Here is a 56,686-nt window from a genome sequence, read left to right on the forward strand (position 1 = left end):
CGGCCAGCAGTTTCAGCGTCAGGGTCACGGAGGTCCTCCATGGGGGTCTGGTCCGGGTGCGGTCCAGATCGTTCGGCTCCGGGTCGATGGGGCCGCAATCCACGCTAGGCAGCGGGGTGTTGCCGCATAAGCGGGGGAACCCTTGCGCCTGCCGTTAAGGATGTGTTTCCCGGGATGTCTGCGGCATGGAGGCCAGGACGTGCGCGAGCGCCGTCCGGGAGCGCACCCCGAATCTGCGGTAGAGCCGCGAGAGCGTGCCCTCGACCGTCTTGACGCTGATGAAGAGCTGGGCGGCGACCTCGCGGTTGGTCGCCCCGCCGCGGACCAGCTCGCTGATCCTGGCCTCGGCCGGGGTGAGCGCGGCGGCCGCGAGGGCGCCTGGCGTCCCGTCGACCCGGGCGAGTTCGGCGGCGGCGCGCTCGGCGAGCGGCAGCGCCCCGCCGTCCTCGGCCAGTTGCCGGGCCTGCGCCAGTACGGTCCGCGCGGCCGTACGGTGCCGTGCCCGGCGCTCGACCGTGCCGAGCGCGGTGAGCGTGCGCACCAGGTCCAGCGGCAGCTCCAGCGGGCGCAGCCGCTCGGCGGCGGACCGCAGCAGCTGCGCGCCCTCGCCGGGCCGGCCCCCGGCCGCCGCGCAGAGGCCCTCGGCCCGCTCCAGCGCGGCCAGGACGCTGTCCGGCATCCGCCCGGCGCGCCGGCGGGCCGCCCGCAGGACGCTCACGGCGGCGGCGGTCTCGCCGAGCCGTGCCAGCGCCTCGGCGAGGTCGGCGTACCAGCCGAGCAGGCAGGGGTCGGCGGCGCCCATCGCGGCCCCGAGGTCCACCGCCTCCCGCAGCGACTCCGCCCCGTCGGCGACATGCGCGCGTTCGCCCGTGAAGAGGCCGGTCTGCCCGAGCACGGCCAGCGAGCGGAGCAGGAAGAGCTGGTCGCCGTCCGCCCGCGCGGCGGCCACCGCGCGGACGGCGAGCGGCCGTGCCTCGGCCGCGGGGCCGCCGAAGGTCCGCGCGAGGGCCGACGCGTACAGGGCGGGGGCCGACCGCATGCCCGCCTCCGCGGCGATCGCGGAGCAGCGGGCCGCGGTGGCCAGCGCCTCCCGGCAGGCTCCGGCGCGCACCTGGACGCGGGTGAGCGCGACCAGCGAGGCCACGGTGGCCTCCACGCCGTCCGACTCCCCCGCCCCCAGCAGGAGTTCGTCCAGGTCGCGGCGGGCCTCGCCGACCCGGTCGGACTCCAGGGCCAGCACCGCCCGCATGCGGGTGAGGTCACGGCCGCGCGGGCCGTCGTCCGCGAGCGCCATCGCCCGCGCCAGCGCGGCCTCGGCGTCCGCGGCCTCGCCGGCGAGCGAGCGCACCCGGGCGAGCGTGGACAGCGCGGCGATCCGCAGCCCGCTGTTCCCGGCGCGTGCGGCGCACCGCTCGGCGCGCCCGGCGTGCCGGGCCGCCTCCTCCAGCGAGCCCGTCAGCAGGCCGCGCACCGCCGCCCAGTGGTAGAGCGGCGCCTCCAGCTCCGGCGCGCCCGCGGCGTCGCGCAGGCCCTCCTCGATGAGTTCGGCGTGGCCCCGCAGCGCCTGGCCCGCGCCGCGGAGCAGCACCAGCCGGGCGCGGACGCGGCCGCGGGGGGAGTCCGCGTGCGCGAGCACCGTGCGCGCGGCCCGCTCGCACTCCTCCCAGCGCCCGGCGTCGCACGCGAAGTCGGCGGCGTCCAGCAGGCGCTGGTCGTAGTCGGCGGGCCGGGAGGCGGGGGTCCTGCGCAGGGCGAGTTCGGCGAGCTCGACGGCGGCGTCCGGGTCGCCGTGGCCGCGGGCGGCGTGCGCGGCGGCCATCACGGCGGCGGCGACGGCGGCGTCCTCGCCGGGGTGGGCCAGCGCCAGGTGCCGTGCGGCCGCGGCGGGTTCGGTGACGGCGGCGGCCAGCCGGGCGTGCGCGGCGCGCCGCTCGCCCTCGGCGGCCGCGCTGTGGAGTGCCGCGCGCACCAGCGGGTGCCGGAAGCGCACGCGCTGCGCGGCGTCCGCCGCGGCGAGGCCCGCGCGGTCGGCCTCGGCGAGCGCGGCCTCCGGGTCGGGCACGCCCGCGGCCCGCAGCAGCGGCAGCGTCGGGCGTGCGGCCAGGCACGCCACGAGCAGGGCGCGCCGGGCCGCCGCGGACAGGCCGCCCGCGCCCTCCAGGACCCGGGCGCGCAGCGCGGCGGGCACCGGGAGGAAGCCGCCGTCCTCGGCGGGCACGCCGTCGCAGGGAGCGTGCCGGGCCAGCTCCAGGGCGTAGCAGGGGTTCCCGGCCGCGGTACGGAGCACGGCCCGCAGGACGCGCGGCGGCAGCCCGGCCCCGGCGGTGTGCAGCAGCCGCGCCACCTCGTCGTCGGGCAGCGGCGGTACCGCCAGCTCGGCGGTGTCCGGCGGATACCAGTCGGCGCGCTCGGGCCGCTCGCCCTCCGCGGTCCGCCGGGCGACGGCGATCCGGACGTCGGCGTCGTCGGTCCGCCGGGCGGCGAAGGCGAGGGCGTCGGCGCTGGGTCCGTCGAGCCACTGGACGCCGTCGAGGAGCAGCAGCACGGGCGCCCGGGCGGCCAGCCGGAGCAGCACGTCGCGCACGGCGACGCGCACCATGAGCCGGTCGGGCCGGGCGTCCGCCCCGCCGCCGCGTCCCAGCGCGGTCAGCAGACCGGCCCGCGGTCCGGACGGCAGCTCGGCGATCAGCGCGTCCGGCACCCGGGCGAAGAGGTCGACCAGGCCGAGGAAGGGCAGCTCCGCGTCCTCGGCCGCGGGCACGCACCGCAGGACGGTGACCCCCTCGTGCCGCAGGGCGGTTCCCACGGCGGCGAGCAGCGCGGACTTGCCGATGCCGGCGGGCCCGTGGACGAACAGCCCTCTGCGCTCCCGTAGTTGCCCGACCGCCTCCCGGACCAGTGCCTCCCGCCCCGCCGCACCGTCCGGGGCGGGACCCGCGTCCCCGTGCCAAGGGCCGGACGGGACATCGGGGGCGGCGGGGTCCGGCACGTCGTTGCCTCTCCTTCTGGTCGCGAGCCGGCCGTACGCGGCGGCCGGCTCCCTCGACCATTCCATGTGTTCATGACAACTACCGGAATACCGTGTGTCAATGCCGCGGGACGCTCCGCGACCCGGTCCGTACACGCCCGAAGGCCCCCGGCGCGCGGGGGCCTCGACGGTGGGGGCGGTCCGGCCGCGCGCCGCCGCCGCGGAGCCGCGGACAGGCGGGGCGGGGAGCACGCGGGCCCGGCCCATGGACCGAAGAGCGGCGCGACCTGCCGCGACGTCAGGTGGCCGCCCGCCGCCCCGGCCCCCGGGTGGCGGCGACCGGCGTGCGGAACGGGGACCCGCTCAGCCCGCGAACGGCTCGATCCGCGCCGGACCGCCCGCCGGGGTTGCCCGCCCGCGCCGTGACCGACCCGGACGTCGGCCGGCGGTCAGATCCCCCGGGGACGGGATCCGGCCACGGTGGAGGCGGATCCGCACGGCCTTGCGGCCGGTCACCGGCACGACGGCCGGTCACTGCTCACGGAAGCCGAGCGGGAGCCGGGCAGGCCAGGCCGCCGGGCGTCGGCGGCGGCAACCGGAGCCGGGCGAGAGCCCGGCAGGCCGGGCCGCCGGGCGGCGGCGGCCGCAGCCGGGCCGGAATCAGGCAGGCCGGGCCGCCGGGGGGACGATGTCGGCAACCGGAGCGGGGCGTCGGCGGCCGCAGCCGGGGCGGAATCAGGCGGGCCGGGCCGCCCGCCAGGGGACGGTGTCGGCGGCCGGGGCCGGGCGGGCAGGCAGCGAGAAGGCCTCGCGGCAGTGCGTGAGGTCGAGGACGCGGGCGACCGCGGAGGACACCGCGGTCACGTTCAGTTCGGCGCCGGTGGCCCGGGCCAGGGCGCGGGCGCGCAGCAGCGCGTTCAGCCCGGCGCAGTCGAAGAAGCCGACACCGGCGAGGTCGACGTCGACACCCTTCGGGGTGTCCGCCAGGCAGTCGGCGGCCGCCTGGTCGAGGATGCCGGCGCTGTCGAGATCGATCTCCCCGCGGACCGTCAGCAGCGTGCGGCCGTGGACTTCGGTCATCCGGATCGTGAGGCCGGACCGCAGGTGCCTGATCACGCGCGACACCGGCGGGGCCGTACGCCCCCGACCGGTCCCGCCGTACCGCGCGCCTTCGCGCGGGTGCTGTCCTTCAGCTGCCATCGACCATGACCTCCGCCGGTCTTCCCGTGTTCTCGCGACCCGTCCGCCGGAGGCCCGCGGCGGTCCTCGGCGGGCCGCCGGCTGCCGCGTCCGGGCGCCACCAGACTGTGCCCCGGCGGCACTCCTGTCAAGTAATGCGCGAAACGTGATTCGTGTTTTGGCTGACCTGAAACCGCTGTCGTACGATGATGCGCATGGACGATGCCGCCCGCCCCCGCACCGGATGGACCTTCCTGACCAACCACGCCCGCGTCCTGGCCACGATCGCCCGCGAACCGGCGGTCCGCGTCCGGGACATCGCGGCGCAGTGCATGCTGACCGAGCGTGCCGTGCAGAAGATCATCTCGGACCTGGAGTCGGACGGCTATCTCAGCCACACCCGCGTCGGCCGCACGAACATCTACGAGATCCCCACCGGCACATCGCTGCGCCACCCCGCCGACGCGGGTCCCACCGTCGCCGCGCTGCTCTCGCTCTTCTCGCTGGACTCGGCGGCGCAGCCGCAGGCGGAGGGCTCCGCGGCGTCCTGACGCCGCGGGAAACGGAGCCGCCGCCGCGCTCCCGCCCCCTGGCCCTCCCCCCGGCCCGCCGCTAGCGTCTTCCCGCAACGCCGGGGACCGGCGGGGCGGCCCGGACGACGGGACGACCGGGACGGGGGGCGTGATCATGGATCCCTTGACGGCGGTGACCGCGGGGCGGGCCGCGGCGGGGCGGCGGTTCGCGTTCTACCTCGCCGTGCAGCTGACGTCCGTCCTGGTGCCGGGCCTGGTCGCCGTCACCTGCTCGGGCCTGCTCCTCTTACGGGCCCGGCATCCGGACCACCTCGGCCGCTCCGTCGAGAGCGTCACCAGGACGCTGCACGGACCCGTCATGATCCTGGTCGACGTGACCTGGCTGGCCGCGGCGTACGTCCTCGGGTACGTCGGCCGTGAGCTGGCCTTCCGCCTGCTCGCCGCCGCCGAACTGGCCGCCCCCCGGCGGCGGGCGACGGCCGGGGCGCTGCGGGCGGAGCTGGAGGCCGTCTACGGGGTGGCGGCACTGCGCCGCTGCCTGGACGCGCACCCCCTGCTGGACCACCTGCTGAACGCGGCGGGCCGCACCGCCACGCCCGCCGAGAGCATGCGGCAGCCGGGCGGCGCGCTCCGCGCGGGCAACGCCTACGAGGCCTTCAACTACGCCAAGTCCTGGCTGCGCACGCACAGCCCCCAGCTCGCGCCGGACGCGAACGAGGCCGAGATCAACGTGCTGCTCTCCACCCTCCTGCCGCTCGCGCTCGGCACATGGACGGTGGTCGCGCTGGTGCCGCTCGGCCTCCCTCTCGCCGCGGCGCTCGTGCTGTCCGCCGCGGCCGCGGCCGCCCTCACCTTCGCCCAGGTGCTGCGCCTGCGCCGCATCGAGAGCTGGGAGGCGCTGCGCAATCTGTTGGAGGACCACGAGATGCGGCTCGCCGCCGGCCGGCTGCCCGCGCCCGCCGACCCGGCCCTCCCGGCTCCGGCGGCGGGGCCGGGCACGGAAGCCGCGGCGGATCAGGGCGGCGGGGCGGCGTAGTGGCGCAGATCGGGCAGGATGTCCTCGCGCACCGGCCCGGTCAGCGCGCACAGCGTCAGCCGCAGATCCCGCGCGGGCACCAGGTGCGCGGCCACCGCGCGGTGGTTGCCGTCGAGCAGGACGTGGCGGCCCGCGCCCGCCCGGTACGCCGGGACGGTCAGGTCCAGGGGGCCGCTTCCGGCCGCGAAGGCCTGCCGCAGCGAGACGACGGCGCGGCGGCGGTCCTCGGGCCAGCGGGGAAGGGCCCGTTCGGACTCGGCGACGCGCAGCGGGCGGCTCCCGGGCGCGTCCCACCGGCTCCCGGCCCCCGTACCGTCCGCGTACCAGACGGTGAACAGCTCCGCCAACCGCCGTCTGCCCGCGGTCCCTTCCAGGGTCTCCACCTCGACCCCGGCCCCCGCACGGGCGAGCAGCGCCCAGTCGAGCCGCGCCCGGATGTCCGCCCGGAAGAGCCCGGCGAAGTCACCGAGTTCCATCGGCGCTCCCCCGCGCCCGGCCGTCGCGCACCCGCGCGGCGAACCGCAGCGCCACCTGACGCCAGACCCGGGCGGCCTCCCCGTCGTCCCGGAGGGCGGCACGGTGCAGCTCGTCGCGGTCCACCCCGTAGCGCTCCAGCCGGGCCCGCGACCACCGGGCGATGTTCTCCGCCGCGGCCTCCGGGTGGAACTGCACGCCCCACGCGCACTGCCCGACGCGGAAGGCCTGGTAGGCGCACCGCTCGCTGCTCGCCAGCCAGCGCGCCCCGTGCGGCAGCCGCACGATCGCGTCCACGTGGTTCTCCACGGCGGTCGGCCGCGGCGCGAGCCCGCGGAACAGCGGGTCGTCCGCCGCCTCCTGGCGCAGCGTCAGCACCGTGCTGCCGAACTCCGGCTCCCCGTGCTCCCCCCGCACCGCCCCGCCGGCGACCTGGGCGAGCATCTGCCCGCCGAGGCAGATGCCGAAGACCGGCACCTCCCGCTCCAGCGCCTGCGCCACCAGATCCCGGGTCCGCGCCAGCCACGGGGCCCGGCGGTCGTCGTCGGGAAGATATCCGCCGCCCAGCACGACCAGCGCCGCGTGCCCCAGCCGCTCCGGCAGCGCCTCCCCCGCGTCCGCCCGCACCACGTCCATGCCGACACCGCCCTCGGCGAGCCAGCCGGACCACCGCCCGGGCCCGCCGTGCGGGCCGTTGCGCACCACCAGCGCCGTCGCCTCGGCAGCCATGATCCGGGCCCCCTTCCGTCCGCTCCGGCCCGGACACCTCCGCCACCCCGCGGCCCGGGCGGTGGGAAGCGTAGCCGCCACTCGCGGCGGCATCCAGAGCGGCGCCCGCCGGCGCCCGCCGGGGGCGGCTCCTCGCCGGTGCCGCCTCGGGCGGCCGACCGCTCACGTAGCATAGGACAAACGGACGTTTCACCCCGTACGGGTGGATGTCCGGTGCCCGCAGCGTGCCGGACGAAGGCGGTGAGCCCATGGGCACGTCGTCCACCGCGCGCCGGGCAGGACCCGGCGCGACGGCCATCGGAGTGCGGCTGCTGCCGTTCGTGGTCCTGGCCGTCGTCGGGGCGCTGCTCGTGGTCGCGGCGCCCGGGGACCACTACGGGCTGCTGCTGTCCGTCGTGCCCTTCCTCGCGGCGGCCGTGCACGGGGCGTACGTGACGGCGCTGCTCGGCGCCGCGGTGGTCGCCGTCTACGGCTCCCTCGGCCTGGCCCGGCAGGACGACGACATCGACGTGACGCTGATCAAGCTCGCCTTCCTGACGGTGGCCTCCGCGACAGCGGTGCTGTTCAGCCAGGCCCGGGCGCGGGAGAGAACGCTCAACAAGGCGCAGGACGTCGCCCTGGGACTGCAGCGCGGCCTCATGCCCGCCTCGCTGCCCGGCAACCACGCGGTCGAGGTGTGCCATCGCTACGTGCCCACCGACAGCGAGGCGGGTGTCGGGGGCGACTGGTGCGACGTGATCCGGCTGTCCGGGGCCCGGGTCGCGCTCGTCGTCGGCGACGTCGTCGGGCACGGTGTGCACGCGGCGGCCACCATGGGGCGGCTGCGCACCGCGGTGCGCACGCTGGCCGATCTCGATCTGCCGCCCGACGAGCTGCTGTCGCGGATGGACGACCTGGCCGCCCAGCTGGCGGACGAGGACGAGACCCGCGACCTCGGCGCGACGCTGCTGTACGCGGTGTACGACCCGGTCGCGTGCTCGTGCACGCTGGCCGGCGCGGGCCACCTGCCGCCCGCGGTGCTCGGGCCCGACGGGGGGCTGGACTTCCCGCAGCTGCCGGAGCACCCGCCGCTCGGCGTCGGCGGCACCCCCTTCGCCGCCACGACCCTGGACGTCGCCGACGGCACCGTGCTCGCGCTGTTCACCGACGGCCTGCTCGACCTGCGCCACCGCGCGCCGGAGGCGGCGTTCGCCGACATCGCCGCGGCGCTGCGGCCGGCGGGCCGCCCGCTGGCGGAGATCTGCGACAGCGTCTACCGGGTCGCGCCCGCGGACGGTGACGACGACGTCACGGTGCTGCTGGCCCGCACCCACGCGGTCGACGCCGGCCATGTGGCCGCGTGGGAATTCCCCGCGGACGCCCGCTCCCCCGCCGCGGCGCGCGCCGCGGGAAGCCGGCAGCTGGCCGAATGGGGCCTGGAGGAGGCGTCCTTCGCCACCGAGCTGATGGTCACCGAACTCGTGACCAACGCCGTGCGGTACGCCACCGGTCCCGTCGTCCTGCGGCTGGTCATGACGGACGCGCTCATCTGCGAGGTCTCCGACACCAGCAGCACCGCGCCGCACATGCGCCTGCCCCGCCTGCTCGACGAGGGGGGCCGCGGCCTCTACATCGTCGGCAGCCTGGCCCACCACTGGGGCACCCGCTACACCGCCACCGGGAAGACCATCTGGGTGGAGCAGTCCCTGCCGACCCCGCCGGACCGGGACGACGCGCCCGACCGGGGCGGCGCGGCGGCCTGATCCGGCGGACAGGTTCATCCGCCGGACGTGGTCCCGAAGGTGACCGTGTAGTAGCAGGCGCCCTTGCAGGCCATGGTCGCGGAGTCGTCGAAGGCGTAGGAGTAGGCGTACGGCTCGGCCCGCTTGAACACCTGCGTGTAGTCCACCGGCCACTTGGCGGGCACGCAGTTCTCGCGGCCCGCCCATGCGCCGCGGCAGCAGTAGGTGTCGCCGCCGAACGCGGCGCAGGGCGGCTTGCAGCCGACGACCCGGCCGCCCGAGCGGGCCTGCATCGCGGCCGGGCAGTCGACGCCGGAGGTGCAGGCGCCCTTGTAGCAGCCCGAGGGGCTGACCGGATCAGCGGTCGTGGTGTGGGAGACGTTGATGTACATGGGCAGGTTCGAGCCGTCGACCATGCTCACGTCGTAGAAGTCCATACCGGCGTACGCGTCGAAGGTGAACTCCCCCAGTGTGGTGGGCGGGTTGGCGCCGGTGCAGACGCTGGTGCAGTCGCCGGAGGCGCAGTGGCCCGCCGCGGTCGAGGCGCATCCGGTGCGGCCCCAGACACGGCCGCCCCAGCTGTTCGCCACGGTCACCGACATGCTCGCGCCCGGGGCCAGTTTGCGGCCCGCCGGGTAGGCCGGGGTGCCGGTGACGACGGCCCAGACCGTCTGCGGGGTCCGGTTGACGACCGTGATCAGGCGTTTTCCGGCCGGGGCCGCCGACGGCCGGGGCGCCGCGGTCCGCGCGGCGGCGGAATGCTCCGGTGCGCGGGGCGCCGTCGCGCCCGCCGTCGCGCTCGCCGTCGCCCGGGAGGAGGGCGTGAGCGTGGAGGGGGCCGGGGAGCGGCCCGGCGCCGTGGTGGACGGCCGGAGCCCGGCCGCGTCCGTACGGCCCGCGCCGTCGCCACGTCCCCCTCCGCCGCCGGACGACGTGGCGTAGGCGACGAGCACCGCGACCACCGCCGCCAGGGCGGCCGCCCCCGCGTACCACGCGCGCCGCTGCGACGGCCCCGCGCCGCGCCTTCTGCGTCCCCTTGCCATGGCTGCGCCTCTTCCTCGTGCCGTTCGCGGGCCGTCCCGCTCCCCTCGGAGACCGCGCGGGCCGCGGCCCGACAACGAAAAGGCCGGAGCAGCCTCGTCGCCGACGACGTTCCGCCCCCGCTCCCCCGGGGCCCGTTTCGCTCGCTTTGCACATAAGCCATCGCCAGGGAGCGCCAGTTTTGCCCCAAAGGCCGTGCACTTGGTCCAGTCTTGACCGGACGGCAGTCTTGACTTACGCCTAGAGCCAGCCAAATATGTGTGCTGCGCCACAGGAGATCACCGCCGCTCGCCGAGCACCCGGCACCGCCGGCGGTCTCCGCACCGGCCCGACGACGAGCGCGGCCCCGATCCGGCTCGGCGCCACGGGCGAACGGCTCCTCCCCCCACATTTTCCGGAGGCATATGTGCCGGCCATACCCACACTCCGACGCAGGACGCAGCTGCTGATCGCGTTCCTGCTCGCGGTCGCGATCGCGGTGCCGTTCCTCGGCACGACGGCGACCCGCGCCGCGGCGGCCTCGCCGGGGCCCTGCGACATCTACGCGTCCGGCGGCACGCCGTGCGCGGCGGCGTACAGCACCACCCGGGCGATGTTCTCCTCGTACAACGGCCCGCTGTACCAGATCCAGCGGGCCTCGGACAGCGGCACCCTGAACGTCGGCCTCGCCTCGGCCGGCGGCACGGTCGCCGCAGCGCCGCAGGTCTCCTTCTGCTCCGGCACGAAGTGCACCATCACCCGGCTGTACGACCAGACGTCCAACGCCAACAACCTGCCCGTCTCGCCCGGGAGTTCCTGCTCCGGCTGCTCGGGCAGCCTGTCCGGGCCGGGCCCGAACGGCTCGGACATCGGCGCGGACGCGATGGCGCTGCCGATCACGATCGGCGGCAGGGCCGCCTACGGTGTGCTGTTCGACAACATCGGCACCGGTTACCGCAACAACGCCGCCAGGAACGTGCCCACCGGGTCGCAGCCCGAGGGCATCTACATGCTGACGTCGTCGAACCTCACCAGCGGCAGCTGCTGCTTCGACTTCGGCTCGGCCGAGACCGACGACTCGGACGACGGCAACGCGACCATGAACGCGATCTACTACGGCTCGGCGTGCTGGACCGGCGGCTGCACGGGCTCCGGCCCCTGGGTCGGCGGCGACCTGGAGAACGGCATGTACTTCAGCGCGGCCGGCCCCAACCCGTCGAACATCCCGAGCGAGACCGGCTCGTTCGTGAGCGCCTGGGAGAAGAACAACGGCACCACGAACTTCACCCTGAAATACGGCAGCGGGCAGTCCGGTGGGCTGACCCAGGCGTATTCCGGCGCCCTGCCGAACGGCTACAACCCGATGAAGGTCCAGCCTTCCGTCGAGCTGGGCACGGGCGGCGACAACAGCCCCATGGGCACGGGTGAGTTCTTCGAGGGCGCCGTCACGAAGGGCTTCCCGAGCGACACGACCGAGAACGCCGTGCAGGCCAACATCACCGCGGCCGGCTACGCGAACAACACCACCACCTTCCCGGCGCCCACCCAGTCCACGATCAGCCTGAAATCCCACGCCAACGGCAAGTACGTGGACGCGCCCAACAGCACCACCTCGCTCATCGCCGACGCCACCTCGATCGGCACGAACGAGACCTTCACCATGGTCGCCAACAACAACGGCACCGTGAACTTCAAGGCGCAGTCCGACAACCAGTGGGTCACCGCCGAGAGCAACGGGAACGCGCCGCTGATCGCGAACCGCGGCGGGCCGGGCCCGTGGGAGACCTTCTACCTCCTCCACAACCCGGACGGCAGCGTGAGCTTCCGCGCCTACAACAACCAGCACCTCGTCACGGCCGAGAACGCCGGTGCGGCCGCGCTGATCGCCAACCGCACCGCGGTCGGCCCCTGGGAGGAGTTCGACCTCGTCACCCACTGACCCCGGCACCGCGCCGGCAACGGCGTCCGCCCCCGCCCCGCACCGGGGCGGGGGCGGACCTCACGGCCGGGGCTTGTGCGCGAAGACCCAGCGGTTGCCCTCCAGCGCGTCGTTCTGCTCGGGCAGCGGGCCGCGGCCGTGCAGGCGGGTGAAGTCGAAGGGGGTGCGGACCGAGGTGGTCCAGCCCCTGGCCGACAGGGCGCCCGCGGAGTCGGGGCGGGGCCGGCGGTCGAAGAGGGCGAGCAGGTCGATGCCGATCTGGCGGTGCGTGGCGAGGTAGAGCGGGCTGTCGCGGTAGTCCAGCAGGTCCCGCTCCAGCTTGACCTCGAACGCCAGCGCGCTGCCGGCCGTGGTCAGCCGGTCCACCATGTCGATCAGATACGTCTCGGCGGCGTGCGGCAGGTAGAACAGCAGGCCCTCGGCCAGCCAGACGCTCGGTGCGGCCGCGTCGAAGCCGGCGCCGGTCAGCGCCCCCACCCAGTCGTCGCGCAGATCGACCGGGATCGGCACGCGCGCCGCCCTCGGGGCGGCGGACACCCCGGCGAGCACCTGGTTCTTGAAGGCCAGCACGCCTTCCCGGTCGATCTCGTAGACCGTGCAGCCGTCCGGCCAGTCGAGCCGGTACGCCCGCGTGTCCAGCCCCGCCCCGAGCAGCACCACCTGGCGGGCCCCCGAGTCGCGCACCGAGCGGTGCACGAAGTCGTCGAGGACCCTGGTGCGCAGGCCGAAGTAGCGGGCGAACCGGCCCCACAGCGGGTTCGCGTCCCCGTCCGGGACCTCGTCGATACGCAGCGGCCACCGCGCGCACGCCGGCGCCGCCCGCACGAAGTGCTCCGCGTAGGGGTCCTGGGCCAGGCTGTCGGGCCGGTAGGTCTCGATCGCGCGTGCCGCGGCGACCATCAGCGCGGTCAGGCCGACGCCTCCCTGCACGTCCTCCAGACCGGTGTTCTGCTCCGTCGTGCCGACCACTGTGTACTCCCTTGGTATGAGTGACGTGCCCGCGGGCCGTACCGTCTCCCGCTCCCTCACCGCGCCCTCCCGTCCGGGATCAGCACGGGCTTGACCACCCGGCCCTCGTCGCAGTCGCGTTCGGCCTCGTTGACGGCGGAGAGCGGGTACGTGCGGATCAGCTCGTCGAACGGGAACCGGCCGGCCCGCCACAGGCCGATCAGCCGCGGGACGAGCAGACCCGGCACCGCGTCCCCCTCGCAGATGTGGGAGATCCGCCGCCCCCGGTCCAGCGCCCCCACCTCCAGCGGCAGCGCGCTGTGCAGCCGCGCCACCAGCCCGAGGTGGCCCCGTGGGCGCAGCGCCCGCAGCGCGTCGTTGATCAGCCGCTGCGAGCCGGTGGTGTCCAGCGCGTACTGCGCGCCGCCGTCGGTCAGCTGCCGGACCCGGTCGGGCAGCCCGGGCGCGGCGGCGTCCACGGCGGCCGCCCCCAGCCGCTCCGCGAGGGCCAGCCGCTGCGGGTGCCGGTCGACGGCCACCGTCACCGCCCCCGCCGCGGTGGCCGCCATCACCGCCGCCAGACCCACCGCGCCCGCGCCGAGGACGGCGACGGTGTCGCCCGCGCCCACGCCGAAGGAGTGCAGGACCGCGCCCGCGCCGGTGAGGAAGCCGCAGCCGAGCGGCCCGAGCAGTTCGAGGGGCAGCGACGGGTCGACCCGGACGGCGTTGCGGGCCGGGACCATCGCGTAGTCGGCGAACGACGACTGCCCGAACCACCGCGGCGCCAGCGCGCCCCCGGCCGTGTCGGTGAAGCGCGACGCGTTCTCCGCGCGGCCGCCGAAGAGGTTGAGCGAGGCGAAGGAGTCGCAGTACGCGGGCGCCGCGCCCCGGCAGTTGCGGCAGCGCCCGCAGGAGTCGAAGCTCAGTACGACGTGGTCGCCGGCGCTCAGCCCGGTGTCGGGCCCGCCCGTCTCCACGACGACCCCGGACCCCTCGTGGCCCAGCACCGCGGGCAGCGGCGAGCGGCCCGCCGAGCGCCGCACCGCGAGGTCGGTCCGGCACATCCCGCTGCCGGCGACCCGTACCAGGATCTCGCCGTCGGCCGGTCCCGACTCCAGCGCCACCTCCTCGACGGCGAACGGGCCGTCGTACGCGCGCAGCACCGCCGCCTCGAACCTCAGCGCCACGCCTGCCCTCCCGGCTCCGCGGCCGGCGGGCGGTGCAGGACGAAGGGCTGCAGATTCCCGTACAGCCCCCACGGGCCGCCCGCGATCCCGACGCCGCTCTCCTTGGTGCCCGCGAAGGGCTGGGCAAGGGACAGTTCGGCGTGGTGGTTGATCCAGGCCGTCCCGCACTCCAGCCGGGAGGCCACCTCCTCGGCCCGGTCCAGGTCGGTCCCCCAGACCGAGCCGCCCAGCCCGAAGCCGGTGGCGTTGGCCGCCGCGACGGCCTCGTCGACGCTCCCGTAGCGCACGACCGGCAGCACCGGCCCGAACTGCTCCTCCGTCACCACCGCGCTGCCGGGGCCGGCATCGGCGAGGACCGTCGGGGCGAAGAAGTAGCCCGGCCGGTCGAGCCGGTGGCCGCCGGCCGCGGCTGTGGCGCCGTCCGCGAGCGCGCGGGCGGTGCAGCTCTCCACCCGGGCGAGCTGGGCGGCGTTGTTGAGCGGCCCCAGTTGCGAGCGCGGGTCGAGACCGGGGCCGACGACGACGGACCGCGCGCGCTGCGCGAGGGCCTCGACCACCCGGTCGTGGAGCCGGGCGGGAACGTAGACCCGCTTGACCGCCATGCAGACCTGCCCGCAGTTGCGGAACGCCGCCCAGAACAGGCGGTCGGCGACCTGTTCGACGTCCACGTCGTCCAGCAGGACGGCGGCGTCGTTGCCGCCCAGTTCCAGGGTGACCCGGGCGAGCGTGGCCGCCGCGCCGGCGGCGACGGCCCGCCCGGTGGGGATCGAGCCGGTGAAGGTCACATGGCGGATGCCCAGGTGGGCGGCGAGGCGGGCGCCGAGGGGTTCACGGCCGGTGACGACCGTCAGCACACCCTCGGGCAGCGCGTCCGCGAGGACCGACGCCAGCAGCCGGGTGGCCAGCGGCGTGAACGGCGACGGTTTGAGCACCACCGTGTTGCCCGCGGCCAGCGCGGGTGCGAACTTCGCGGACGCGAGCTGGAGCGGGAAATTCCACGGCACGATCGCGGCGACCGGCCCGAGCGGGCGCCAGCGGACCTCGCTGCGCACCGGCCGGCCGTCCTCGATCGGCACGCGCCCGGGGTCCAGTTCGGCGAAGTAGCGCATACGGGCGGCCGTCCGGGCGACCTCCGCGTACGACTCGGCCAGGGGCTTGCCCTGCTCGCGGGTGAGCAGCGGCGCCAGGTCGGCGGCGGCCGCCTCCACCGCGCCGGCCGCGGCGAGCAGCGCGGCCGTACGGGCCGCCGGGTCGCTGCGCCACCCGGGCCAGGCCGCGCGGGCCCGGTCGACGGCGGCGTCCAGCGCGTCGGGTTGCTGGTCGGGGGCCTCGTCGAACGCCTCCCCCGTGGCGGGGTCGACGACCGCGAAGCACGCACCGCGGGCTTCCGGCACCGGGCGGCTCGCGGGTGGGCGGCCCGGCGCGGCTGCGGGCCCGCCCCGGTGCGCGCAGGGGAGATCCTGCCGGGCCTCCTGCCCGGGCAGCGGCTGATGCCTCGCCATGCCGGCGGTCAGCTCGCGGCGGCGACGCCGGCGGTCGTCTCCCGGGCATGCCGGTCCATCTCCGCCCGGAAGGCGGCCACCAGGTGCGGGCGGATCCTGCCGGTGTTGCGGTCGCCGCCGTCGCAGACCGCGCCGCGCACCCCCACGATGTCCGTGCCGATCCGGGTCAGCGCGCCGAGATCCCCGGCCTTGACGCTGCCGGCGAGCGCCGCGAGCAGGCCCGCCTCGTGGGCGAGCCGGACGAACTCCCCGCAGGCGTCCGGCGGAACATGGTCGAACAGCCCGCTGCCGTCCTTGACCGCGGTGTCGAGCATGGCCGCGTCGGAGCCGGAGCGGCGGGCGATGTCCGGGAGGGCGAGCGGGTTGACGCAGCCGATCCGGTGGGCGTCGGCGTAGCCCGAGGCCACCACGAACGCGTCCGGCCGGTAGTCCTTCACCGCCCGGACGACCCCGCGCATCACCTCGACGGCCTGCTCGGGGGTGGTGCACCCGTAGAGGCCGACCTTGATGTACGACGCCCCGGACACCACGGCGCCGAGTGCGGCCTGGGCCACCGTGCCGGGCTTGTACGGTACGTCGCCCACGGTGGCGGACACCGGGGTGCCGGCCGGGACCGCGCCGCGGATCTCCCGGATCACCCACGGGTAGTTCGCGCCGAGCGATCCCTCGTCGGGCTTCTTGACGTCCACGATGTCGAGGTGCTCGGCCGCCTTCGCGCAGTCGAGGGCCTCCTCGACGCTGTCCGGGGAGATGAGAAGCAACAACGGGGACTCCTTTTCCTCGCAGGGTCCGCCTGGCACACGGCAGTGGCGCGGACGCCGCCCGGATCACGTGCGGTCTGCTCATCATCAGGGCGCCTTCCGCCGTCCGGCAGAGCGCGCGGGGGCGGTGCGGGTCGCCGGCCGCACCACCTCGCGCCGTCCCCGCGCGCCGCCCACGCCGGTCCGGGACAGCGGCGGGCGGAAGCGGGCGGAAGCGGCTCGGGGGACCCCGTTCCCGCGCCGTGCACCGGAGGTGGCACGGTGTCAGACATGGTGATTCCCGCTCTCCCCCGGCAGCTCGCCCGCACCCACCGCTTCGCCCTCGGCGCGCCGTCCCGTTTCACCGTGGCGCCGGACGGCGCGGTCGTCCTCTTCCTGCGCAGCCGGGCCGGGGACGACCCGGTCGGGTGCCTGTGGGCACTCGACGTGGCGACCGGCCGGGAGCGGCTGCTGGCCGATCCCGCGGCACTGCTCGGCGGCGCGGCCGACGAGGTGCCGCCGCAGGAGCGGGTGCGGCGCGAGCGCGCCCGGGAGCAGGGCCTGGGGATCACCGGTTACGCCACCGACACGGCCGCCCGGCTGGCCGCGTTCGCGCTCTCCGGGCGGCTGTGGGTGGTGGACACCGGCTCCGGCGCCTGCCGGCGGCTCCCCGCCCGCGGGCCCGTGGTGGACCCGCGCCCGTCACCGGACGGCCGGCATGTCGCGTACGTCTGCGGCGGCGCGCTGCGGGTGATCGGCGCGGGTGGCGGCGGCGACCGGGCGGTGGCCGCGCCCGGTCCGGCGGAGGGTCCCGACGTCTTCTTCGGGCTGCCGGAGCACGCGGCGAGCGAGTCGATGGGCCGCGACCGCGGGTACTGGTGGGCGCCGGACGGGGAGCGGCTGCTGACCACCCGGGTGGACAACCGGGAGGTCCGGCTCCGGTACCTCACCGATCCGGCCGACCCGGCCGCGCCGCCGCGCACGATGCGCTACCCGCAGGTCGGCACGGCCAACGCGGACGTCACCCTGTGGATCGCCGACCTGGCGGGCGGCCGCCTGAAGGTCGGCTGGGACCGCGCCGCCTTCGAGTACCTGCCCGCGGCCGGCTGGGACGGGCACGGTCCGTTCGCCGCCGTGCTCAGCCGCGACCAGCGCATGCTGCGGCTGCTGGCCGTCGACCCGGCCGACGGTACGACCGCCGTACTGGCCGAGCGGCGCGACGAGCACTGGGTGGAGGTGCTGGTTCCGGGGGTGCCCGCGCGTACGGCGTCCGGCCTGGTGGTCGGTCCGCTGGACCGGGACGGGACCCGGCATCTGGGCGTCGGCGGCACGCCGGTCACCCCGGACGGGCTGCAACTGCGCGAGGTGGTCGCGGTGGACGGTGAGGAGGTGCTCTTCGCGGCCGCCGCGGAGCCCACCGAGCGCCACCTGTGGACGTACCACCCGGACCGGGGCGTACGCCGGTTGACCGACCGGCCGGGCGTGCACTCCGGCGTGCTGCGCGGCGGCACGCTGGTGCACACCGCCCGCACGCCGGACCGGCCGGGCGCGCACACCACCGTGCTGCGGCCGGACGAGCCGGGGGCCGTACCCGTCGCGATCGCCTCGTACGCCGAGCGGCCGCTGCTGGAACTGCGCGTCGGCCACGCCGCCGTCGGGCCGCGCGAGCTGCGCACGCACCTCTTCCTGCCGTCGTGGCACCGGCCCGGCGACGCGCCGCTGCCGGTGCTGGTCGACCCCTACGGCGGCCCCGCGACGCAGAAGGTGACGGCCGAGCAGAGCCCGCACGCCTTCGTCTCGCAGTGGTTCGCCGAGCAGGGCTTCGCGGTGCTGGTGGCGGACGGCGCGGGCACGCCCGGACGCGGCCCGCGCTGGGAGAAGGAGATCTCCGGGGACCTGGTCGGGCCGCCGCTGGCCGACCAGGTCGCCGCGCTGCACGCGACCGCCGGGCGCCACCCGGAGCTGGACCTCGGCCGGGTCGGCATCCGCGGCTGGTCGTTCGGCGGGACGCTGGCCGCCGCCGCGGTGCTGCGCCGCCCCGACGTCTTCCACGCCGCGGTGGCCGGCGCCCCGGTCACCGACCAGCGGCTGTACGACGCCTGCTGGAAGGAGCGCTTCCTCGGGCCGCCCGGCCTCCACCCGGAGCGCTACGAGGCGTCCTCGCTGCTCGCCGACGCCCCGGGGCTCAGCCGCCCGCTGCTGCTGGTGCACGGGCTGGCCGACGACAACGTCTTCGCGGCCGGCACACTGCGGCTGTCCGCCGCCCTGCTGGCCGCCGGAAAGCCGCACGAGGTGCTGCCGCTGAGCGGTGCGACGCACTCCGCACCGGCCGGCGACACGTTCGCCCGGCTGCTGGGCCACCAGCTGGACTTCCTCCGGCGGCACCTGCGGGCGGGGCGGTGACTCCCGGGGTCAGTGCCGTTGGCGGGGCATCTCCTGCGTGGCTCCGGGCACCTGCGGCATGGGCTGGGTGGCGGCCTCCGCCTGCGCGTTGACGTTGGCGAGCCGCGCCTCCTCCCGGAACTCCGGGTCCGCCGGCGCCGGCCTGGCGTCGGTGCGGAAGATGCCGGAGAGGTCGCCGAAGGTCTTCCGGCGCCACCGGGTGATGGCGTCGAAGGTGACCGGGCCCCTGCCCGAGAGCCCGCCCGCCGCCGTGATCGACTCGATGAGCCGCAGCGGCGAGGTGTGGTCGGAGACCTCGGAGAAGATGTGGCCGCCCACGGTCCACGGCGAGACCACGATGCACGGCACGCGGAAGCCGGCGCCGACCGGCAGCCCGCCGCCGGGGGTGCCCTTGGGCGAGGGGAGGCTCACGTACTCCTCGGGGTAGGCCCGGCGGTCCGGGATCGGCGGCGGGACGTGGTCGAAGAAGCCGTCGTTCTCGTCGTAGTTGATGACGAAGACCGTGGAATTCCACAGCTCCTCGTTCGCCGCGAGCGCCTCCAGCTTGGAGGCGAGGAAGTACGCGCCTGCGGCGGGGGTGTTCGGCGGGTGCTCGTCGGAGGCGTAGGGGCCGTCGGGGAAGAGCCATGTCACGTCGGCCAGGGTGCCGTTGGCGCAGTCCTCCTCGAAGCCGAGGTAGGGCGTGCCGGCCGGGGTCGGGTTGAGCGGGTCGCCCACGCCGCCGGGCGTGCCGTCGCCGAACAGGGTGCCGTTGAGCCGTATGCGGTTGTACAGCTCGGCCGGGACGAGGCCCGGCTCCTTGAAGTTGGCCCACCAGCTGAAGTAGTTGTAGCTGCCCGAGCTGGTGTACGTCTTGACCGTGTACCCGGCGTCGAAGAGCACCTCGGCCGCCGACTTCCAGGCCAGCGTGTTGGGCTGCACGGTCTCCAGGATCGGGCCGCCCTGCTTGCCCTGCGGGTCGTTGGTGCCCGACATCCAGATGGCCCGGTTGGGGTAGGTGGGCCCGAGCACCGAGCAGAAGTAGTGGTCGAGCAGGGTGAAGTTCTCGGCGAGCGCCCAGTGGAAGGGGATGTCCTCCTTCTTCAGGTAGCCCATCGTGTAGGAGCCCTTCACATCGCCGTCGGAGGCGAGGTGGGAGACCAGCCAGCCGTCCATCGCGCCCTCGTTCCAGGCGGCGTGCTGGTCGCGCCAGTCGTGCGAGAGCGAGGGGACGGCGGCGGCACCGGTGGTGACGGTGTCCATGTGGAAGGGCTCCAGCCAGCCGTCGGGGTTGGCCGGGTCGGGCTGCTGGAAGACGGAGTTGCCGTTCGGCAGCCTGCCGGCCTTCTTGTCGCTGAAGCCGCGCGCTCCCGGGAAGGTGCCGAAGTAGTGGTCGAAGGACCGGTTCTCCTGCATGACGTACACGACGTGCTTGATCTGGGAGAGGTCGAAGCTGCGGCGGCCGGCCGAGGCGGCGCGCGCCAGCTGCGCGGGCAGCACGCCGGACATTCCGGCGGCGGCGGCGATCGAGGCCGCCCCGGCGACGAAGGCACGCCGCGAGGTGAGGCGGCTGCTCGAAGGGGCGCTGTTGTCGGGCATGCGGGTTTCTTTCCTCGTCATGGGGTCGGGGCCGGGGCCGGGCCTGCTGTTCAGCGGGCGACGCCCAGGACCTCGGCGATGGCGCTGTTGGTGGTGTCGGCGACGTACAGGACGCCGGTCGACAGGTCGACCGCGACGGCGTAGGGGGTGTTGAGGTACGAGGCCGACGGGGCCTGGCCGCTGCTCTCGCCGCCGGCCGTGGGCGCCGCGGCGTTGACGACGGTGGTGATCGTCCCGTCCGGGGTGACCTCGCGGATCGCGTTGTTGAAGGTGTCGGCGACGAAGAGGTCGCCCGCGCTGTCGACGGCCACCCCCTGCGGGGCGTTGAGCTGGGCCTTGACGGCGGGGCCGCCGTCGCCGGACCAGCCGCCGCGGCCGTCGTTCTCGGCCCGGTCCTTGGCGTAGTTGCCCGCCACCGTCGTGATGGTGCCGCGCCTGGCGTCGACCTTGCGAATCACGTTGTTGGAGGCGTCGGCGATGTAGACGTCGCCCTGCCGGTCGACGGCCACGCCGGTGGGCATGCGCAGCTTCGCCTTGCGGGCCTGGCCGCCGTCGCCGGAGTACCCGGCCTTGCCGCTGCCCGCGAAGGCGGTGATCCTGCCGTTCGGCAGGAGCTTCAGGACACGGTTGTCGAACGTGTCGGCGATGTAGACGTTGCCGGCCGTGTCGACCGCGACCGCCTGCGGGTGGTTCAGCGGCGTGCTGGTGGCGACCCGCTGCTCCTGGCCGGACAGCCCGGAGGAGGAGCCCTTCGTGCTGCCGGTGCCCGCGACCCGGTGGATGACCCCGTCGGGGGTGATCTTGCGTACGACGTTGTCGGCGCTGTCGGCGATGTAGAGGTCGCCCTTGGCGTCCACCGCGGTGCCGCCGGGCTGGTAGAGGGTCGCGGCGGTGGCGGGACCGCCGTCGCCGCTCGGGCCGGAGCCCTCCAGCGAGCCGGCGACGACCTTGCTCTGCCCGTTCGCCAGGGCGGCGATGACGTTGTCACCGGTGTTGGAGGCGTAGACGACGCCGCCGGCGGCCGAGACGCCGGCCGGGCGGTAGAGGCCGCCGGCGGGCGGCAGCGGCAGGCCCGTGGTCGGGTCGATGCGGACCTCGCCGCCGCCCGCGGCGTCGTAGGGCAGGGTCTGCAGGATCGGGCCGGACGGCCGGGTGCTGTCGCCGATGACCAGGCTGAGGTCGTCGGCCTCGCCGTTGTTGTCGGCGCCGGTGTTCACGGCGGTCATGGTGATCTTCAGGACGACCTTGGCCGAGCCCGCGGGGACGGTCCCGTACCAGGCCTGCGGGACGAGGCTGGAGACGGAGCCGCGCTGGTTGGCCTTGACCGGGCCGATGCTCGCGACCGTCAGCGTCCTGCCGCCGGCGTCCTGGAAGGCGGCGGTCACGACGGCGTTGTCGTTCTGGGTGGCGTAGCCGCCGAGCAGAGCGGAGAGCTTGAAGGACTTGCCGGCGACCGCGCCGAGCGGGCCGAGGTCGATCGGCTGGGTCTGCGTGGTGGCGACGCCCGCGATCGCGTTCTGGGGGTCGTGGCCGCCCCAGAAGACGCGGGTGCTCGGGCGTACGGGCGGGTAGCCGGACGGCGCCTGGGCGTACGACTCGGCGACCGCCCGGGGGGCGGGCAGCGGGGAGGCGCTGGTCCAGCAGTCCGGTACGGCCACCGGGGCGTCACCGGGGGCGCCGAACCACACGTCGGAGGTGTACTCCTCCGCGCCCGGGTTGGAGACGAGGTTCCGGTCCAGGGCGGGGGTCACCGGGTCGGGGCAGTTCGGGGCCGTGCCGTGGCTGCCGGTGGTGAGGTCGTAGTTCTGCCCGTGGCTGCCGGACGGCGTGGGGTCGATGACGAAGCCGAGGTCGTCGGCGATGCCGTTGCTGTCGCTGCCCGCGGAGATCGCGGTCGCGGAGATCGTGACGACGACCTCGGCGGTGCCCGGCGGCAGGGTGCCGAGCGTCTGGGTGGGCAGCATGCCGCTGTCGGCCGGCGTGCCGCCCTTGGCCGTGAGGTAGTCGGCGGCCGCGACCCGCTCGGCCTCGGTGATCGGCCCGATCTGCGCGCTCGCCAGGACGGTGCCACCGGCGTCCTCGAACGCCGCCTGGACCACGGCGAAATCGCCCTGCGTGGAGTAGCCGCCGAGCTGGCCGGTCAGCGCGAAGGGGTGGCCGCCGGCGTCCATGCCGCTGACGTCGATGGTCTGGGCGGCGGTGGTCGTCACGCCCTGGACGTCGTTGCGGAAGCCCGGGGCCGGGGTGAAGCCGGGGTTTGCGGCGGCGGTCGCGCTGGAGTTGGTGCCGCCGAAGAAGTACCGGCTTCCCTCCAGGCCCGGGTAGGGGCCCTGCTGGGTCCTGGACTCCACGACCGCGTCGGGCGCGGGCAGGTCGCCGTGGCTGGTCCAGCACGCCGGTACGTCGACGGTGGCGTTCGCCTGGCCGGGGTTGGTGACGCCCCCGCCGGTGCCGTACGGGTACGGGACCGCGTCGTGGTCCTCGGCGCCGGGGTTGGAGATCAGGTTCTTGCCCGGGCCGCGCTCGGCGGGGTGCGGGCAGGTGGCGGTCCGGTCGTAGTCCTGGCCGGCCGGCGGGACCGCGCCGTCGCCGATGACGAGGCTGAGGTTGTCGGCGCTGGCGTCGTTGTGGCCGGCACCGCCCATGGTGAAGGTCAGGGTGACGACCACCCGGGTCGCCCCGGCGGGGACGGTGCCGTAGCCGCTGCGCGGCAGCAGGCTGGAGGTGTCGCCGCGCTCGGCCGCCAGCACCGGGCCCAGCGTGGTGACCGCGGGGCGGGCGGTGCCGTCGTCGACCGGGTTGCCTTCGGAGTCCTCCCAGGTCGCGCTGACGGAGGTGGCGTCGTCCTGGTCGGCGTAGCCGCCCAGGCTCGCTTCGAGGGCGAAGTGCTTGCCCGCGGTGTCGCCGAGCGGGTCGAGGTCGATCGTCTGGCCGGCGGTGGTGACGGTGTTGGCGGGCGCCTTGTCGTTGGCGCTCTTGCCGCCGTAGAAATTCCGGGTGCCGGCCTTGCCGGGGTAGGAGGCGGCGACCGCGCTGGCGATCTCGTTGGCCGGGTCGGTGCCGGCGATGGTGGAGGTCAGCGACCAGCAGTCGGGCAGGAGTACGGCGTCGGGGTCGGCGACCCCGCTGCCCGCGGTGGTGCCCGCGCCACCGGGCAGCTCGCCGCGGGTCGTGGCGTACTCCGCCCCCGGGTTGGAGATCAGGTTGGCGCCGAGCGCGGCGCCCGCGAGCCCGGTGGCCGTCGAGCAGTACGCCGAGCCCGTGAGGTCGTAGGACTGCGGGGACGCCGTGAACGGCGTCGCCCCCGTCGCGGCGCCGGCCGACGGCAGCCCGACGATCGCGAGCCCGGCGGCGACCACCGCGACGGCGGCCTTGCGCTGCGTCCTCCCACCCCACAGGCGCCTGCGCCACTTGCCCAGCCCGTTCAACGCCACCGTGCCGCCTTCCGTTCGCCGAGTGCTGCCGGTGAACCGGCAAACGGCGAACTCCACCGGAAGGTGCGTTCGCCCTGGCGTACGTTCGGCCGCTCAGGTGAACGAGCGTCAAACAAGCGCGGATCAGCGCGTGTTGGATCGGCGAACGGTTCTCCCGGGGAGGCTCCCCGCCGCCCGCGTGACCACGGACGACGCACGGCCGCTCCCGGATCCGCCACCGCCCGGCCCCGCCCCGTCCGGCACCTTGTAGTCTCGTCCGCATGACGGACCCCCGGGCCGGCCGCCGCTGCCACAACCCCCTCAACGCCCTGCACTCCGCGGTGTACTTCTCGCCGGAGTTCGACGCGGAGATGGAGGCCCTCGGTCTCCCCAAGGGGCCCGGCGCCTACTTCAGCGCCGCGGGCTACTTCGGTGCCCGCTCCGCGGCCATGGGCGCCGTCGGCCCGGGTACGGTGACCGCGACCTTCTTCAACTTCGCCCACGCGCTGGTCGCCCGGCACGTCCCCTCGGTCTGGGCCGTCGCGACGCCCGACCAGCTGCTCGCGGCCCGGCTGCGCGCCGTCGACAAGCTGCTGCGGCGGCTGCTGGGCGACGCGGCGGCGGCCTCCGCCGAGACGGCCGAGGCGGCCGGGCTGGCCCGGCGGGCCGCGGAGGGCTGCGACCGCGCGGGCCGCCCGCTGGGCGCCGCGGAACTGGACCAGCCGGTCGCCCGGGAGCCGCACGTGGCGCTCTGGCAGGCGGCCACGGTCCTGCGCGAGCACCGCGGCGACGGCCACATCGCGCTGCTCACCCACGCGGGGATGGACGGGCTGGAGGCCCTGGTCTCCCACACCGCCTCCGGCCGCGGCTTCACCCCGGTCTTCGCCCGCGCGACCCGCGGCTGGAGCGAGGAGGAGTGGTCGGCGGCCGCGGAACGCCTGCGGGACAAGGGCCTGCTGGACGCCGCCGGCGAGCTGACCGAGGCCGGGACGGCGCTCCGCGCGGACCTGGAGCACGAGACGGACCGGCTGGCCGCGGCGCCCTACGACGGCCTGGGCGCAGCCGGGGTCGCCCGCCTGACCGACCTCGCGGGCGGTCTGGCCGCCGTCGCGCTGGGCAACGGGGCGTACCCGGCCGGGATCTTCGGCCGGGGCTGAGCGGGACCCCGGGGCTACGCCGCCCGGGCGCTACGGCCAACCGGGCTACCTGCGGTGCATTCGATTTCGAAAGCAGCCGTTTGCCCGACTCCGTACCGTAATACTCCTCCTGTCTTTCCCATCGGCATGACGGAGCAGGAGGCAGACCGCGTGAAGACCCTCAGGAATCTGGCGGCGGGTGCGGGCGCCCTGGCGGTGACCGCCGGGGTGGCGTTCGGGACGCAGGGGGCGGCCGCGGCCGACCGCTCGTCGGACCCGACGCCGCAGGCGATCGTCGCGCAGCAGTTCACGCTGCGCCTGGCCGCGAGCCCCGGCGAGGTCGCGAACGTCCGCGGGGCGGGCAGCTCGGACGGCGTGCCGGTCATCCAGTACCCGCTGACCAACGGGGCCAACGAGCGCTGGGAGCTGGACGCCGCCGGGGGCAGCTACTACACGATCAGGTCCGTCAGCAGCGGAAAGTGCGTCAACGTCGCCGGGGGCGGCACCGCCAACGGCACCGAGGTCATCCAGTACACCTGCGGAACCGCCCCCAACGAGCTGTGGCGGTTCGTCCCCGCGGGCATCGGCTACCAGATCGTCGACAAGTCGGCCAACAAGTGCCTGAACGTCGCCGGCGGACTCGGGATCGGCCGCCTCCTGATCCAGTACGACTGCACCGTCCCGGGCTCGCCCAACGACGTCTGGCTGCCCGTCTGGGAGCCCAACGAGCGCTGAGCCCGCGCTCACGGCCCGGCCGCCGGACGCGGCCGGCGCCTTCTCCGGGGTCCGGGGGCCGAGGGCCGGAGGCCGGGTTCCGGGGTCCGCTCAACTCCTGTGACGCGTGCGCCGCCGTACGGGGAAGGCGCAGAGCAGGGAGGTGGTGCGGATGGACGGCAAGGACCGTCTGCTGCTCGGACTGCTGGCGGCTGTCGCCGTGGTCACCCTGGTGGTGGCGCTCAGGCTGCTGATCAGGCTGATCCGGTCACGGCGTCTGCTCAGGGCCTCGGGCGTGGACATGTCCCACAAGGCGATGTTCTGGGCGTCGGTGGCCTATCTGGTCTGGCCGGTGGACCTCCTGCCCGATCCGGTCTACCTCGACGACATCGGGTTCCTGCTGCTCGCCCTGCGCTCGCTGGACGCGGCCGCGCGCCGCCACGGCCTACCGACCACGCGCGACCGCGGGGCCAGGAGTCCCCGCGGCAAGGGCCGTTGACCGCGGCCGGGGATCACCGGGCGTCCCGGGCGGAGCGCCGTACGCGGCCGCGCCGCGGGGCGGCCGGGGCCAGGGAGGCCCGCTCGGCGTTGTAGTGCGCGCCGATGAGCAGCGCGAGGTTGGTGAACCACAGCCACACCAGGAAGGCGACGGCGCCGGACAGCTGGCCGTACAGCCGGTCGTAGGTCCCCAGGCGTGTGGTGTACGTCGCGAAGCCGGCCGAGCTGAGCAGCCACAGTCCGATGGCCACGCCGCCGCCGGGCGCGGACGTGCGCAGCCCGCGGGTCGCGGGCGGCCCCGAGCGGAAGAGGATCAGCACCGTCGCGGCGGCCACCGCGACCAGGCCGGGCCAGCGCAGCCCGCGCCACGCCGAGACCAGGGAACTGCCCAGGTGCAGCACCTCGCCCGTCCTGCGGGCGAGTTCGCCGCTGACGACCACGCAGATGGTGCTGCACACCATCAGGACCAGCAGCAGGAGCGCGGTGACGACGACGCGCGGCGCGGCGCGCCACGCGGGCCGGTGGTCCGCCACGCCGTGGATGTGGTGCAGGGCGCGCCGGAAGACCGCCGCGTAACTGCACGCGGCCCACGCGGCTCCCGCCCCGCTGACGGCGGCCAGCGAGGTGGTGCCCGAGGCGTCCTCGGCCAGGTGCCGCAGCGCGTCGGCGACCAGCGGGCGCGACTGGCCGGGCATGAGCGCCTCGAGTCCGCCCGGCACCCCGCTGCCGTCGGGATTGCCCGTGAGCCCGACCAGGGACAGCGTCATCAGCAGCGCGGGGAAGAGCGCCAGCACCGTGTAGTAGGTGAGCGCGGCGGCGCGCTCGGTGGCGTCCTTGTCCCAGGCCGCCGCCAGGGCGCGGGCGAGGGTCCCGAGCGCGGCGAACGCCCGTGCCACCCGCCGTGTGCGCCGCCGTTCCTTGCCGGCCGGTCTCTCCCGGCCGGTCTCGGACGGCGTGCCCTCGCCACCGGACATGTGCTCCCCCTGTCGCCGACGTTCCCGCGCCGCGGCCGTCACCGGACCGGCACCCGCACTCCGCCCATGGCGGCCGCTTTCCCCCGCCGCGCGCTCGCACGCACGCACGTGCGTACCGGGCGGGCGGAACCGGAAGCGGCCCCGTCGCGGGGCGGGCTGGAAACGCGATCCGGGGGTAGGAGCCGAGCACGACGGCGTTCCGCCCGTGCGTGTTCCGGGCTTCCGGCGCCGGTGTCCGGTCTCCTGAAGGGCACGGTGAGTCAGGGTGCAGCATCGAATGGAGATGGTCGGTCAGGGGTGGGCCCCCGGGAGCCCGATGTGGGATTTCGTGACCGTGCTCGTGATCGCCTTCTCCCTCGCGACCATTGTCCGGCTGCTGCGCAACAAGCAGTAGCGTGAACGAGCAGTAGCGTGAACGCGCCCGCAGGACAATTCCCGTCCTGCGGGCGCGATGTGCCGGGTGCACGCGGCAGCCCCGCCGCACGAGAAGCACTTTCTCGTGCGGCGGGGCTGCCGTCGGTGAGGGGCCGCCTCCCTCAGAAGCGGTGGTGGTGCCGGTGGCCGCGGCCCGTGTACAGGGGGGTGATGAGGCTGATCAGGACAGCTGCGGCGCCGATCTGCAGCGCGTGCCGGATCCAGTCGACTCCGTTGGTGTCGGCGACGCCGAAGGCCGAGGCCAGGCCGTTGCCCAGCAGTCCGCCGATGATGCCGAGGACGACGGTCAGCCACAGGGGGACGGGCTGGCGGCCCGGCAGTACGAGCTTGGCGAGCAGACCGATGATCAGGCCGGCGATGACGGCCCACAGGATTGTCATGACACTCCCAACCTTTCCGGGCAAGTGGTTTCGGTGAACGCCCAATGTCCGCTTGCCCCCTCCGACTCCGGTCACTCCTGGTGGTGTTCCGCGCGATGTGGCGGAACTCCCGGCCATCTTCGGGCGTGCGGCGGGCACACGACCCACGAGGAGGTATGTCATGAACACGGGAGATGTGGTCAGCCGCACCCCCTGGTGGGCGCGAGTCGTCGTCGCACTGGCGGGGCTGATGGTGCTGGTCCTCTTACTCGGCGGGCTGCACCTGCTGCCGGGACTGCCCAATCCGTTCGCCGAACGGACCAACGACCGCAGCGGGCCCGTCCTGCTGAAGTCGATCCAGGACATGAGCCGCTACGAGGGGGCGAGCGGCAACTTCGAGGTCGTCGTCGACCTCCAGAAGGACGCCAAGTACCTGCCGGACATCGTGCACGGCGAGCGGACCCTCTACGTGGGCGCGGGCAGTGTGGACGCGTACGTGGACCTGGGCTCGCTGAAGTCCGGCGCCGTGACGGTGAGCGACGACCGTACGTCCGCGGCAATCCGGCTGCCGCACGCGGCGCTGGAGCGGACGAGCCTCGACCCCGAGCACTCCTACGTCGTCTCGCAGAAGCGCGGGCTGTTCGACCGGGTCGGCGACTTCTTCGGCAGCGACACCGGCAACGCGCAGAAGCTCAGCATCCTGGCCGCGCAGAAGATCCAGGACGCGGCCAAGAAGACCGAGCTGACGACCCGGGCCGAGGCCAACACCCGGTCCATGCTCCAGGGCATGCTCACGTCGCTCGGCTTCACCAGGATCAGTATCAGTTTCGGTCCCCCGCCCGCGACCCCGACCCAGCACCCGTCGACGGCGTCCCCGTCCTCGTGACCCGCCCCGCGGGGGCGTCCAGGAAGTGGACGGACGGGTGCGGGTGCATCAGGAAGTCGTGGTGGGAGATGTTCCAGGCGTACGCGCCGGCCATCGCGAAGGCCACGCGGTCACCGGCGCGCACACCTTCCACCGGCACCGCGCGGGCGAGCACGTCCTTGGGCGTGCACAGCTGCCCGACGAAGGTCACCGGCCCGGGACCGCAGCCGGGCCGCGGCCAGGGGTGCGGCCACTCCCGCACCGGCAGCACCGCGCAGGGCTGGTCGTGGCCGCGGGTGGCGGGGGTGCGCAGATGGTGGGTGCCGCCGCGCAGCACGGCGAACCGCGTGCCGCGGCTCTCCTTGACGTCCAGGACCTCGGTGACGTACCAGCCGCAGTAGGCGGTCAGGGCGCGGCCCGGTTCGATGCGCAGCCGCAGGCCCGGATGCGCGCGGGCCAGACGTGCGAGGGCGGCGCCGTAGCCGGCCCAGTCGAAGCGGGCGCCGGGATCGCCGTAGTCCACGTGCATCCCGCCGCCGACGTTCAGCTCCCGCAGCCTGGCCCCGTGGCGCCGGGCGAGGTCCGCTGCCTGCGCGGCCACCGCCTCGGCGACGCCGGCGAGTTCCGGTGCGGGCAGGCCGCTGGCGACATGGGCGTGCATCCCCGCGAGCGCCAGCTGCGGGGTGGAGCCGTCGGTGAGCGCCCGCAGGGCGGCCCGGGTGTCGTCGTGGTCCATGCCGAAGGGCGAGGGGCCGCCGCCCATGGCCAGCGCGGCCGAGTCCGGGAGGCGTTCGGGGACGGCGGGGTTGAACCGCAGCAGGACCTGCGCCGGCTCCGCCCGCCCGGCCGACAGGTGGGCCAGGACCCGCAGTTCGTGGCGGCTCTCGACGTGGAAGCGGGACACCCCGCGGTCCAGGGCCGCCCGGATCTCGGCGGGAGTCTTGCCGGGTCCGCCGAAGGCGATCGGACGGGTGGGGATCTCCCGGGCGACGTGGGCGAGTTCGCCGCCGGAGGCCACCTCGAAGCCGTCCACGTGCGGGGCGAGGGCGGCGAGCAGCGGCGGCTCCGGGTTGGCCTTGGCGGCGTAGTACAGCTCCACCGCGGTCGGCAGCGCGGCCCTGACCGCCGCCGCGTGGCCGGCGAGCCCGGCCAGGTCGTAGACGTAGGCGGGCAGTTCGGCGGACGGCAGGCCGTCGAGGGCCGCCCGCACCCGGGCGCCGGTCACGCGTGCTCCCGCTCCGCCGGGCGCGTCCGGGGGCGCAGCGGTGAGGGGAGGCGGACGTAGTCCGCCCGGCGGTCCGCCGCGCGGTGCCAGCGGGCGAGGAGGTTGGCCTTGGCGGGCAGCGGCTCGCCCGCGAGCAGCGCGGTGACGCGGGGATGGCGGCCGTGGGCCGTGGCGCAGGAGGCGAGCGTGTCCCGTACCGCGGACCACAGGGCGGGTTCGGCGGGAGGGCAGATGTCCGCGAGCGCGGCCAGCATGTCGCCGACGTTGTTGACGAGCAGGCAGTAGGCCAGCCGCGTCCAGCCCTGCTCGCCGTCGTAGGTGAGCGGGCCCGCTACGTCGGGCGGCAGGGCGTCGAGGGTGTCGGCGTGGTGCTCGCGCAGCAGCTTCGTGCCCTCCAGGTCGCGGAAGAGGACGGCGACCGGCAGGCCGTCGGCGGCGACGCACACCAGGACGTTCTGCAGATGGGGTTCGAGGACGACGCCGTGGTCGGTGTACGCGGCGAGCACGGGCGGCACCAGCAGCGCGAGGTAGGCCCGCCACCAGCGCAGGACCGCCGCCGGTCCGGCGTCCGGCGGCAGCAGGCGGCTGATGTGCGCGGGCCCCGTGGGGTATTCGTCGGCGACCGCCGCGGCCAGCAGCGGGGTGGCGCCCGGCGGCGTCCCGGCGGCGAGGCCCTCGCGGACGATCACCCCGAGGCCCTCCAGGACGTCGAGGTCGGGCGGGCCGCCGGGCCCGGGCAGGAGCACGCTGCGGTAGGCGGGCTCCCTGAGGATCGCGTGGCCGGGGAAGCGCGCGGCGAGGTCCGCGGCCACCGGGCCGAGCAGCCGGGTCAGCGCGACCGCGCCGCGCAGCTCGTAGCGGGCGTTCTTGCGCAGGCAGTTGGTGATCCGGACGTTCAGGCTGAATTTCAGGAAGCCGTCCCGCCCGTGCAGCGTGCGCACCGACGCGGTGGCCGCGAACCGCTCGTCGCTGAGCCCGAGGTCGCGGATGTCCCCGCGGCCGAGCGCGTCGCGCAGGAGCGGATTCCGGCGCAGCAGCTCGTACTGCCACGGGTGGACGGGCAGCAGCCGGTGGCCGGCGGGTGCCCGGCCCAGGGCGTCGAGCGGCGCGGCCGCGCCCGGCTCCGCCTGCTCCTCGGCGACCAGCGCCTCGCGGACCGCGAGCAGCCGCACCGGGAAGACGGCACCGGCCTCGGGCGCGTACGCGGACCAGTCCGCCGCGGCGGTGCCGGTCTCGCGGGCCTTGGGGGCGGGGTGGAAGCGGTGGCCGAAGACCAGGGAGCGCTCGGAGGCGAGGTAGCGGCTGCGGGGGTCCTCGCCGGCGGCCGGGCGGGGCAGGGCGAGGGCGGCGGCGACGCCCGCGTGGCTCGCGGCGACCTGGGCCAGGAACTCCTCGTTCGGCACCCCGGTCTGCGCCGTGAGCGCCGCGTGCAGGTGCGCGGCCAGCGCGTCCCACTCGACCGGCGTCCAGCCCCCCGCGGTGTGCCGCGAGACGGGGCCGGTGAAGCGGTGCGCCCCGAGGGCGGAGGCGCGCCGCACGCCGACCCGCAGGCGTGTCCCGTCGTGCGGGAGGCGCAGCACCAGGTGGTCCCCGCTGAGGACGGCCCATCTCCGGGGGCCGGCGACCTCGCGCAGCAGGCAGTTGAGCAGGGTGTGGGCCACCGCGTCGCCGGGTGTGGGCAGCCGGTGCCCGCGGGGGCGGGACGGCGGGATGTGCGTCGTGGTCATCGAGGCTCGCGCAAGAGGTAGTTGGGGCCGGTGGTGTAGTGCTTGTTGATGTCGGAGGCGCCCGAGCGGCGCTTGGTGAGCAGGGTGCCCGCGGTCACCATCGCCTTGACCGGCAGCCGGTCGGCGTCGAGCACCGCGGCCCGCAGCGTCCGGGCCGGGCCCGGCGCCGTACGGGCCAGCCGGGACACCGCCTCCGCCAGCCGGTCGCGGACCAGGCCGAGCAGGTCGGGCCGCCGGGCGCGGCCGGAGTCCGACAGGGCGATCGCGAGGGCGCCCGCGCACAGGTGCACGGTGACGGTGGTGAACAGCGCGACCAGCGGGGCGTCGTCCTCGACGGTGATCCGCGCGTCGTCGAAGTCCGCGGGGCCCGGCGGGCCGTGGCCGAGGGTGGCGGCGAGCCGGCGCCGGTGGACGCGCAGGCCGTCGTCGTCCTTGAGGAGCAGCCGGACACCGGTGGCGCCGCTGTGCTCGTCGAGCACCAGCGAGACGTTCTGCTGGTGGGACTCCAGCGCCACCCCGTAGCCGAAGAGGGTCACCTGCCAGTCCAGCAGCAGGGTCAGTACGGCGTCGAGCAGCGCGACCGGATCCCCGCCGGTGTACCGGTCGGCCAGGTGGTGGGCCACCGGGCGGCCGCCCGGCGCGGGCGCGGGCAGCGCCGCGAGCGGCAGGACGGTGGAGCGGTCGAGCCCGGCGGGCAGCCGGCGGACGAGTACGGCCAGCAGTTCGTGCCCCGCGTGCAGCCAGGCGGTCTCGTCGCAGTGCAGCACCCGGCCGTGGAAGCGCGGCTCGCGCATCCGTACCGCCTCCAGGAGGTGCTGCGCGGCGGCGCCGTCCACGAGGGTGCCCGGCTTGATCGTGCGGCGGTTCAGCAGGCCCAGGGTGGAGGTGGCCAGCGGCAGCTTGAGGTGGGTCCCGGGGTGGGCGCGCACCGCGACCGTACGGGTGGACAGCGTCGGTTCGACGGTCAGGTACGGCCGCTCCGCGAGCACCGCGCTGTCGCACAGCCCGGCGTCCCGCAACAGCTCCCGCAGCGGCCCGGCGGCGGTCAGCGGGTGCACGGGCAGGGCCAGATGCCCCTCGTCGCGCCCCGTCGCCCCGAGGTCGCGGGGCGTGGGCCAGAAGCCGGGCAGGGGCGCGCTGTCCGGCAGGTGGACCGTCATTGCCTCGCGGGGCACGATCAGCCAGCGCAGCGCGAAGGAGGGCGCGAACTCGGGGGCGTAGCGGGTGAGCCGGCCGGCCGTCAGCCCGGTGCGGGCGGCGCCGGTCGGGTAGAGCGGGTGGCCCTGGCGGGCGGCGAGCGTGTCGAAGCCGAGCGAGGCGGCGAGGCCCTGCCAGGCCGCGGGATCCGGCCCGTGCCGGGCGGTGAGCCGCGCCGCCGTCCGCTCGCGGGTGGCCGCCTGGAGCCGCAGCGCCGCGAGGGCGTCGCGGAATTCGCGGGCGAAGGCCGCGAAGCCCGGGCGGTCCTCGGGCGCGGCGTGTTCCGCCAGGGCGGCGAGCACCTGCCGCCCGGTGGTGAGGTCCCGGCCCTCGCGCCCTTCGCCCCCCTCGGCCCGCAGCAGCGGGAGACGGGCGGCGTACTCGCACTGGAAGCCGTCGTCCTCGACGGGCAGCAGCAGGTCCGGGCGGTCCGGCCGCCCGGCCGGGCCGAGGCGGAGCCAGCGGCCGTCGGCCCGCTCCACGACAGCGGTGCGGGTCCGCAGCCCGCAGACGTCCTCGCGCAGCAGCGTGCTCAGCACCCGCAGCAGCAGGGCGGCCTCGACCGGGTCGGCGGGCCCGTCCCCGGGCCCGGGGGCGGTCACGGGGTGATCTCCCAGGTCCGCGCGGCCACGAAGGCGTCCACCGCGCGGTCCACCGCGGGCCGGTCGGGGCCGAGGGCGCGGACCACGCCGAGGAGGTCGCGGTTGGTGTGGTGGACCGGCCGGCGGGTGCCGATCGCGCGCAGGGGGCGGTAGGCCAGCCGTACGCCGTCCACGTCCAGGTCCTCCGGGCCGGGCGCGGCGGTCAGCGTGCCGGGTGTGCGGGCGTACGGATAGGACAGGCAGCCGGTGGCGGCCGGGGCGGGCCAGGGGTCGGCGGGCAGCCGCTCACCCAGGTGCACCCGCAGGATCCACTCGAACAGCGGCACCGCGAGCAGGTCCGCCAGCAGGAGGTCGCACTGGTCCCCGATGGCCCGGTAGTTGACCTCGACGACCCTGGCCCGGCCGTCCGACAGCACGAACTCGGTGTGGCAGGCCCCGAACCCCACGCCGAGGGCGTCGAGCTGGGCCAGCACCTCGGCCACGGCCGCCGCCGGCAGTCCGGGCTCCCAGGTCAGCCGCTCCTCGATGAAGTACGGCGGCGCCGAGAGCCGGGTGCGGAAGCCGCCGAGCACCCGGCGGACAGCGCCGTCGCCCAGCGTCTCCAGGGTGTGCAGGGTGCCCGGCAGGAACTCCTCCACCACCAGCGCCTCGCCCGGGCGCCGGGACCGGATCTCCGCGCAGCGGGCGATCAGCTCCGCGTGCTCCCCCACGAGCACGACGTCCTCGCTCGCCACCCCCTCGCGCGGTTTGACCACGCAGGGGAAGGGGATGTCCGCCGACGCGAGCACGGTCGCCGGGTCCTGCCCCGCGGGCACCTCGGCGGCCCGCACCGCGACGCCGGCCGGGAGGTCCGCCGCGGCAAGGCACCGCCGCATCTCCGCCTTGTCCTTGGTGCGCAGCGCCGCCCGCCAGTCCTTCGCGGGCAGCCCGAAGTACGCGGCGGCCAGCGCGGTCTGGGCCTGGAGGTGGTCGCTGTTGCTGAACACCGCGTCGGGCCTGCGGTGCGCCGACACACGGGAGACCACCGCGCGGAAGTCCCGCACGTCGCACTCCAGGACCTCGACACCGGCGTACGCGTCGCCGCCGACCGCGCGGTGGGCCGCGGGGGTGTCGGTGAGCACGGTGACGGCCAGTCCCAGCCGGCGGGCGGCGGGGAGGAAGCCCTCGGTGACGGAGTCCGTCGGATTCAGGGCCAGCAGGTACATCTGCACAGGCGTCAGCTTCCGTGCGGCGGCGGCGGTTCGGGGGCCGGTCGCAGCCGGCGGCGGGCCGGGCTCCCGGCGCGACGAGCTTAGGTTAGGCATGCCTTACGTTGTCAAACCGGCCGTCCGCGCGTCGATTTGACGGCCGGTCATGATCGTAGTGAGGTTAGCCTTACTTGCCCTGGAGGAAGGCGGGAGCACCCGTGAGCCTGGCCCATGTCTACCGGCGGCTGGCCGAGGCCTGCCCCGTACTCGGCCTCACCGTGGGTGCGCCAGGCCCCGAGGACGGACCCGGATGGGTGAACGGCTCCGCCCTGGCGCACGACGAGGCCGCCCTGCGCGACTGGCTGGAGGCGGGCGCCGCCCGCATCGAGGACGGCCACGGGAAGCGGGTGCGCCCGGACGTGGTGGCCTCCCGCGCGCTGCACGCCTACCTCTGGTCGGCCTGCCTGCTGATCAGCGGGCCCTGGTATCTGGAACGCCGTGTCCCCCGGCTGCGCCCCGGGCACGTCTGGCTCGGGCCCGGCGCGGGCCTGCGGGTCGCCGTCCCCGGCTCCTTCAGCTGCCTGCCGGGCGACCCGGCGGCGGGCCGTCCCGGCGCGACCGTGCGGGAGGGCGAGGAGGCGCTGCGCGCGCAGCTGCGCCGCACGGTGGCCGACCACGCGGCGCCGCTGCTGGCCGCGCTGGGGGCCCGTACGCGGCGCGGCGGGCGCGCCCTGTGGGGCATGGTGGGGGACGACCTGGTCTCGGGGCTGTGGCGGCTCGGCGCCGCCCTGGGCGACGAGGAGCACGGCGCCGCCATGGCCACCCTCGTGCTGCCCGCCCCGCAGCCGCCCTTCCCCGGCGGTGCGGACTTCCGCTGGCTGCCGGCCGCGGAGGCGGAGGCGGGGCGCCTGACCCGCACCCGCACCGGCTGCTGCCTCCACTACGCGATCGACCCGCAGGGCGTCTGCGGGACCTGCCCCCGCCTCGCCGCCCGCCTCTCCGGCGGCGAGGCGGCCTTCAGCGGCGCCGCAGGTCCCGAGAAGCCGGCACCCGCCCCCTGGAAGCCCGCGCACCGCGGCCCGGCCGGGCGAGCCGGTCCGAGGGGCGCGGCGGGCGGCCGGAGCGCCGCCGCCGGTCACCCGCCCGCGAGCCGCGCCGCGCGCCCCGGGCCGTCGTAGCCGGCGGGCGCCCGCCGGTCAGCTCAGCGCCGCACACCCCGGGCCTTCGCCGGTCAGGTCAGCGCCGCGCGGACGGCGGCCTCGACCCGGGCGGCGACAGCGGCGTGGAAGGCGGCGTCGGGGTGCACATACGTGGCGCGCCGGTCGCCGGAGCACGTCAGGGTGAAAGCGCCCGCGGTGAGTTCGTTCGGCCAGTAGGGCCCGGCAGTGCCGCAGACGCCCTCCACCCACCTCTTCGCCGCGGGCCGGCACACGTCGTGGCCGACGCTGGGGGCGGCGGTGTCGAGGTAGGTGTCGCCGCTCAGCTCCGTGACGGCCCGGATGATCCGGTTGAGGCGGGCGGTCACGTCGTGCAGCCAGGTGATGTCCCCGTGCGTGACGGAGGCCAGGCCGAGGCCGCTGATGCGGGCGGCCAGTTCGGTGGTGTCCTGCCGGTCGCAGCCGGAGGCATCCGCGGGGAAGATCGTCGGGTAGCCGATCGTGACGACCGCGGCGTGGGGCGACCTGCGGCGCACGGTGGCCAGCATGGCGGCGTACTCCTGGGCGACCCGGCCGTACGTGGCCTCGATCGGCTCCGGGGCGAGGGCCGGGTCACCGCTCTCGAAGGCGTCGCGGCAGGGCGTGGCGTCGTCCGGCCGGCCGAGACCGACGACGAGGCAGGCGAGGAACATCGGGCCCAGGGACAGGCTGTTGGTGCCCGCGCCGATGGTGACCACGTCGGTGCCGGCGTCCAGGCCGGCGCGGTCGATCTGCGGGGGCACACTGGGCCAGCCGCCGGCCGGGGGCTGTACGGGGCTGATGGGGGTCTGCCGGGTGGTGGTGACGTCGGTGACCGTGGCGCCGCTGCAGCTGGCGTCGCTCAGGGTCACCCGCCGGCCCCCGGGCGGGTGGGCCGCGAGCGCGTCCGCGACGAGGTGCGGGTAGGAGCCGGTCGTGCGGTCGCAGCCGTCCCGGTCCGGGCTGCCCAGCGCCGGGCTCGGGTCGCCGACGAAGATGCCCGCCGTGTACGAGTCGCCGAGCGCCGCCCACCGGGCGTTCCGCGGCGCCGCCCCCGCCGTGGCGGGCACGGCGGCGGCGGACACCACGGCGGCCAGCGCCAGCGGCACCGTGCGGCGGATGAAGGTCCTGGCCGGCGCGGAGCGGTGGGCGGGCCGCTCCTGTGCGCCCGCCGCGGGTCGGGGCATGCTGCTGCGGAACACGTGGTCCCTCCTCGATGATCAGTTGCCGTGCGTACCCGGAATGCGACGTTACGTAGTCGTTCTACCCCGCGCGCGGCCCCGCCTCTTCCGCCGGGAGGTGGGCGGTGTGCGGCGGCTCAGCAGCGGACCGGGTCCGCCCACGCGCCCTTGCGGGCGTGGTGGGCCCAGGCGACCAGCACCGCCAGGGCCGCGGTCGCACCGCCCAGCGTCATGACCGCCGACGGCGAGGAACGGTCGACGACCACGCCGCCGACGAGCGCCCCGACGGAGATGGTCGCCTGGAACGAGGCGGTGAACAGGACGGAGGACGCCTCGGGCGAGTCCGGTGCGGCCCTGGCGAACCAGGTCTGCGAGCACACGGGCACGGCCCCGTAGGCGGCCCCCCACACGACCAGCATCGCCACCGCCCCGAGGTCGCTCCTCCCGGCGGTCGGGAGCAGCAGCGTGGCGGCGGCGATCGCCGAGGCCGCCGCGGCGAAGGCGGCCCTCGGGTGGCGGGCGGCCACCGCTCCGCCGGCGAAATTCCCGGCGACACCCGCCGCGCCGTAGACGAGCAGGTAGACGGTGACCAGACCGGAGCCGGCGTGCGTCACGTCCGTCAGGAACGGCGTCACGTAGGTGTACGTCCCGAAGTGGGCGAGTACCACGAGGAAGGTCATCAGCAGGGCGAACCTCGTGCCGACGCCGCGCAGCATGCCGCCGAGGACGTCGAGGCGGGTCGCCTCGTACGCGGGCAGCGGCGGGACGACCGCGAGCAGCAGGGCGAGCACGCCGAGGGTGAGCAGGCCCATCGCGAGGAAGGCGCTGCGCCAGCCGGCGATGTCGCCGAGGAAGGTGCCCGCCGGGACACCGAGCACCGAGCCGAGCGGCACGGCGGAGAAGATGACGGCCGTCGCGCGGGGCACCGACCCGGCGGGCACCAGGCGGCCCGCGAGTCCCGCGCTGATCGACCAGAAGCCGCCGATGACGACGCCGACCAGGACGCGGGAGGACAGGATCACCCAGTAGGCCGGCGCGAGGGCGGCGGTGAGGTTCGCGAGCGCCAGCAGCGCCATGAAGGCCGCCAGCATCAGCCTGCGGTCGACGCGGGCGGTGGCCGCGGTGACCAGGGGCGCCGAGACGGCGGCGAGGAGCCCCGGCATGGTCATCATCAGTCCGGCCGTTCCGTCGGAGACGGTGAAGGTCGAGCCGATCGGGGTCAGCAGGCCGATCGGCAGGATCTCCGTGGTGACGACGGCAAAGATTCCCGCCGTCACGGACATCACCGCCAGCCAGGACACCAGCCGGGAGCGGGCGGGCGTGCCGGACCGTTCGACGCGAGGGGATGTTGCTGTGGGCATGGCTCCGCCCCTGTTCTGCTGAGGACCACACGGGATGTGATCTTCAGTAGAGCAGGGGCGGAGCCAGGTCTCCGGCGGGTTTCCGACACCAACGGCAGGGGCTCGCGCCGGACACCGCTTCGGGGGGCGGGCCGCCCGGTCGGGGGCGGCCCGCCCGGCGCTCACTGGGCGGTGAGGGTGAAGGACTGGGCCGCGCCGCCGGTGCAGGTCCACTGCTGGAGGCGGGCGCCGTCCGCGGTGGAGACGTCGGTGACGTCGAGGCACTGGGCGGTGTTGCTGCGCGGGGTGAAGGTGTACGTCCCGTTGGCCCCGGCGACCGGCTTCCACTGCTGGTTCGTACCGGCCCCGTAGGCCCACAGCTGGATCTTCGCGCCGCTGCCGGCGCCCGCCCCGCCGGTCACGTCCCACGCGGCCGTGGCCGACCTGCGGCCGACGACCTTGTAGTAGCCGCTGTCCGTGGGCTGGAACTGCCACTGCTGGTTGGCGCTGCCGGCCTGGCAGGACCACTGCTGGACGAAGGCGCCGTTCGCCGTCGAACCGTCGGTGTCGTCCACGCACTTGCCGCTGTTGGTGTTCTTCACCGTGTACCACTTCGACGGGTCCACCGGGCCGCCGCTGCCGCCCGCACCCGTGGTGACCGTCGCGGTGTTCGACGCCGCCGAGGCGTTCCCCGCCGCGTCGACCGCCCTGACGGTGTAGGAGTAGCCGGTCGAGGCGCCGAGGCCGGTGTCGGTGTACGAGGTCCCCGTCGCGGTGCCGACCTGCGTGCCGTTGCGGAGGATCTGATAGCCCGTCACACCGACGTTGTCGGTCGAGGCGGACCAGTTCAGCGACACGGTGGTGCCCGACGCTGTCGCGGTCAGCCCCGTGGGGGCGGTCGGGGCCGCGGTGTCGGTGCCGCCGCCGGACCCGGCGGGCCACAGGTAGGTGCCCACGGTCTTGGCGGGCAGGGTGGCGCTGACCTGCTGGCCGCCGGCCCGGAGCGTGACCGGCTGCGCGGAGCCGGTCTGGTTGACGACGACGGTCACCAGGGTGCCGTCGGGGTTGAGGAAGGCGACGTTGGTGACGCTGCCGCTGCCGCCGTTGTTCGTGGCCACCCGGGTCGCGCCGCGGGCGACGAACTTGGAGAACTGGGCGATGATGTAGTAGTCCGGCAGCGCCCAGTACGTGTCGGGGCTGCCCGGTGACTGGATGAGCATGCTGGGGTCGGGCGACCCGGACCACTGCTCGGGGCCGCGGTTCTGGTCGAGCATCGTGACCCAGTCCTCGTACATGATCGACTGGTTGCGGAAGTACTGGACGATGCGGTCCGCGCCGGAGGTGCCCCACACCGCGCGCTCGGTCATCGCGACGTCCTTGGCCGGGTAGGCCGCCTTCACCTGCGACATGGCCGACGGGTCGCCGCCGTAGTCGTGGAAGGCGACACCGTCCACCGCGGAGAAGGCGTCGCTGGGCGAGCCCGGGCTCCCGAGGACTCCCGCGCTGTAGTTCACCCCGTCGGAGAAGTTGTGGTCGAACGCCCAGATCCTGGTGCCGGACGCCCCGTTGGCGTCCAGCTCACCGCGCAGGGCGGTGGCGATCCGGCGCTCCTGGTCGGCGGTCAGCGTCATGCCGGGGTAGTCCGGCGGCGAGAAGAGCGGTTCGTTCTGCATCGTCACCGCGTACAGCGGCAGCCCCTGGCCCGCGTAGGCGGTGACGGCCTTGCGCAGATAGGCCGCAAGAACCGGGATGTTGGCGTCGGGGAGGGTGCCGCCGATCAGGCTGTTGTTGGCCTTCATCCACGCCGGCGGGCTCCACACGCTGCCGAACAGCAGCAGGTCCGGGTTGATCGCCTTCGCCTCTTTGAGCACGGAGATGATGTGGTAGTCGATGTCCTTCTGGATGGAGAACCGCGACAGACCGGGATCGGCGGCGCCGTCGTCGTAGGTGTAGAACTGCCGCGAGGTGAAGTCGCTGGTGCCCAGCGGGATGCGGGCGACGTTGAAGCCCGCGCCGCCCACCGGGTCGACGAGCTTGTGCAGCGCGGCGGTGCGGGCGGCGGGGCTCATCCGGGACAGGTTGTAGATCGTCGACTCCTCCAGCGAGGAGCCCACGCCCAGCACGGACTGGTAGCGCGTGCCGGTGTCGGCCGTGATGGTCGCCGAGCCCGAGGCCGCCGTGACGCTCAGGTCCGGCTGCCTCGACAGCTGGTACGGCGTCGCGGCCAGGCCCGTGGCGGGGTCGGTGAACCAGTTCCCGCTGCTGGGGCCGTACCCCGGCGCGGTGGACTCCGAGCTGAGGTACACCTGCACCGCCGTGCCGGCCGCGGCGGCCGGGGCCGGGTTCACGGCGCCCAGTACGGCGGGGGCGAGCAGCGCGACGGCAGCGGCGGCGCCGGCGGCCACGGTGGCGGGGCGCCGGCGCCCGGACCGAGGGCGGGCCTGTGCGCGGGCGCGGGACCGCAGGCCGCGTATGCGTCGTACATCCATGGGTTCTCCTGCTGAAGGTCGGAACGGGTGGGGGGTTGCGACAACCTGCGACGGTTCAAAAGTTGTCGCCAACAGCTGCGTTGACGCCGTGTTGCCTTCAGCAAACAGACTGTGGAGCAGCCCATGGCCCGGGTCAAGGGGGCGAAGGACAGGAGTTCCACCGCTTTTTGTTACAGTGTTTTGTTTCACCCGTCCTTGCGTGAGCGGCGCACTCCGGGCCTTCAGATCGGGGGAAGCGGGCGGCTCACGGGCGGGGCGCCGCATCGTTTTCATTTTGTTTCATCGCTTTCCCGTACTTCAAGCCTTGGGCTTCGCGGCCGACCGGCGGAGTCGGCGGAGTGGCGGATCCGGTCCCCGACCTGGCACTCTCTGCTCTACGTTCGCGGCCGGTCGGCCGTGGCCGGGCAGTCCGGTCGGGAGAGGGGGCGGCGTCCGTGGAGGGCGAGGACGTGGAAGCCGGCGTCTACTACTCCGAGCAGTTCGGACAGGTGTGGATGATCGCCCTGCAGGGCGACTTCGACATGGACGGGCTGGGTGTCGTGCAGCAGGTCACCCGGCAGGTGCTGGCCGCCTTCCCGGGCCCGGTCGTGTTCGACCTCGCGCTGGTCTCCTTCTGCGACTCGGCGCTGCTCAACCATCTGGTGCGCACCGCGTCCAGGCGGCCGACCGCCCTGGTCCACGTCAGCGCCGCGGTGGCGCGGCTGCTGGAGCTCACCGGGGCCGGGGCGGTGTTCGCCTCCTACGAGGACGTGATCGCCCCGACGTCCGATCCCGAGCCCGAGCCGTAGCCGGGCCGCGGCCCGGCGGGTGCGGCGGGTGTGGCAGGTGCGGCGGGGTGCCGTTGCCGCGCGGTCGGCGCGAGGTGACAGACTGGTCGGTGAAGACGCGCCAGGTTCGAGCCGGGAGGGCTGTGTGAGGATCGCTCGCAGTGTGGCGACCCTCGGCCCGGTGGACATCGGCGACCACGTCTGCTGGGTGGTGACGCGGCCCGGTGACCTCCGGCGCGCCGCGCGCGGATACCTGTCCGACGGCAGGAACCTCGGCGACAAGATCATGGTCGTGGGGCCGTCGACGCCGGCGTGGCGGGAGTTCCGCGCCCCGCACGGGCTGCTGGTGGATCCCGCCGCAGGTCGCACAGGCGTAGGCTGGGACGCAGACGCACTGGTGTCACTGGTGCGGCAGGAAGCGGAGACGGCAGACCGGCAGGGCTTCCGGGCCCTGCGGGTGCTGGCCCAGATGGACCGCGTCTGGCCTGCCGACATCACTGCCGAGCAGGTGGCCGACCACGAGCTGCGGCTGGACGCCCTCACCGGCGCCACCGAGGCCATGGTGGTCTGTGCCTACGCGAGTCCTGGATTTGCACCCGAGGTGCTGGAACAGGCGGCGAGCGTGCATCCCCATTTCGCGGGCGCCCCCGTGCAGACGCCCTCCTTCCAGATGTTCAGCCAGGCGGCGGACTGCTGGAGCGTCAGCGGCGTGGTCGACGCGGACGGCGCGGGCGCCTTCCGCGTCGCGGTCACCGGACTGCTGCGGACGCTGGCCACGCTGCGGCTGCGCTGCGACGGGCTGCAGCTCATGGACGCCGTGGGCATGCGGGCGCTCGCCGAGGCGGCCGCCGCGCTCCCCGGCCGCAGGGTGGTGCTCGAACGCGCCAACCCCACCGTGCGAAGGTGCTGGGAGCTGCTCGGCTACGACGATCCCGCCGTCCCCGCGGAGCTGGTGCCGTGACCACGCCGCGTACCGCCGGGCCGGACGACGCCGCGTCGCCCGCATTCCGCCACGAGCTCTACGCGTACAAGGGCGACTCCGGCTTCCTCCAGGGGGCGGTGTCCTTCGTCCGGGACGCGCTGGCCGCCGACGAGACGGTGCTCATCGCGGTGGGCGACGACAAGCGGCGCATGCTGCGCGACGCCCTCGACGGTGACAGCGCGGGACGCCAGGTGTCCTTCGTGGACACCGGCGCGCTGGGCCGCAACCCCGGGCGCCTCATCCCCGCCTGGCACGACTGGATCGCCAAGAGCGTCGGCGACGGCCTGCCGGTGCGCGGGATCAGCGAGTCGCCGTGGGACGCGGCGACCCCGGCGGAGCGCGGCGAGCTGCGCTACCACGAGTGGCTGCTGAACCTGACCTTCGCGACCTCGCCGGCGTGGTGGCTGCTGTGTCCCTACGACGTCACCACGGTCGAGGCCGCCGTCCTGGACTCCGCGCGCCTGTGCCACCCCTTCCAGCTCGCCGACGGCTCGCACGGCCGCAACCCCGCCTTCTCCGACGAGCCCTTCCGCTTCGACGACCTGGCCCCCGCCTGCGGCCCCGACCGGAGCCTGGCCTACGGGGCCGGTGACCTCGCGAAGGTGCGGGGCGCGGTGGCGGACTGCGCCGAGCGCCACGGGCTGGGGGGTACGCGGCTGCAGGAGCTGCTGGTGGCCGCGACGGAGGTGGCCGCCAACTCCGTCCGGCACGGCGGCGGTTCCGGCACCCTGCGCACCTGGGCGGACGGCCACCTGCTGCTCTGCGAATTCCACGACGCGGGCCACATCAGCGACCCCCTCGTGGGCCGCTCGCGCCCGAGCCCCGCCCAGAGCGGCGGCCGGGGCCTGTGGCTGGTCCACCAGCTCTGCGACCTGGTGCAGATCCGCTCGACCCCGCAGGACGGCACCACCGTCCGGCTGACGATGGCGGTGTACTGACGCCCTGCGGCGTCAGGACGGCCCGCCGTCCGCGGTCGCCGGCGGCGGTTCGAGGCCGTGGACCGTCGTCAGCTCGGTGAGACCGCAGATGGTCAGCACCGGGCCGAGCAGCGAGGCGGCGACGATCTCGATGCGGTCGGCCCGGACGAGGAGTTCGTTGAGCCCGGCGCTGTCGAGGTATTCCACCGCGCTCAGGTCGACGACCAGCGGGCCGCCGCCGTCCAGGGCCCGGTCGGCGGCCGCGGCCAGCTCGGCGCTGTTGCTGAGGTCCACCTCCCCCGCGGCGGCCAGCACGACGGCGCCGTCCGGACGTCTGCTGAAGGTGAGGCTCAAGGGCGTGGTCATCGGCTGATCCTCGTGTGCAGGGCGACGGTGGTGCCGCCGGCGTCGGACGTGACGGTGACGTTCTGCATCAGCGCCCGCATGAGGGTGAATCCCCGGCCGCGGTCGATGTCGGTGTCGGGACGGGGTGTCCGCCACCCGCCGGTGTCGGACACCGTCAGGTGCATGGCGTCGGGCCGCGCCTCCGCCCGCAGGCGGACGGTGTCCCCTGGGCTGTCGCGGTGGCCGTGCTCGACGGCGTTGGCGCACGCCTCGCCCACGGCCACCAGGACGTTCTGCACCGTCTGCGGCGGCAGCGCGCACTGGTTCAGCCAGTTGCGCAGCGCCCGGCGCACGGGGGCGAGCTGTGCCGCCTCGGCGGGGAAGGCCACGTTGAGCGGCGCCGGGTGCCGGTAGAGCAGCAGCGCGACGTCGTCGTCGTAGCCGCCGGGCGGGGCCATGCGGTCCATGAGGCGTGCCGCGAGGTCCTCCACGCCGATGTGCCGCCCCTCGCGCACCGCCGACCCCGCGCGGTCGATGCCCTCGGTCAGCGGGTGGCGGCGGCGCTCGACCAGGCCGTCGGTGTAGAGCAGCAAGGTCGCGTGCGGCGGCACCCGGTCGTGTGCGCAGGGGCGGGAGCCGGTGGGGTGCCGGACCGCCAGCGGGGTGGAGCGCCCCTCGTCGAGCAGCCGGACACCGCCGTCGGGGTGGACCAGCACCCCGGGCGGGTGGCCGGCGCTGGAGTACGCCAGCTCGCCGCTCGCGGGATCGAGGACGCCGCAGAAGACGGTGGTGCACATCGCCCCCGGGAGGTCGGCGGCGAAGCGGTCGAGCGCGAGCAGCACCCGGTCCGGGCGCGGGTCCTGGAGCAGCAGCGCGCGGCACGCGCTGCGCAGCTGGCCCATGACCGCGGCGGCCCGCAGGCCGCGGCCGACGCAGTCCCCCACCACGATGCCGATACGCCCGTCGGACAGCGCGACCGTGTCGTACCAGTCGCCGCCGACCTCCAGCGGGCGGGCCGCGGGCTCGTACCGCACGGCGAAGCCCTCGGGCAGTTCCGACGGCCCCAGGATGGCGCGCTGGAGCGCCAGGGCCGTCGCCCGCTGCTGGTCGGTCCGGTGGGCGCGGGACAGGCCCTGCGCCAGGTGCCCGGCCAGCAGGGACAGCAAGGTGGCGTCCTGGTCGGTGAACGGCCGGTGCTCGCCGAGGTCGAGCCACAGCACCAGCGGGCCGCGCGGGTGCTCCAGCCGGACGCCGACTCCCCCGCCCCCGGCGGACGGGGTCAGCGACGGGCCGTCGCGCAGGGCGGAGAGAACGGCCTGCTGCCCGGACGCGAGCCCGTCCCACTCCGGGGCCGGGCCGATCGCCGCGGTGACGGGCCGGCCGCCGCCGGGGAAGAGCACCGCGAGCCCGTGGCGGGCCCGCCACAGGCCGGCCAGCTCCTTGAGGGCGCCGTCCAGCGACTCCGCCGTGCTGTCGGCGCGGGACAGCCCCGCGGTCAGCGCCGCCACCGCCGTCTCGCGCCGGATGGCGTACCGCTCGGCGGTGATGTCGCGGAGGGTGCCGACCAGCACCCGGTCGCCGCTGTCCGGGTCCTGGACCCGGGCGAGGCCCGCCGACACCCACAGCCGGCGGCCGTCGCGGTGGCGCAGCGGCAGGACGCGGGCGCCGCCTGCCCCGTCCGCGGCGCCGGTGAAGGCCGCGGCCACCTGCCGGTGGTCCTCGGGGTCCGTACCGGCGTCCGGCCACCAGGGGTGCCCCGGGGGGTACGGCAGTCCCTCGGGCCCGTATCCGAGCAGGTCCGCGAAGGCCGGGTTGATCTCGACCACGGCGCCGTCCTTGTCGCACACGAAGAAGGCGTCCTGCATCGAGTCCGTGAGCGCGGTGCGCCATCGGGCGTGCCGGGTGCGCAGCCGGGCGAGTTCGACGTTCGCCCGCACCCGGGCCAGGAACTCGGCGGCGGAGAACGGCTTGACGAGGTAGTCGTCCGCCCCGGCCTCCAGGCCTTCGACGGACGCCTCCTGCCCGGCCCGCGCGGACAGCAGCAGGACCGGAACGCCCGACGTGCGCGGCCCGGCGCGCAGTGTCGCCACCATCCGCAGACCGTCCATCACCGGCATCATCACGTCGGCGACCAGCAGGTCGGGCGCGCGGGAGCGCACCTCCTCCAGCGCCGCCCGGCCGTCGGCGGCCGTACGGACCCGGTGTCCGGCGCCCCGCAGCAGCCGGGTCAGGTACTCGCGCATGTCGGCGTTGTCGTCGGCCACCACGACGTCGACGGGCCCGCCGCGCACCGCGCCGGGCGGGGGCACGGGCCCGTCGGCCGCCTCCGGGGCGGGCAGCCAGCGCAGGGCTTCCTGCACGTAGGGCTCGGCGGCGGACCCGGCCGGGCGCGCGCCGTCATCCTCGGCCACCGCGTCCGCCGGCAGGTGCGCGTGCCCGTAGGGCATCCGGACGGTGAAGGTGGTGCCCTCGCCCTCCACGCTGGTGGCGCCGATCGTGCCGCCGTGCAGGCCGACCAGCTCCCGCACCAGCGCCAGTCCGATACCGCTGCCCTCGCCCGACCGTGAGCGGGCGTTCTCCCTCCGGTGGAAGCGCTCGAAGAGCCGGGGGATCTCCCGCTCGGGCAGTCCGGTGCCCGTGTCGGCGACGGTGACCACCGCCTCGCCGTCCCCGTCCCCGTCGCTGGCCCCGTCCCGCACGGTGATCCGGATGCCGCCGTCGAAGGTGAACTTCAGCGCGTTGCTGAGCAGGTTGAGGACCACCTTCTCCCACATGGCGCGGTCCAGGAAGACCGGTTGCGGCAGCGCGCGGCAGTCCACCTCGAAGGTCAGTCCCGCCCGCTCGACGGCCGAGCGGAAGACGCCGGCCAGTTCGGCGGTGAGCGCGGCCAGGTCGGCGGCCTCGTAGCGGGCCTGCAGCCGTCCGGCCTCGATGCGGGAGAAGTCCAGCAGGGTGTTGACGAGCCTGCCGAGGCGCAGCCCATTGCGGCGGATCACCTCGACCTCCTCGCGCAGCTCCGGGGCGGCCTGCGCCAGCCGGGCCCGCAGTTCCTCGGCGGGTCCCATGATCAGGGCCAGCGGGGTGCGGAACTCGTGGCTGACGTTGGAGAAGAACGCGGTCTTGACGCGGTCCAGTTCGGCCAGTTCCTCGGCCCGCCGGGCCTGTTCGCGGTAGCTGCGGGCGCTCGCGATGACGGCCGCCAGGTGGGACGCGACCAGTTCCACGAAGGCGCGGGTGGCCTCGTCCGGCCGCCGGTAGGGGTTCAGCCCGGCGACCAGGAAGCCGTAGGGCGCGCCGCCCTGCCGCAGCAGCGGGACGACCAGCGCCCGGTCGGGCGGGGAGGGCCAGCCGCCGGTCGGCAGGCCGGCGAAGGCCGGCCCGTCCAGGGCCACGACCGCGCGGCGGGAGGCCGCCGGCTCGCCGGCCGGCCACACGGCCGCGGGGTCCTCGGCGCCGCCCGGCAGCCGGGCGGGCGCCGCCGGATGCCCCGCGGCGATGCCGGTCGTGCCGGCCAGCCGGGCGCCGCCGTCCTCGTCGAACAGGTAGGTCAGGGTGAAGGGCAGGTCGCGGGTGTTGCGCGCGAGTTGCCGGGCGGCGAAGGCGAGCGCCTGCTCCTCGGTACGCGCCACACCCGGATCGGACCCCAGGTCCCGCAGCGTGGCCATCCGGCGCTCGGCGATGACGCGCTCGGTGTCCTCCCGCACCACGCACAGCATGCCGACGACCGCGTCGCCGTCGCGGAGCGGGCTGTAGGAGAAGGTGTGATAGGTCTCCTCGGGGTAGCCCGAGCGCTCCAGCACGAGCAGCAGCGCCTCGTCCCAGGTGGCCTTCCCGGTGCCGAGGACGCCGGAGACGCGGAGGCTGACGTCGTCCCAGACCTCCGCCCACACCTCGTTCGCCGGACGTCCCAGCGCCCAGGGGTACTTGCTGCCGAGGGTGTCGCGGCGGTAGGCGGCGTTGCAGAAGAAGGTCAGTTCCGGGCCCCACGCCATCCACATCGGGAAGCGCGAGGACAGCAGGATGTCGACGGCGGTGCGCAGGCTCTGCCCCCAGGTCCGCGGCGGTCCCAGCGGTGTCGACTCCCAGTCGACGGCGGCGAGGTCCCGGCGGATCTCGTCGTCCCCGGCGAGCACGCCGCCGTCCCGGCCGCCGTCCGGCCGCCCGTCCTCCGCCCCCTCCTGAGCTGCCACGTCCGCCCCTCTCCCGGCTCGTCTCCCCTACGATGTGTCTCTGCCCGCTGATCGGAAACCAAACGGACCGGCCGCCGGACGCGTGAACGGCGCCGCACGGGACAGCAGTCGCCAGGAGGAGGAACCGTGAGCGATCCCGATCCTGATCCCGTCCTGACCGTCACCGCGGGGCCGCACCCCGCGGGTCCGGTCCTGATCACCGTCGCGGGCGAGCTGGACTTCTCCAACTCCGCCGACCTGCGTGACGTGATCCGCGACACGCACTTCACACCGGCGGGCGTGGTGATCGACCTCACCGGCGTCCAGTACTGCGACTCCACGGGTATCACCGTGCTCGTCACCGCCTCCCAGCAGGCCGGGAAGGCGGGCTCGCCGCTCGCGCTCGCGGGCCTCGGTGACAGCCTCCGGCGGGTCTTCGCCATCGCCGGGCTGCACGCGGTCTTCTCCTCCTACCCCACCGTCGACGAGGCCGTGAAAGCCCTCTGAACGGCGTGCGGACCGGCCCCGGCCGCGGGTACGGCAGGGGGCGCGTGCGGTCAGGCGACCGGAAGCACGACGCGGATCCGCTTGCCGCCGGGCACGTCCTCCGCGTGGACCGAGGTGGCCAGCCGCAGCACGATCGGCCAGCCGAACCCTCCCCCCTGTGCGGCGTCCTCACGCAGCGCCCTGCGCGCCTGCGGCCGCTGCCGGCTGGTGTCCTCGACCTCCAGCCACAGGCCGGACCCGTCCTGTGTGACACCGACCCGGAGCGCGACCAGGCCACCGCCGTGCCGTACCGCGTTGCTCACCAGCTCGGACACGACCAGCTCGGCGTCGCCCCTGGCGCGTTCGGTGTGGCCGGGGACGTGGTCCAGCACCCTGGCCACGGTCCGGCGCGCCGCCGCCGCGGGGTGCTCGGCAGCGCTGACCTGGGCCTCGGCCAGAACGAAGGGATGAGCTGACATGTGTGGCCCCGATCGGGTCGGTGCGACGGACGGTTGCAGAAACGGCTCGTTTCGTGCGACCCCTGCCGCTCAGGGGTCATGGATGCTCGACTTCCCTGTACGGGCCCTGGTTACACGGGCCCGTTCCGCGCTGCCTCCGGGTAGCGGCAGGTCGTGCCGTAGTCTCCCCCTCGGACGAGGCGAGTCAGAAAAGAGGTGCGCGATGGCGCAGGACAGGTCGGACCGGCTGCTGGACCTCCTGACGGACGGGCAGAGCGATTTCGTGGAGCGGTGGATACGCACCGTCACGTCGTCGCTGGCCGGCCGGCTCACGCCCGCCGAGGTCCAGCAGGACCTCGGCGAGCTGTACCAGGCCCTGCTCGGCGCCTTGCGGCACGGCGGCACGGCCACCAGGGGCGAGGAGTACGGCGAGGTGCGCAGCCTGCTGAGCGAGCTGTCGCGCAACCGCGCCCGCCAGGGCTTCACCCCGACCGAGACCGCGATCAGCCTCTTCGCGCTCAAGGAGGTGCTCGAACCGGCGCTCAGCGGCACCGGTGACCTGGTCGCCTACCTGCAGTTCTCGCGGGTGCTCGACGATCTCGGGCTCTACACCGTCGAGGTGCACGCCAAGGCGCGCGAGGAGATCATCGCCGCCCAGGCAGAACAGCTGCTGGAGCTGTCCACCCCGGTGGTCAAGCTCTGGGACGGCATCGTGGGTGTCCCGCTGGTCGGGACGCTGGACTCGGCCCGAACCCAGGTGGTGATGGAGAAGCTGCTGCAGTCGCTGCTCGACCAGAACGCCACCCACGCGATCGTCGACATCACCGGCGTCCCCTCGGTGGACACCCAGGTCGCGCAGCACCTGCTCAAGACCGTGGTGGCCGCCCGCATGATGGGCGCGGAGTGCACGATCTCGGGCATCCGGCCGCAGATCGCCCAGACCATCGTGGCGCTGGGCATCGAGTTCGGCGACATCACCACGAAGGCGACGCTCGCCGACGCGCTGCGGCACGCGCTGCAGCGCATCGACCAGGCCAGGGTCCCGGTCGCGATCGGCGGCCAGGCGTGATCGACCGGGTACCGATACTCAAGATCGGCGACGACCTGCTGGTCTCCATCCAGGTCGACCTGGAGGACCAGATGGTCATGGACCTCCAGGAGGACCTGTCGCAGCGGATCGTCGACACCGGCGCCCAGGGCGTGGTGATCGACATCTCGGCGCTGGAGATCGTGGACTCCTTCGTCGGCCGGATGCTGGCGACCATCGCGGCCATCTCCCGGGTCCTCGGGGCCGAGACGGTGGTCGTGGGTATGCGGCCCGCGGTCGCCATGACGCTGGTGGAACTGGGACTGTCCCTGGGCGGGGTGCGCACCGCGCTCAACCTCGAACAGGGGATCGGCGCGCTGCGCCGGGCCCGGGACCAGGGTTCGGTCGGCCGGTGACCTCCGGCGCCGAGCCGGTCGAGGAATCGGCGGCAGAAGAATCCCTCATCGTCGCCAACGCCGATGTGGTCAAGGCGCGGCAGACGGTCCGCGCGCTCGCGCAGCAGGCCCGGCTCTCCCTGGTCGACCAGACCAAGCTGGTCACCGCGGCGAGCGAGCTGGCGCGCAACACCCTGACCTACGGCGGTGGCGGGAGCATGCGGGTGAGCGTGGTCAGCAGAGGTGCCAAGCGAGGGGTGAAGGTGACGTTCCGTGACGAGGGTCCGGGCATCGCGGATCTGGACCTCGCCCTGACGGACGGCTGGTCGTCGGGCAAGGGCATGGGGCTCGGCCTGAGCGGGGCGCGCCGGCTCGCGGACGAGTTCGAGCTCGTCTCGGAACCGGGCAAGGGCACCCGCGTCGTGGTCGTCAAGTGGGCGCGGTGAGCGCGACGTCGCCCGCCGAGGCGGGCGAGGTGCTGTGGCTGCTGGTCGACCAGGGGCTGGCCTCCGCCGGGCGGCGCGAGGCCGCCGGGCTGGCCCGCCGGGTGGGGCTCGCCGACAACCGCGCCGCCGATCTCGCGCTCGCGGTGACCGAGGCGGCCACCAACCTGCAGAAGCACGCGGACGACGGGGCGCTGGCGCTGCGGATCACCGCCTTCGGCGACCGGGCCGCCGTCGAGCTGCTGGCGCTGGACAACGGGCCGGGCATCGCCGACATCGGCGCGGCGCTGCGCGACGGCTCGTCCACCACCGGCACGCTGGGGGTCGGGCTCGGCGCCATCCGCCGGCTCGCGGACGAGTTCGCCCTCCACACCCTGCCGGGCCGCGGCACCTGCCTGTACGCCCGCTTCGCCGCCTCGCCCGGCGAGGCGGCGGGACCGGCCCCGGTCGCGCAGTTCAGCGGGCTCACCCGTCCCATCAGCGGCGAGACGCAGTGCGGCGACACCTGGGCCGTACGGGAGGAACGGGACGCCCAGGGCGCGCCGCACCTGCTGGTGATGATGTGCGACGGGCTGGGGCACGGCCCGCTGGCGGCGCGGGCGGCCGACGAGGCGCGGACGGCGTTCCGCAACAGCCGGGCGTCGGAACCGGCCGTGATCCTCGCGGACGTCCACGCGGGCCTGAGGGGCACCCGCGGCGCCGCGGTCGCGGTGGCGCGGGTGGATACGGTGGCCCGCCAGGTGTCGCTGTGCGGGGTGGGGAACACCGCCGCGTGCGTGCTCGGGGCCGAGTCCCGCCAGCCCCTGTCGTCCGTGCCCGGCATCGTCGGGCACAACTTCCCCCGGTTGCAGACGTTCAGCGCGCCGCTGCCACCGGGCCAGGTCCTGGTGCTGCACTCCGACGGGCTCAACAGCCGCTGGCAGCCGGCGCAGTTCCCCGGGCTGACCGCGCAGGCACCGGCGGTCGTCGCCGCCCAGCTGCTGTGGCAGGCCGGCACCCGGCGCGACGACGCCGGCGTCGTGGTCGTCAAGGTGCCGGCGTGACCACGGCCGCGGCGTCCCCCGGTGAAGGCCCCCTCGACCTGCTCGCGACGGCCGTCACCAGCGACCGGGAGATGCTGGCCCTGCGCAGGGACGTCCAGGAGGCCTGCCGGCGGCTGGGTCTGACGGAGGCGGAGACCGTGCGGCTGGCCACCGTGGTGGGCGAGGTGGGCCGCGGCCTGCTGGGCGCCCGCGGGCTGACCGGCCGGCTCACCCTGGTCGAGGGCGAACCTCCGCAGGTCGCCGCCGTCTTCGGCTGGTCGGACACGGTGCGGCCGCCCGCGGACGCGCTCGACGCGGCGCGCCGGCTGCTGAGCCGGTGCGAATGGGACGAGGGCCCGTTTCCCCGGGTGATTCTCGGGCAGCCGCTGGAGGTGACGACTCAGCCGCTCGCCGAGCGGGCTGCCGGACTGCGCAAGGAGCTGATGGGGCTGGGCGGCGTGAGCGTGGCCGACGAGCTGCGGAGCCAGAACCACGATCTGCTCGCGGCACTCCAGCAGGCCCGCGCGCACCAGGAGGAACTCCAGCGGCTCAACCAGGAGCTGGAAGAGACCAACAGCGGCGTCATGGCGCTGTACGCGGAGCTCTCCAGCGAGCTGGAGGCCACCAACAGCGGGGTGGTGGCGCTGTACGCCGAGCTGGAGGAGAAGACCCGGCAGCTCAGCCTGCTCAACGAGGCCAAGACCCGCTTCTGGGCGAACGTGAGCCACGAGCTGCGCTCCCCGGTCAACGGTGTCCTGGGCCTGTCCCGGCTGCTGCTGACGCCCGGCGCCGACCCGCTCACCGACGAGCAGTCCCAGCAGGTCCAGATGATCGCCTCGGCGGGCAGCACGATGCTGGCCCTGGTCGAGGAGCTGCTCGACGTGGCGAAGGCCGAGTCGGGGCGGCTGGAGCCCGAACTGGTGCCGGTCGACCTGCGGATGCTGCTGCACCAGATGCGCGGCACGCTGCACGGCACCGCGGCTCCCGGGGTGTCCCTGGTCTTCCCCGGCGACACCCCGCAGGAGCCGGTCCTCACCGACGAGGTGATGCTCACCCGGATCCTGCGCAACGTCCTGTCCAACAGCCTGAAGTTCACCGCGCGCGGCGAGGTCGCCCTGCGGGTCGAGCGGATCGTGCGCGAGGGGCGGCCGTGGTGCGTCCTGACCGTCACCGACACCGGCATCGGCATTCCCGCCGAGGAGCAGGTGCGGGTGTTCGAGGAGTTCTACCAGGTCCGCGGCGCGCACCAGCGGGCGCACTCGGGCACCGGGCTCGGGCTGCCCTACGCCCGCCGGCTCACCGAACTCCTCGGTGGCCGGATGATGCTCGACAGCACCCCCGGTGAGGGGACCCGGGTGGTCGTCGAGATCCCGGCCGGTCCGCGGCCCGCGGCGCCGTCCGGCGGCCCGGCCGCGCCTGACGTCCCTCTGGACCTGGTCGTCGTCGTCGACGACGATCCCGCCTTCCGCGCCACGGTCCGGCCCGTGCTGGCCGAGCTGTCCCGGGAGGTGGTCGAGGTCGGCGACAGTTCCGAGGCCGTCGCGGTGATACGGCGCACGCGCCCGGACGCGGTGCTGCTCGACCTGACGATGCCGCCGCCCGACGGCTACCAGCTGCTGGCGCGGCTGGCCGACGACCCCGGGCTGAGCGATGTGCCGGTGATCGTCCTCACCGCGAACGACCCGTCGGGCCTGGAGAACTCCCGCCTCGTGCACGCGCAGGCCGTGCTGGGCAAGACCCATCTGTCCGCGTCGCGGCTCGCGGACGTGCTCGCGCCGGTGCTCGCCCACCGCCCCGCGGACGGCAGGGGGGCACAGGGATGACCGCGTTCCCTGCCGACGACGGGGCCGGTGCGACGGTCCTGCTCGTCGACGACAACCCGACCAACCGCTACGTGCTGGGCGCCTATCTGCGCCGCGCGGGGCACGAGGTGGTGGAGGCCGAGGACGGCGCCGCCGCCCTGGAGTTGCTGCGCGGCTCCCCGGACCTGCCGGAACTCGCCGTGATCGACGTACGGCTGCCCGACATGACCGGCTTCGAGGTCTGCGAGCTCGTCAAGGCCGACCCCAGGACGGCGCGGCTGCCGGTCATCCATGTGTCGGCCTCGGCCATCAGCGTCACCGACCGGGCGCAGGGGCTCAACCGGGGGGCGGACGCGTACCTGACCGAGCCCGTCGCCCCCAACGAGCTGCTGGCCACCGTGGCCGCCGTGCTGCGGTACGCCCGGGCCCGGCAGCGGGCGGAGACCCTTGCGGGCCGGCTCAGCCTGCTCAACAGCGTCACGCTCGACTTCTACCACGCCGACGACGTCGCCGACCTGGCCGCCAGGGCTGCCCGCGGTGCGCGGCGGATGTTCGGCACCGACGCCCTCGTGGTGGTCCGCACCGCCGAGGACGGGCTGGTGCAGATGATCGGCACGCAGGACGGCGCGGAGCCGGCCGTGGCCGCGGAGCCGCCGGAGCGGTTCGCCCGCGAGGTGATGCGGCTGCAGTCCCGCGCGGACGCGGGCGTGCGGCTGGAGATGGTGCCGGCGGGCCGGCTGGCGGGCACCGATCCGCTGACCGGCGGCACCCGGGCCCTCGCCGTGGCCTCGGCGCGGGTCAAGGGCACCGGATCGACGGCGGGTGTCGTCCTGCCGCAGGACGCGCTCGGCGACGACGACCACGAGGTGCTGACCCAGCTGGCGCACGCCTGCGCGCTGTCCCTGGAGGCGCTGCGCTCCTACCGGGAGGAGCACGCGCTGGCCCTGGTCCTGCAGCGCACCTTCCTGCCCGCCTCGCTGCCCGCCTCGCCGCTCGCCGAGCTGGCCGTACGCTACCTGCCGGCCAGTCAGACCGCCGAGATCGGCGGGGACTTCTACGAGGCCCTGCCCGTCGCCGGCGGCCTGCTGCTCGCCGTGGGCGACGTCGCGGGCCACTCGCTCGACGCCGCCGTGGTCATGGGGGAGATCCGGCACGCCCTGCGCGCCTACGCCCTGGAGGGCCACGGCCCCGACGCCGTCCTGTCCCATCTGGACCGGCTGCTGGTGCAGGTCGACTCCCCCGTGGGCGCGACGCTGTGCGTGGCGCTGGTGGAGGAGTCCGGGCAGGCCGTCCAGGTCGCCAACGCCGGGCATCTGCCGCTGGCCGTCCGGAACCCCGGGGAGAAGGCCTTCTTCGTGCACGACCACGGCCCCATGCTCGGGCTGGGGCTGCCCCATCCTCCGGCGGTCCGCGTCCCCGTCCGGCCCGGCACCCAGCTGGTCATGGTCACCGACGGCCTGCTGGAGCGGCGCGGCGGCGACCTGGACGAGGCGATGGCGCGGATGGCCGAGGTGCTGAGCGACGCGGCGGAGGACGCGGAGGACATCTGCGAGCTGCTGCTCGCGCGCTTCCCGCCGGACGGCCAGGACGACGTCGCGCTGATGGCCGCACGCCTGCTGTGACGCGGGCGCCGGCCGGCGCCCCTGTTCTCCCACGGGTGGCCGTTTCCTTTCCGGTCCCTTTCGGCCGGCCCCTTTCAATTCGCCCGCGATACCGGGAACTCCACCGGCATACATGTTCCGACCAGGGGCACAAGCTGGTTGGAGGTTGATAACCATGGGACCGTTGCTCGTCGTTCTTCTTCTCGCACTGCTTCTCTTCGGCGCCGGATTCGCGCTCCATCTCCTGTGGTGGATTGCGGTCGTGGTGCTTGTCGTGTGGCTGCTGGGATTCGTCATGCGGGGCACCCACTCCAGCGGCGGACGGGGCCGGTGGTATCGCTGGTAGCCGCATTTCCGCAGCGTATTGAGGGCGCCCCCCGGCGGGGGGCGCCCTCAATACGCTGCACATCCGCCCGGTCCGGCGCGGTTGCGGAACCGCCGGGCGGCTATCCGGCCGCCCCGTGGCGGAAATTCCTCAGCCGCGCGACCAGGGAGCGGATGATCGGAAGGCGGTTTCGATGCGATCTCTCGTACCGGAGCAGGTCCGCGAGTTCCTCCGGGCCCAGCCCGGGGAAATAGCTCTCCGCCGTCCGGCCCGCCAGGTGGTTGTAGCCGACAATGGGCAACTGCCCTGTCGACGGGTGGCTTTCGTCCTCGAATTCCGGCATTCGACCTCCTGAGACGCAGGACCGCCTGCCCTCGAACGGGCGAGCGAAACTCCGGAGGTTCGGCCACCAAGTCGCCGCGGCGTAGCAGGTGTGAGAGGTCGGGACCGGGGCACGCGACCTGTTGGCCCCCCTGGGTGCCATGTCCCCTCGGGGACCGGCGGCGCTGCCGCCCGGTGGCGCCCGGCCGTCCCTCTCCCCCCCCGGACGGCCGGGCGCACCTTCCCCGGGAAGGCAACCGCCGTGCGGCGACCGGCGGTTCGAGGGGGCGGGGGAATCCGGGAGAAGAGGTCAGAACAGCCGGCCGCGCAGCGCGCTGATCCTGGCGGCCGCGGCATCGGAGTCGGCGGCGTCCAGCGTGCCGCTCTGGAGCGCGGCGGCCAGCGCGGAGACGATCGCCTGGCCCTGTGCGACGTCGCCGGACGCGTCGAGGATGAGGTCCATGCCGGCCGCCGCGGCGGTGACGGCGTTCTGCGCGGGGGTACCGAGGCCGCTCAGCGCGCCCGCCCCGATCGCGTCGGTGATGGTGACGCCGGTGAAGGTGAACCGGTCGCGCAACTCGCCGCGCACCACGGTCGGGGAGAGCCCCGCGGGATGCGCGGCGTCGAGGTGGGAATAGACGGCCCAGGACACCATCACCAGCTCGGCTCCCGCCGCGAGCGCCGCGGTGTACGGGATCTCGTCGATGTACCGCAGTTCGGAGAGGGTCGCCGTCAGGGTGACTGCCCGCAGGTCGGTGTTCTGCGCCGCGCTCGCCGATCCCAGACCGGGGAAGTGCTTGGCGGCGGCCGCGACGCCGGTGGCCCGCTGGGCCGTGACGAACTCCCGTCCGCAGACCGCCACCACCTCCGGGTCGGTGCTGTAGGAGCGCTGGTACTGGTCGTCGAAATCCCCGGCCGTCCGGTAGACGTCCAGCACGGGGGCCAGGTTGACGTTCATCCCCACGCTGCGCAGCAGGTTGCCCGCGCCCGTGCCGGCGCTCGCCGCGCCGCCCGCCGGGTCGGCCGAGGCTCCGATCTGCTTGGCCGACTGGGCGGGGGCGCCGGGCAGCCGCCGTATCTGGCCGCCCTCCTGGTCGGTCATCAGGAGCAGGGGCGCCGGGGACGGGCTGCTCGCGTTGGCCTGCCGTATCT

General features: G+C 75.0%; 47 protein-coding genes (2 of these 47 running past the window's edge). 21 read left to right on the forward strand and 26 right to left on the reverse strand.

The genetic code is table 11. From position 1 onward, the window contains the following. From ACH4SL_RS21905 to ACH4SL_RS21915, 3 genes are all read right to left on the reverse strand, one after another. Window positions 1-28: the beginning of a protease pro-enzyme activation domain-containing protein gene (locus tag ACH4SL_RS21905; protein WP_398448017.1), read on the reverse strand. Its footprint begins 1,598 nt before the window's first position; 28 of the gene's 1,626 nt are visible here — the first part of the coding sequence; the start codon lies at window positions 26-28; the stop codon falls past the left edge of the window. Between the two features lie 126 nt (window positions 29-154). After that, on the reverse strand, window positions 155-3,055 hold the full coding sequence (locus ACH4SL_RS21910) for an AAA family ATPase (RefSeq protein ID WP_398448019.1): 2,901 nt from the start codon (window positions 3,053-3,055) through the stop codon (window positions 155-157). Window positions 3,056-3,703: 648 nt separating this feature from the next. Then, on the reverse strand, window positions 3,704-4,048 hold the full coding sequence (locus ACH4SL_RS21915) for an STAS domain-containing protein (protein ID WP_398448021.1): 345 nt from the start codon (window positions 4,046-4,048) through the stop codon (window positions 3,704-3,706). 314 nt (window positions 4,049-4,362) lie between these two features. Between ACH4SL_RS21915 and ACH4SL_RS21920 the strand changes: the two genes are divergently transcribed. Together ACH4SL_RS21920 and ACH4SL_RS21925 are read left to right on the forward strand one after the other, a co-directional pair. Further along, window positions 4,363-4,698, forward strand: coding sequence for a helix-turn-helix transcriptional regulator (locus ACH4SL_RS21920; protein WP_398448023.1), 336 nt, complete (start codon window positions 4,363-4,365; stop codon window positions 4,696-4,698). A 136-nt stretch (window positions 4,699-4,834) separates the two neighbouring features. Beyond that, window positions 4,835-5,716: a hypothetical protein gene (locus tag ACH4SL_RS21925; protein WP_398448025.1), complete on the forward strand. Its 882-nt coding sequence runs from the start codon at window positions 4,835-4,837 to the stop codon at window positions 5,714-5,716. Here ACH4SL_RS21925 and ACH4SL_RS21930 read toward each other — a convergent pair. Together ACH4SL_RS21930 and ACH4SL_RS21935 are read right to left on the reverse strand one after the other, a co-directional pair. Next, window positions 5,695-6,192, reverse strand: a complete 498-nt coding sequence (locus ACH4SL_RS21930; RefSeq protein WP_398448027.1) for a hypothetical protein — start codon at window positions 6,190-6,192, stop codon at window positions 5,695-5,697. The two genes, ACH4SL_RS21925 and ACH4SL_RS21930, sit on opposite strands and share 22 nt — an antisense overlap. Beyond that, window positions 6,179-6,919 (reverse strand): type 1 glutamine amidotransferase, encoded by a 741-nt coding sequence (locus ACH4SL_RS21935; protein WP_398448029.1) that lies wholly within the window; start codon window positions 6,917-6,919, stop codon window positions 6,179-6,181. The genes ACH4SL_RS21930 and ACH4SL_RS21935 overlap by 14 nt, the downstream gene beginning before the upstream one ends. Before the next feature lie 248 nt (window positions 6,920-7,167). On the opposite strand from ACH4SL_RS21935, the gene ACH4SL_RS21940 reads away from it, so the two are divergent. After that, window positions 7,168-8,661: a SpoIIE family protein phosphatase gene (locus ACH4SL_RS21940; RefSeq protein WP_398448031.1), complete on the forward strand. Its 1,494-nt coding sequence runs from the start codon at window positions 7,168-7,170 to the stop codon at window positions 8,659-8,661. Between the two features lie 14 nt (window positions 8,662-8,675). Here the strand turns inward: ACH4SL_RS21940 and ACH4SL_RS21945 are convergent, their stop codons facing one another. After that, complete coding sequence (locus ACH4SL_RS21945) at window positions 8,676-9,683, reverse strand: thaumatin family protein (RefSeq protein WP_398448033.1); 1,008 nt, start codon at window positions 9,681-9,683, stop codon at window positions 8,676-8,678. Between the two features lie 404 nt (window positions 9,684-10,087). On the opposite strand from ACH4SL_RS21945, the gene ACH4SL_RS21950 reads away from it, so the two are divergent. Then, on the forward strand, window positions 10,088-11,599 hold the full coding sequence (locus tag ACH4SL_RS21950) for an arabinofuranosidase catalytic domain-containing protein (protein WP_398448035.1): 1,512 nt from the start codon (window positions 10,088-10,090) through the stop codon (window positions 11,597-11,599). Between the two features lie 60 nt (window positions 11,600-11,659). Here the strand turns inward: ACH4SL_RS21950 and ACH4SL_RS21955 are convergent, their stop codons facing one another. Genes ACH4SL_RS21955 through ACH4SL_RS21970 form a run of 4 tightly spaced genes read right to left on the reverse strand, consistent with a single transcriptional unit; the run spans window position 11,660 to window position 16,000 of the window. Next, window positions 11,660-12,568: a class I SAM-dependent methyltransferase gene (locus ACH4SL_RS21955; protein ID WP_398448037.1), complete on the reverse strand. Its 909-nt coding sequence runs from the start codon at window positions 12,566-12,568 to the stop codon at window positions 11,660-11,662. A 56-nt stretch (window positions 12,569-12,624) separates the two neighbouring features. Next, the gene (locus tag ACH4SL_RS21960; protein WP_398448745.1) at window positions 12,625-13,728 is read right to left on the reverse strand and encodes an alcohol dehydrogenase catalytic domain-containing protein; all 1,104 of its coding nucleotides are present in this window, start codon (window positions 13,726-13,728) and stop codon (window positions 12,625-12,627) included. Then, window positions 13,725-15,236 (reverse strand): aldehyde dehydrogenase family protein, encoded by a 1,512-nt coding sequence (locus tag ACH4SL_RS21965; RefSeq protein WP_398448039.1) that lies wholly within the window; start codon window positions 15,234-15,236, stop codon window positions 13,725-13,727. Before ACH4SL_RS21965 ends, ACH4SL_RS21960 begins: the two co-directional genes overlap by 4 nt. An 8-nt stretch (window positions 15,237-15,244) precedes the next feature. Continuing rightward, a complete protein-coding gene (locus ACH4SL_RS21970) occupies window positions 15,245-16,000 on the reverse strand; it encodes a (5-formylfuran-3-yl)methyl phosphate synthase (protein WP_398448041.1) in 756 nt (251 codons plus the stop codon). A 267-nt stretch (window positions 16,001-16,267) separates the two neighbouring features. Between ACH4SL_RS21970 and ACH4SL_RS21975 the strand changes: the two genes are divergently transcribed. Next, window positions 16,268-18,379 carry a prolyl oligopeptidase family serine peptidase gene (locus tag ACH4SL_RS21975; protein WP_398448043.1) on the forward strand — a complete coding sequence of 704 codons (2,112 nt, stop codon included), beginning with the start codon at window positions 16,268-16,270 and terminating at the stop codon, window positions 18,377-18,379. A gap of 9 nt (window positions 18,380-18,388) precedes the next feature. On the opposite strand, the gene ACH4SL_RS21980 is transcribed toward ACH4SL_RS21975, so the two are convergent. After that, entirely contained in the window at window positions 18,389-19,957 is a 1,569-nt protein-coding gene (locus ACH4SL_RS21980; protein ID WP_398448045.1) for an alkaline phosphatase family protein, read from the reverse strand. Window positions 19,958-20,007: 50 nt separating this feature from the next. Then, entirely contained in the window at window positions 20,008-23,391 is a 3,384-nt protein-coding gene (locus tag ACH4SL_RS21985) for a hypothetical protein (RefSeq protein WP_398448047.1), read from the reverse strand. Between the two features lie 260 nt (window positions 23,392-23,651). Between ACH4SL_RS21985 and ACH4SL_RS21990 the strand changes: the two genes are divergently transcribed. The 3 genes from ACH4SL_RS21990 to ACH4SL_RS22000 all read left to right on the forward strand — a co-directional run bounded on the left by ACH4SL_RS21990 (window position 23,652) and on the right by ACH4SL_RS22000 (window position 25,719). Next, window positions 23,652-24,527 (forward strand): hypothetical protein, encoded by an 876-nt coding sequence (locus tag ACH4SL_RS21990; RefSeq protein WP_398448049.1) that lies wholly within the window; start codon window positions 23,652-23,654, stop codon window positions 24,525-24,527. Between the two features lie 150 nt (window positions 24,528-24,677). Further along, window positions 24,678-25,241, forward strand: coding sequence for an RICIN domain-containing protein (locus tag ACH4SL_RS21995; protein ID WP_398448051.1), 564 nt, complete (start codon window positions 24,678-24,680; stop codon window positions 25,239-25,241). Window positions 25,242-25,392: 151 nt separating this feature from the next. After that, window positions 25,393-25,719 carry a DUF1232 domain-containing protein gene (locus tag ACH4SL_RS22000; RefSeq protein WP_398448053.1) on the forward strand — a complete coding sequence of 109 codons (327 nt, stop codon included), beginning with the start codon at window positions 25,393-25,395 and terminating at the stop codon, window positions 25,717-25,719. Between the two features lie 13 nt (window positions 25,720-25,732). On the opposite strand, the gene ACH4SL_RS22005 is transcribed toward ACH4SL_RS22000, so the two are convergent. Beyond that, window positions 25,733-26,692 carry a YihY/virulence factor BrkB family protein gene (locus ACH4SL_RS22005; RefSeq protein WP_398448055.1) on the reverse strand — a complete coding sequence of 320 codons (960 nt, stop codon included), beginning with the start codon at window positions 26,690-26,692 and terminating at the stop codon, window positions 25,733-25,735. Window positions 26,693-27,228: 536 nt separating this feature from the next. Further along, window positions 27,229-27,507 carry a GlsB/YeaQ/YmgE family stress response membrane protein gene (locus ACH4SL_RS22010; protein ID WP_398448057.1) on the reverse strand — a complete coding sequence of 93 codons (279 nt, stop codon included), beginning with the start codon at window positions 27,505-27,507 and terminating at the stop codon, window positions 27,229-27,231. 160 nt (window positions 27,508-27,667) lie between these two features. Here ACH4SL_RS22010 and ACH4SL_RS22015 point away from each other — a divergent pair, with 160 nt between their 5' ends. After that, the gene (locus ACH4SL_RS22015; RefSeq protein ID WP_398448059.1) at window positions 27,668-28,372 is read left to right on the forward strand and encodes a DUF4230 domain-containing protein; all 705 of its coding nucleotides are present in this window, start codon (window positions 27,668-27,670) and stop codon (window positions 28,370-28,372) included. Here ACH4SL_RS22015 and ACH4SL_RS22020 read toward each other — a convergent pair. The 4 genes from ACH4SL_RS22020 to ACH4SL_RS22035 are packed head-to-tail and all read right to left on the reverse strand — an operon-like array spanning window position 28,308 to window position 34,313. Beyond that, the gene (locus tag ACH4SL_RS22020; protein WP_398448061.1) at window positions 28,308-29,576 is read right to left on the reverse strand and encodes a type III PLP-dependent enzyme; all 1,269 of its coding nucleotides are present in this window, start codon (window positions 29,574-29,576) and stop codon (window positions 28,308-28,310) included. The genes ACH4SL_RS22015 and ACH4SL_RS22020 overlap by 65 nt on opposite strands. Then, window positions 29,573-31,303, reverse strand: a complete 1,731-nt coding sequence (locus ACH4SL_RS22025) for an IucA/IucC family protein (protein ID WP_398448063.1) — start codon at window positions 31,301-31,303, stop codon at window positions 29,573-29,575. Before ACH4SL_RS22025 ends, ACH4SL_RS22020 begins: the two co-directional genes overlap by 4 nt. Then, on the reverse strand, window positions 31,300-33,102 hold the full coding sequence (locus tag ACH4SL_RS22030; protein ID WP_398448065.1) for an IucA/IucC family protein: 1,803 nt from the start codon (window positions 33,100-33,102) through the stop codon (window positions 31,300-31,302). Before ACH4SL_RS22030 ends, ACH4SL_RS22025 begins: the two co-directional genes overlap by 4 nt. Further along, window positions 33,099-34,313 carry an acetyl-CoA carboxylase biotin carboxylase subunit family protein gene (locus tag ACH4SL_RS22035; protein WP_398448067.1) on the reverse strand — a complete coding sequence of 405 codons (1,215 nt, stop codon included), beginning with the start codon at window positions 34,311-34,313 and terminating at the stop codon, window positions 33,099-33,101. Before ACH4SL_RS22035 ends, ACH4SL_RS22030 begins: the two co-directional genes overlap by 4 nt. Window positions 34,314-34,507: 194 nt before the next feature. Between ACH4SL_RS22035 and ACH4SL_RS22040 the strand changes: the two genes are divergently transcribed. Then, a complete protein-coding gene (locus ACH4SL_RS22040) occupies window positions 34,508-35,467 on the forward strand; it encodes a (2Fe-2S)-binding protein (protein ID WP_398448069.1) in 960 nt (319 codons plus the stop codon). A gap of 53 nt (window positions 35,468-35,520) precedes the next feature. Here ACH4SL_RS22040 and ACH4SL_RS22045 read toward each other — a convergent pair whose 3' ends face one another. From ACH4SL_RS22045 to ACH4SL_RS22055, 3 genes are all read right to left on the reverse strand, one after another. Next, window positions 35,521-36,666 carry an SGNH/GDSL hydrolase family protein gene (locus ACH4SL_RS22045; RefSeq protein ID WP_398448071.1) on the reverse strand — a complete coding sequence of 382 codons (1,146 nt, stop codon included), beginning with the start codon at window positions 36,664-36,666 and terminating at the stop codon, window positions 35,521-35,523. Between the two features lie 116 nt (window positions 36,667-36,782). Next, window positions 36,783-38,006: an MFS transporter gene (locus ACH4SL_RS22050; RefSeq protein WP_398448073.1), complete on the reverse strand. Its 1,224-nt coding sequence runs from the start codon at window positions 38,004-38,006 to the stop codon at window positions 36,783-36,785. A 161-nt stretch (window positions 38,007-38,167) separates the two neighbouring features. After that, window positions 38,168-40,474, reverse strand: coding sequence for an RICIN domain-containing protein (locus ACH4SL_RS22055; protein WP_398448075.1), 2,307 nt, complete (start codon window positions 40,472-40,474; stop codon window positions 38,168-38,170). A 434-nt stretch (window positions 40,475-40,908) separates the two neighbouring features. Here ACH4SL_RS22055 and ACH4SL_RS22060 point away from each other — a divergent pair, with 434 nt between their 5' ends. The 3 genes from ACH4SL_RS22060 to ACH4SL_RS22070 all read left to right on the forward strand — a co-directional run bounded on the left by ACH4SL_RS22060 (window position 40,909) and on the right by ACH4SL_RS22070 (window position 43,161). Continuing rightward, entirely contained in the window at window positions 40,909-41,262 is a 354-nt protein-coding gene (locus tag ACH4SL_RS22060) for an STAS domain-containing protein (RefSeq protein WP_398448077.1), read from the forward strand. 124 nt (window positions 41,263-41,386) lie between these two features. Then, complete coding sequence (locus ACH4SL_RS22065; RefSeq protein WP_398448079.1) at window positions 41,387-42,202, forward strand: MEDS domain-containing protein; 816 nt, start codon at window positions 41,387-41,389, stop codon at window positions 42,200-42,202. Further along, a complete protein-coding gene (locus tag ACH4SL_RS22070) occupies window positions 42,199-43,161 on the forward strand; it encodes an anti-sigma factor RsbA family regulatory protein (protein ID WP_398448081.1) in 963 nt (320 codons plus the stop codon). Before ACH4SL_RS22065 ends, ACH4SL_RS22070 begins: the two co-directional genes overlap by 4 nt. A 12-nt stretch (window positions 43,162-43,173) precedes the next feature. On the opposite strand, the gene ACH4SL_RS22075 is transcribed toward ACH4SL_RS22070, so the two are convergent. Continuing rightward, on the reverse strand, window positions 43,174-43,506 hold the full coding sequence (locus ACH4SL_RS22075; protein WP_398448083.1) for an STAS domain-containing protein: 333 nt from the start codon (window positions 43,504-43,506) through the stop codon (window positions 43,174-43,176). Then, a complete protein-coding gene (locus tag ACH4SL_RS22080) occupies window positions 43,503-47,483 on the reverse strand; it encodes a SpoIIE family protein phosphatase (RefSeq protein ID WP_398448747.1) in 3,981 nt (1,326 codons plus the stop codon). Before ACH4SL_RS22080 ends, ACH4SL_RS22075 begins: the two co-directional genes overlap by 4 nt. A gap of 318 nt (window positions 47,484-47,801) precedes the next feature. On the opposite strand from ACH4SL_RS22080, the gene ACH4SL_RS22085 reads away from it, so the two are divergent. After that, a complete protein-coding gene (locus ACH4SL_RS22085; protein ID WP_398448085.1) occupies window positions 47,802-48,161 on the forward strand; it encodes an STAS domain-containing protein in 360 nt (119 codons plus the stop codon). 50 nt (window positions 48,162-48,211) lie between these two features. On the opposite strand, the gene ACH4SL_RS22090 is transcribed toward ACH4SL_RS22085, so the two are convergent. Beyond that, a complete protein-coding gene (locus tag ACH4SL_RS22090; RefSeq protein ID WP_398448087.1) occupies window positions 48,212-48,619 on the reverse strand; it encodes an ATP-binding protein in 408 nt (135 codons plus the stop codon). Window positions 48,620-48,821: 202 nt separating this feature from the next. On the opposite strand from ACH4SL_RS22090, the gene ACH4SL_RS22095 reads away from it, so the two are divergent. The 7 genes from ACH4SL_RS22095 (at window position 48,822) to ACH4SL_RS22125 (ending at window position 55,234) form a co-directional block, all read left to right on the forward strand. Next, window positions 48,822-49,667, forward strand: a complete 846-nt coding sequence (locus ACH4SL_RS22095) for an STAS domain-containing protein (RefSeq protein WP_398448089.1) — start codon at window positions 48,822-48,824, stop codon at window positions 49,665-49,667. Beyond that, entirely contained in the window at window positions 49,664-50,041 is a 378-nt protein-coding gene (locus ACH4SL_RS22100; protein WP_398448091.1) for an STAS domain-containing protein, read from the forward strand. The genes ACH4SL_RS22095 and ACH4SL_RS22100 overlap by 4 nt, the downstream gene beginning before the upstream one ends. Further along, window positions 50,038-50,466 carry an anti-sigma regulatory factor gene (locus ACH4SL_RS22105; protein WP_398448093.1) on the forward strand — a complete coding sequence of 143 codons (429 nt, stop codon included), beginning with the start codon at window positions 50,038-50,040 and terminating at the stop codon, window positions 50,464-50,466. The genes ACH4SL_RS22100 and ACH4SL_RS22105 overlap by 4 nt, the downstream gene beginning before the upstream one ends. Next, window positions 50,454-51,506 (forward strand): ATP-binding SpoIIE family protein phosphatase, encoded by a 1,053-nt coding sequence (locus ACH4SL_RS22110; protein WP_398448095.1) that lies wholly within the window; start codon window positions 50,454-50,456, stop codon window positions 51,504-51,506. The genes ACH4SL_RS22105 and ACH4SL_RS22110 overlap by 13 nt, the downstream gene beginning before the upstream one ends. Then, on the forward strand, window positions 51,503-53,308 hold the full coding sequence (locus ACH4SL_RS22115; protein WP_398448097.1) for a hybrid sensor histidine kinase/response regulator: 1,806 nt from the start codon (window positions 51,503-51,505) through the stop codon (window positions 53,306-53,308). The genes ACH4SL_RS22110 and ACH4SL_RS22115 overlap by 4 nt, the downstream gene beginning before the upstream one ends. Then, the gene (locus ACH4SL_RS22120) at window positions 53,305-54,909 is read left to right on the forward strand and encodes a SpoIIE family protein phosphatase (RefSeq protein ID WP_398448099.1); all 1,605 of its coding nucleotides are present in this window, start codon (window positions 53,305-53,307) and stop codon (window positions 54,907-54,909) included. The genes ACH4SL_RS22115 and ACH4SL_RS22120 overlap by 4 nt, the downstream gene beginning before the upstream one ends. 154 nt (window positions 54,910-55,063) lie before the next feature. Then, on the forward strand, window positions 55,064-55,234 hold the full coding sequence (locus tag ACH4SL_RS22125) for a hydrophobic protein (RefSeq protein ID WP_398448101.1): 171 nt from the start codon (window positions 55,064-55,066) through the stop codon (window positions 55,232-55,234). Window positions 55,235-55,334: 100 nt separating this feature from the next. Here the strand turns inward: ACH4SL_RS22125 and ACH4SL_RS22130 are convergent, their stop codons facing one another. Both ACH4SL_RS22130 and ACH4SL_RS22135 read right to left on the reverse strand, forming a co-directional pair. Beyond that, a complete protein-coding gene (locus ACH4SL_RS22130) occupies window positions 55,335-55,556 on the reverse strand; it encodes a hypothetical protein (RefSeq protein WP_398448103.1) in 222 nt (73 codons plus the stop codon). 288 nt (window positions 55,557-55,844) lie between these two features. Beyond that, on the reverse strand, window positions 55,845-56,686 hold the 3' portion of the coding sequence (locus tag ACH4SL_RS22135; RefSeq protein WP_398448105.1) for a glycoside hydrolase family 3 N-terminal domain-containing protein. Its footprint extends 280 nt past the window's final position; 842 of the gene's 1,122 nt are visible here — the last part of the coding sequence; its start codon lies beyond the right edge, outside the window; the stop codon is at window positions 55,845-55,847.

Source organism: Streptomyces sp. NPDC021020 (genome assembly GCF_044333285.1).
In the GTDB taxonomy this organism is placed as follows: domain Bacteria; phylum Actinomycetota; class Actinomycetes; order Streptomycetales; family Streptomycetaceae; genus Actinacidiphila.

Excerpts from the sequence above, each read along its gene's own strand:
- ACH4SL_RS21910 (WP_398448019.1), bottom strand. The coding sequence starts at position 3,055 with ATGGAATGGTCGAGGGAGCCGGCCGCCGCGTACGGCCGGCTCGCGACC.
- ACH4SL_RS21915 (WP_398448021.1), bottom strand. The coding sequence starts at position 4,048 with ATGACCGAAGTCCACGGCCGCACGCTGCTGACGGTCCGCGGGGAGATC.
- ACH4SL_RS21920 (WP_398448023.1), top strand. The coding sequence starts at position 4,363 with ATGGACGATGCCGCCCGCCCCCGCACCGGATGGACCTTCCTGACCAAC.
- ACH4SL_RS21925 (WP_398448025.1), top strand. The coding sequence starts at position 4,835 with ATGGATCCCTTGACGGCGGTGACCGCGGGGCGGGCCGCGGCGGGGCGG.
- ACH4SL_RS21930 (WP_398448027.1), bottom strand. The coding sequence starts at position 6,192 with ATGGAACTCGGTGACTTCGCCGGGCTCTTCCGGGCGGACATCCGGGCG.
- ACH4SL_RS21935 (WP_398448029.1), bottom strand. The coding sequence starts at position 6,919 with ATGGCTGCCGAGGCGACGGCGCTGGTGGTGCGCAACGGCCCGCACGGC.
- ACH4SL_RS21940 (WP_398448031.1), top strand. The coding sequence starts at position 7,168 with ATGGGCACGTCGTCCACCGCGCGCCGGGCAGGACCCGGCGCGACGGCC.
- ACH4SL_RS21945 (WP_398448033.1), bottom strand. The coding sequence starts at position 9,683 with ATGGCAAGGGGACGCAGAAGGCGCGGCGCGGGGCCGTCGCAGCGGCGC.
- ACH4SL_RS21965 (WP_398448039.1), bottom strand. The coding sequence starts at position 15,236 with ATGGCGAGGCATCAGCCGCTGCCCGGGCAGGAGGCCCGGCAGGATCTC.
- ACH4SL_RS21975 (WP_398448043.1), top strand. The coding sequence starts at position 16,268 with ATGGTGATTCCCGCTCTCCCCCGGCAGCTCGCCCGCACCCACCGCTTC.
- ACH4SL_RS21980 (WP_398448045.1), bottom strand. The coding sequence starts at position 19,957 with ATGCCCGACAACAGCGCCCCTTCGAGCAGCCGCCTCACCTCGCGGCGT.
- ACH4SL_RS21990 (WP_398448049.1), top strand. The coding sequence starts at position 23,652 with ATGACGGACCCCCGGGCCGGCCGCCGCTGCCACAACCCCCTCAACGCC.
- ACH4SL_RS22000 (WP_398448053.1), top strand. The coding sequence starts at position 25,393 with ATGGACGGCAAGGACCGTCTGCTGCTCGGACTGCTGGCGGCTGTCGCC.
- ACH4SL_RS22005 (WP_398448055.1), bottom strand. The coding sequence starts at position 26,692 with ATGTCCGGTGGCGAGGGCACGCCGTCCGAGACCGGCCGGGAGAGACCG.
- ACH4SL_RS22010 (WP_398448057.1), bottom strand. The coding sequence starts at position 27,507 with ATGACAATCCTGTGGGCCGTCATCGCCGGCCTGATCATCGGTCTGCTC.
- ACH4SL_RS22015 (WP_398448059.1), top strand. The coding sequence starts at position 27,668 with ATGAACACGGGAGATGTGGTCAGCCGCACCCCCTGGTGGGCGCGAGTC.
- ACH4SL_RS22025 (WP_398448063.1), bottom strand. The coding sequence starts at position 31,303 with ATGACCACGACGCACATCCCGCCGTCCCGCCCCCGCGGGCACCGGCTG.
- ACH4SL_RS22050 (WP_398448073.1), bottom strand. The coding sequence starts at position 38,006 with ATGCCCACAGCAACATCCCCTCGCGTCGAACGGTCCGGCACGCCCGCC.
- ACH4SL_RS22055 (WP_398448075.1), bottom strand. The coding sequence starts at position 40,474 with ATGGATGTACGACGCATACGCGGCCTGCGGTCCCGCGCCCGCGCACAG.
- ACH4SL_RS22075 (WP_398448083.1), bottom strand. The coding sequence starts at position 43,506 with ATGACCACGCCCTTGAGCCTCACCTTCAGCAGACGTCCGGACGGCGCC.
- ACH4SL_RS22080 (WP_398448747.1), bottom strand. The coding sequence starts at position 47,483 with ATGTGGATGGCGTGGGGCCCGGAACTGACCTTCTTCTGCAACGCCGCC.
- ACH4SL_RS22090 (WP_398448087.1), bottom strand. The coding sequence starts at position 48,619 with ATGTCAGCTCATCCCTTCGTTCTGGCCGAGGCCCAGGTCAGCGCTGCC.
- ACH4SL_RS22095 (WP_398448089.1), top strand. The coding sequence starts at position 48,822 with ATGGCGCAGGACAGGTCGGACCGGCTGCTGGACCTCCTGACGGACGGG.
- ACH4SL_RS22120 (WP_398448099.1), top strand. The coding sequence starts at position 53,305 with ATGACCGCGTTCCCTGCCGACGACGGGGCCGGTGCGACGGTCCTGCTC.
- ACH4SL_RS22125 (WP_398448101.1), top strand. The coding sequence starts at position 55,064 with ATGGGACCGTTGCTCGTCGTTCTTCTTCTCGCACTGCTTCTCTTCGGC.
- ACH4SL_RS22130 (WP_398448103.1), bottom strand. The coding sequence starts at position 55,556 with ATGCCGGAATTCGAGGACGAAAGCCACCCGTCGACAGGGCAGTTGCCC.